Annotated in this window: 75 protein-coding genes and 1 tRNA gene (1 of these 76 running past the window's edge); 62 read left to right on the forward strand and 14 right to left on the reverse strand. The window is 58.5% G+C overall.

Going from position 1 to position 51,395, the window contains the following annotated elements; genetic code table 11:
* The first annotated feature begins 1 nt into the window (after nucleotide 1).
* From tuf to EO133_RS06210, 30 genes are all read left to right on the forward strand, one after another.
* Entirely contained in the window at nucleotides 2-1,192 is a 1,191-nt protein-coding gene (gene tuf, locus EO133_RS06065; RefSeq protein WP_127071691.1) for an elongation factor Tu, read from the forward strand.
* Between the two features lie 73 nt (nucleotides 1,193-1,265).
* Nucleotides 1,266-1,574, forward strand: coding sequence for a 30S ribosomal protein S10 (gene rpsJ / locus EO133_RS06070; protein ID WP_127071773.1), 309 nt, complete (start codon nucleotides 1,266-1,268; stop codon nucleotides 1,572-1,574).
* Nucleotides 1,575-1,664: 90 nt separating this feature from the next.
* A complete protein-coding gene (gene rplC / locus EO133_RS06075) occupies nucleotides 1,665-2,366 on the forward strand; it encodes a 50S ribosomal protein L3 (protein WP_127071774.1) in 702 nt (233 codons plus the stop codon).
* Nucleotides 2,366-2,986: a 50S ribosomal protein L4 gene (rplD, locus tag EO133_RS06080; protein ID WP_127071775.1), complete on the forward strand. Its 621-nt coding sequence runs from the start codon at nucleotides 2,366-2,368 to the stop codon at nucleotides 2,984-2,986. The genes rplC and rplD overlap by 1 nt, the downstream gene beginning before the upstream one ends.
* A complete protein-coding gene (locus EO133_RS06085; protein WP_127071776.1) occupies nucleotides 2,983-3,276 on the forward strand; it encodes a 50S ribosomal protein L23 in 294 nt (97 codons plus the stop codon). Before rplD ends, EO133_RS06085 begins: the two co-directional genes overlap by 4 nt.
* A gap of 21 nt (nucleotides 3,277-3,297) precedes the next feature.
* Nucleotides 3,298-4,137: a 50S ribosomal protein L2 gene (rplB, locus tag EO133_RS06090; RefSeq protein WP_127071777.1), complete on the forward strand. Its 840-nt coding sequence runs from the start codon at nucleotides 3,298-3,300 to the stop codon at nucleotides 4,135-4,137.
* Between the two features lie 5 nt (nucleotides 4,138-4,142).
* The gene (gene rpsS / locus EO133_RS06095) at nucleotides 4,143-4,421 is read left to right on the forward strand and encodes a 30S ribosomal protein S19 (protein ID WP_127071778.1); all 279 of its coding nucleotides are present in this window, start codon (nucleotides 4,143-4,145) and stop codon (nucleotides 4,419-4,421) included.
* A gap of 3 nt (nucleotides 4,422-4,424) precedes the next feature.
* The gene (gene rplV / locus EO133_RS06100) at nucleotides 4,425-4,805 is read left to right on the forward strand and encodes a 50S ribosomal protein L22 (RefSeq protein WP_127071779.1); all 381 of its coding nucleotides are present in this window, start codon (nucleotides 4,425-4,427) and stop codon (nucleotides 4,803-4,805) included.
* On the forward strand, nucleotides 4,805-5,515 hold the full coding sequence (gene rpsC, locus EO133_RS06105) for a 30S ribosomal protein S3 (protein ID WP_127071780.1): 711 nt from the start codon (nucleotides 4,805-4,807) through the stop codon (nucleotides 5,513-5,515). The genes rplV and rpsC overlap by 1 nt, the downstream gene beginning before the upstream one ends.
* Before the next feature lie 16 nt (nucleotides 5,516-5,531).
* The gene (rplP, locus tag EO133_RS06110; protein ID WP_127071781.1) at nucleotides 5,532-5,945 is read left to right on the forward strand and encodes a 50S ribosomal protein L16; all 414 of its coding nucleotides are present in this window, start codon (nucleotides 5,532-5,534) and stop codon (nucleotides 5,943-5,945) included.
* Between the two features lie 14 nt (nucleotides 5,946-5,959).
* Nucleotides 5,960-6,157: a 50S ribosomal protein L29 gene (rpmC, locus tag EO133_RS06115; protein WP_127071782.1), complete on the forward strand. Its 198-nt coding sequence runs from the start codon at nucleotides 5,960-5,962 to the stop codon at nucleotides 6,155-6,157.
* 10 nt (nucleotides 6,158-6,167) lie between these two features.
* A complete protein-coding gene (gene rpsQ / locus EO133_RS06120; protein ID WP_127071783.1) occupies nucleotides 6,168-6,401 on the forward strand; it encodes a 30S ribosomal protein S17 in 234 nt (77 codons plus the stop codon).
* A 75-nt stretch (nucleotides 6,402-6,476) separates the two neighbouring features.
* Nucleotides 6,477-6,845, forward strand: coding sequence for a 50S ribosomal protein L14 (gene rplN / locus EO133_RS06125; RefSeq protein WP_127071784.1), 369 nt, complete (start codon nucleotides 6,477-6,479; stop codon nucleotides 6,843-6,845).
* Nucleotides 6,845-7,159 (forward strand): 50S ribosomal protein L24, encoded by a 315-nt coding sequence (rplX, locus tag EO133_RS06130; RefSeq protein WP_127071785.1) that lies wholly within the window; start codon nucleotides 6,845-6,847, stop codon nucleotides 7,157-7,159. Before rplN ends, rplX begins: the two co-directional genes overlap by 1 nt.
* Nucleotides 7,152-7,706: a 50S ribosomal protein L5 gene (gene rplE / locus EO133_RS06135; RefSeq protein ID WP_127071786.1), complete on the forward strand. Its 555-nt coding sequence runs from the start codon at nucleotides 7,152-7,154 to the stop codon at nucleotides 7,704-7,706. The genes rplX and rplE overlap by 8 nt, the downstream gene beginning before the upstream one ends.
* Before the next feature lie 38 nt (nucleotides 7,707-7,744).
* Nucleotides 7,745-8,050 carry a 30S ribosomal protein S14 gene (gene rpsN / locus EO133_RS06140; RefSeq protein ID WP_127071787.1) on the forward strand — a complete coding sequence of 102 codons (306 nt, stop codon included), beginning with the start codon at nucleotides 7,745-7,747 and terminating at the stop codon, nucleotides 8,048-8,050.
* A gap of 12 nt (nucleotides 8,051-8,062) precedes the next feature.
* A complete protein-coding gene (gene rpsH / locus EO133_RS06145) occupies nucleotides 8,063-8,461 on the forward strand; it encodes a 30S ribosomal protein S8 (RefSeq protein ID WP_127071788.1) in 399 nt (132 codons plus the stop codon).
* A gap of 47 nt (nucleotides 8,462-8,508) precedes the next feature.
* On the forward strand, nucleotides 8,509-9,042 hold the full coding sequence (rplF, locus tag EO133_RS06150) for a 50S ribosomal protein L6 (RefSeq protein WP_127071789.1): 534 nt from the start codon (nucleotides 8,509-8,511) through the stop codon (nucleotides 9,040-9,042).
* 12 nt (nucleotides 9,043-9,054) lie between these two features.
* Nucleotides 9,055-9,408 carry a 50S ribosomal protein L18 gene (gene rplR, locus EO133_RS06155; protein ID WP_127071790.1) on the forward strand — a complete coding sequence of 118 codons (354 nt, stop codon included), beginning with the start codon at nucleotides 9,055-9,057 and terminating at the stop codon, nucleotides 9,406-9,408.
* A gap of 41 nt (nucleotides 9,409-9,449) precedes the next feature.
* Nucleotides 9,450-9,980: a 30S ribosomal protein S5 gene (gene rpsE / locus EO133_RS06160; RefSeq protein ID WP_127071791.1), complete on the forward strand. Its 531-nt coding sequence runs from the start codon at nucleotides 9,450-9,452 to the stop codon at nucleotides 9,978-9,980.
* Nucleotides 9,981-10,004: 24 nt separating this feature from the next.
* Nucleotides 10,005-10,193: a 50S ribosomal protein L30 gene (rpmD, locus tag EO133_RS06165; protein ID WP_127071792.1), complete on the forward strand. Its 189-nt coding sequence runs from the start codon at nucleotides 10,005-10,007 to the stop codon at nucleotides 10,191-10,193.
* Between the two features lie 14 nt (nucleotides 10,194-10,207).
* Complete coding sequence (gene rplO, locus EO133_RS06170) at nucleotides 10,208-10,684, forward strand: 50S ribosomal protein L15 (RefSeq protein WP_127071793.1); 477 nt, start codon at nucleotides 10,208-10,210, stop codon at nucleotides 10,682-10,684.
* A 206-nt stretch (nucleotides 10,685-10,890) separates the two neighbouring features.
* Nucleotides 10,891-12,225 carry a preprotein translocase subunit SecY gene (gene secY, locus EO133_RS06175; RefSeq protein ID WP_127071794.1) on the forward strand — a complete coding sequence of 445 codons (1,335 nt, stop codon included), beginning with the start codon at nucleotides 10,891-10,893 and terminating at the stop codon, nucleotides 12,223-12,225.
* Nucleotides 12,222-12,788 (forward strand): adenylate kinase, encoded by a 567-nt coding sequence (locus EO133_RS06180; protein ID WP_127071795.1) that lies wholly within the window; start codon nucleotides 12,222-12,224, stop codon nucleotides 12,786-12,788. The genes secY and EO133_RS06180 overlap by 4 nt, the downstream gene beginning before the upstream one ends.
* A 185-nt stretch (nucleotides 12,789-12,973) precedes the next feature.
* Nucleotides 12,974-13,342, forward strand: a complete 369-nt coding sequence (gene rpsM / locus EO133_RS06185; RefSeq protein WP_127071796.1) for a 30S ribosomal protein S13 — start codon at nucleotides 12,974-12,976, stop codon at nucleotides 13,340-13,342.
* Nucleotides 13,343-13,427: 85 nt separating this feature from the next.
* Nucleotides 13,428-13,820, forward strand: coding sequence for a 30S ribosomal protein S11 (rpsK, locus tag EO133_RS06190; protein WP_127071797.1), 393 nt, complete (start codon nucleotides 13,428-13,430; stop codon nucleotides 13,818-13,820).
* An 83-nt stretch (nucleotides 13,821-13,903) separates the two neighbouring features.
* On the forward strand, nucleotides 13,904-14,932 hold the full coding sequence (locus tag EO133_RS06195) for a DNA-directed RNA polymerase subunit alpha (RefSeq protein ID WP_188681927.1): 1,029 nt from the start codon (nucleotides 13,904-13,906) through the stop codon (nucleotides 14,930-14,932).
* A gap of 36 nt (nucleotides 14,933-14,968) precedes the next feature.
* The gene (gene rplQ / locus EO133_RS06200; protein WP_127071799.1) at nucleotides 14,969-15,400 is read left to right on the forward strand and encodes a 50S ribosomal protein L17; all 432 of its coding nucleotides are present in this window, start codon (nucleotides 14,969-14,971) and stop codon (nucleotides 15,398-15,400) included.
* 152 nt (nucleotides 15,401-15,552) lie between these two features.
* Nucleotides 15,553-15,876: an ArsR/SmtB family transcription factor gene (locus tag EO133_RS06205; RefSeq protein ID WP_127071800.1), complete on the forward strand. Its 324-nt coding sequence runs from the start codon at nucleotides 15,553-15,555 to the stop codon at nucleotides 15,874-15,876.
* A gap of 2 nt (nucleotides 15,877-15,878) precedes the next feature.
* Complete coding sequence (locus tag EO133_RS06210) at nucleotides 15,879-16,337, forward strand: SRPBCC domain-containing protein (RefSeq protein WP_127071801.1); 459 nt, start codon at nucleotides 15,879-15,881, stop codon at nucleotides 16,335-16,337.
* Between the two features lie 59 nt (nucleotides 16,338-16,396).
* Here the strand turns inward: EO133_RS06210 and EO133_RS06215 are convergent, their stop codons facing one another.
* On the reverse strand, nucleotides 16,397-17,548 hold the full coding sequence (locus EO133_RS06215) for a type III PLP-dependent enzyme domain-containing protein (RefSeq protein ID WP_127071802.1): 1,152 nt from the start codon (nucleotides 17,546-17,548) through the stop codon (nucleotides 16,397-16,399).
* Between the two features lie 229 nt (nucleotides 17,549-17,777).
* Between EO133_RS06215 and EO133_RS06220 the strand changes: the two genes are divergently transcribed.
* The 5 genes from EO133_RS06220 (at nucleotide 17,778) to EO133_RS06240 (ending at nucleotide 23,055) form a co-directional block, all read left to right on the forward strand.
* Nucleotides 17,778-19,175, forward strand: a complete 1,398-nt coding sequence (locus EO133_RS06220; RefSeq protein WP_127071803.1) for a DegQ family serine endoprotease — start codon at nucleotides 17,778-17,780, stop codon at nucleotides 19,173-19,175.
* A 21-nt stretch (nucleotides 19,176-19,196) separates the two neighbouring features.
* Entirely contained in the window at nucleotides 19,197-20,528 is a 1,332-nt protein-coding gene (locus tag EO133_RS06225; protein WP_127071804.1) for a replication-associated recombination protein A, read from the forward strand.
* An 87-nt stretch (nucleotides 20,529-20,615) separates the two neighbouring features.
* On the forward strand, nucleotides 20,616-21,614 hold the full coding sequence (locus EO133_RS06230; RefSeq protein ID WP_127071805.1) for an RluA family pseudouridine synthase: 999 nt from the start codon (nucleotides 20,616-20,618) through the stop codon (nucleotides 21,612-21,614).
* Entirely contained in the window at nucleotides 21,614-22,282 is a 669-nt protein-coding gene (locus EO133_RS06235; RefSeq protein ID WP_127071806.1) for an HAD-IA family hydrolase, read from the forward strand. Before EO133_RS06230 ends, EO133_RS06235 begins: the two co-directional genes overlap by 1 nt.
* Entirely contained in the window at nucleotides 22,282-23,055 is a 774-nt protein-coding gene (locus EO133_RS06240; protein WP_127071807.1) for an ATP12 family chaperone protein, read from the forward strand. Before EO133_RS06235 ends, EO133_RS06240 begins: the two co-directional genes overlap by 1 nt.
* 164 nt (nucleotides 23,056-23,219) lie before the next feature.
* On the opposite strand, the gene folK is transcribed toward EO133_RS06240, so the two are convergent.
* The 6 genes from folK to lipB form a co-directional block, all read right to left on the reverse strand.
* The gene (folK, locus tag EO133_RS06245; protein WP_127071808.1) at nucleotides 23,220-23,660 is read right to left on the reverse strand and encodes a 2-amino-4-hydroxy-6-hydroxymethyldihydropteridine diphosphokinase; all 441 of its coding nucleotides are present in this window, start codon (nucleotides 23,658-23,660) and stop codon (nucleotides 23,220-23,222) included.
* Nucleotides 23,660-24,052, reverse strand: a complete 393-nt coding sequence (gene folB, locus EO133_RS06250) for a dihydroneopterin aldolase (RefSeq protein ID WP_127071809.1) — start codon at nucleotides 24,050-24,052, stop codon at nucleotides 23,660-23,662. The genes folK and folB overlap by 1 nt, the downstream gene beginning before the upstream one ends.
* Before the next feature lie 8 nt (nucleotides 24,053-24,060).
* Entirely contained in the window at nucleotides 24,061-24,912 is an 852-nt protein-coding gene (gene folP / locus EO133_RS06255; RefSeq protein ID WP_244640901.1) for a dihydropteroate synthase, read from the reverse strand.
* Entirely contained in the window at nucleotides 24,909-26,255 is a 1,347-nt protein-coding gene (gene rimO / locus EO133_RS06260; RefSeq protein WP_127071810.1) for a 30S ribosomal protein S12 methylthiotransferase RimO, read from the reverse strand. Before rimO ends, folP begins: the two co-directional genes overlap by 4 nt.
* 160 nt (nucleotides 26,256-26,415) lie before the next feature.
* Nucleotides 26,416-27,066, reverse strand: coding sequence for a DUF4282 domain-containing protein (locus EO133_RS06265; RefSeq protein ID WP_127071811.1), 651 nt, complete (start codon nucleotides 27,064-27,066; stop codon nucleotides 26,416-26,418).
* A 34-nt stretch (nucleotides 27,067-27,100) separates the two neighbouring features.
* Complete coding sequence (gene lipB / locus EO133_RS06270; protein ID WP_127071812.1) at nucleotides 27,101-27,859, reverse strand: lipoyl(octanoyl) transferase LipB; 759 nt, start codon at nucleotides 27,857-27,859, stop codon at nucleotides 27,101-27,103.
* 76 nt (nucleotides 27,860-27,935) lie between these two features.
* Between lipB and EO133_RS06275 the strand changes: the two genes are divergently transcribed.
* The 3 genes from EO133_RS06275 to EO133_RS06285 all read left to right on the forward strand — a co-directional run bounded on the left by EO133_RS06275 (nucleotide 27,936) and on the right by EO133_RS06285 (nucleotide 29,993).
* Nucleotides 27,936-28,175 (forward strand): FliM/FliN family flagellar motor switch protein, encoded by a 240-nt coding sequence (locus EO133_RS06275; RefSeq protein ID WP_127071813.1) that lies wholly within the window; start codon nucleotides 27,936-27,938, stop codon nucleotides 28,173-28,175.
* A 223-nt stretch (nucleotides 28,176-28,398) separates the two neighbouring features.
* Nucleotides 28,399-28,485 (forward strand) — tRNA-Leu (locus EO133_RS06280).
* A 146-nt stretch (nucleotides 28,486-28,631) separates the two neighbouring features.
* Nucleotides 28,632-29,993: a DUF6538 domain-containing protein gene (locus EO133_RS06285; RefSeq protein ID WP_127071814.1), complete on the forward strand. Its 1,362-nt coding sequence runs from the start codon at nucleotides 28,632-28,634 to the stop codon at nucleotides 29,991-29,993.
* On the opposite strand, the gene EO133_RS06290 is transcribed toward EO133_RS06285, so the two are convergent.
* The 6 genes from EO133_RS06290 to EO133_RS06315 all read right to left on the reverse strand — a co-directional run bounded on the left by EO133_RS06290 (nucleotide 29,953) and on the right by EO133_RS06315 (nucleotide 33,537).
* The gene (locus EO133_RS06290; RefSeq protein ID WP_164734908.1) at nucleotides 29,953-30,183 is read right to left on the reverse strand and encodes a hypothetical protein; all 231 of its coding nucleotides are present in this window, start codon (nucleotides 30,181-30,183) and stop codon (nucleotides 29,953-29,955) included. The genes EO133_RS06285 and EO133_RS06290 overlap by 41 nt on opposite strands.
* A 5-nt stretch (nucleotides 30,184-30,188) precedes the next feature.
* Entirely contained in the window at nucleotides 30,189-31,253 is a 1,065-nt protein-coding gene (locus EO133_RS06295) for a DUF7666 domain-containing protein (protein WP_127071816.1), read from the reverse strand.
* A gap of 2 nt (nucleotides 31,254-31,255) precedes the next feature.
* Nucleotides 31,256-31,642 carry a DUF7831 domain-containing protein gene (locus EO133_RS06300; RefSeq protein ID WP_127071817.1) on the reverse strand — a complete coding sequence of 129 codons (387 nt, stop codon included), beginning with the start codon at nucleotides 31,640-31,642 and terminating at the stop codon, nucleotides 31,256-31,258.
* Nucleotides 31,642-32,199: a hypothetical protein gene (locus tag EO133_RS06305; protein WP_127071818.1), complete on the reverse strand. Its 558-nt coding sequence runs from the start codon at nucleotides 32,197-32,199 to the stop codon at nucleotides 31,642-31,644. The genes EO133_RS06300 and EO133_RS06305 overlap by 1 nt, the downstream gene beginning before the upstream one ends.
* Before the next feature lie 76 nt (nucleotides 32,200-32,275).
* Nucleotides 32,276-32,737, reverse strand: coding sequence for a hypothetical protein (locus EO133_RS06310; protein WP_127071819.1), 462 nt, complete (start codon nucleotides 32,735-32,737; stop codon nucleotides 32,276-32,278).
* Nucleotides 32,738-32,823: 86 nt separating this feature from the next.
* A complete protein-coding gene (locus EO133_RS06315; protein ID WP_164734909.1) occupies nucleotides 32,824-33,537 on the reverse strand; it encodes a LexA family transcriptional regulator in 714 nt (237 codons plus the stop codon).
* An 85-nt stretch (nucleotides 33,538-33,622) separates the two neighbouring features.
* On the opposite strand from EO133_RS06315, the gene EO133_RS06320 reads away from it, so the two are divergent.
* Complete coding sequence (locus EO133_RS06320; protein ID WP_127071821.1) at nucleotides 33,623-33,871, forward strand: hypothetical protein; 249 nt, start codon at nucleotides 33,623-33,625, stop codon at nucleotides 33,869-33,871.
* A gap of 8 nt (nucleotides 33,872-33,879) precedes the next feature.
* Here EO133_RS06320 and EO133_RS06325 read toward each other — a convergent pair whose 3' ends face one another.
* Nucleotides 33,880-34,125: a hypothetical protein gene (locus EO133_RS06325; protein ID WP_127071822.1), complete on the reverse strand. Its 246-nt coding sequence runs from the start codon at nucleotides 34,123-34,125 to the stop codon at nucleotides 33,880-33,882.
* On the opposite strand from EO133_RS06325, the gene EO133_RS06330 reads away from it, so the two are divergent.
* The 23 genes from EO133_RS06330 to EO133_RS06440 all read left to right on the forward strand — a co-directional run.
* A complete protein-coding gene (locus tag EO133_RS06330) occupies nucleotides 34,124-34,687 on the forward strand; it encodes a phage regulatory CII family protein (RefSeq protein WP_127071823.1) in 564 nt (187 codons plus the stop codon). The two genes, EO133_RS06325 and EO133_RS06330, sit on opposite strands and share 2 nt — an antisense overlap.
* Complete coding sequence (locus tag EO133_RS06335) at nucleotides 34,684-34,923, forward strand: hypothetical protein (protein ID WP_127071824.1); 240 nt, start codon at nucleotides 34,684-34,686, stop codon at nucleotides 34,921-34,923. The genes EO133_RS06330 and EO133_RS06335 overlap by 4 nt, the downstream gene beginning before the upstream one ends.
* 94 nt (nucleotides 34,924-35,017) lie before the next feature.
* Nucleotides 35,018-36,442, forward strand: coding sequence for an MT-A70 family methyltransferase (locus EO133_RS06340; RefSeq protein WP_244640902.1), 1,425 nt, complete (start codon nucleotides 35,018-35,020; stop codon nucleotides 36,440-36,442).
* Nucleotides 36,443-36,596: 154 nt separating this feature from the next.
* Nucleotides 36,597-37,082: a GcrA family cell cycle regulator gene (locus EO133_RS06345; RefSeq protein ID WP_127071825.1), complete on the forward strand. Its 486-nt coding sequence runs from the start codon at nucleotides 36,597-36,599 to the stop codon at nucleotides 37,080-37,082.
* Nucleotides 37,079-37,333, forward strand: coding sequence for a hypothetical protein (locus EO133_RS06350; RefSeq protein ID WP_127071826.1), 255 nt, complete (start codon nucleotides 37,079-37,081; stop codon nucleotides 37,331-37,333). The genes EO133_RS06345 and EO133_RS06350 overlap by 4 nt, the downstream gene beginning before the upstream one ends.
* Complete coding sequence (locus tag EO133_RS06355) at nucleotides 37,317-38,159, forward strand: HNH endonuclease signature motif containing protein (protein ID WP_206513467.1); 843 nt, start codon at nucleotides 37,317-37,319, stop codon at nucleotides 38,157-38,159. The genes EO133_RS06350 and EO133_RS06355 overlap by 17 nt, the downstream gene beginning before the upstream one ends.
* Nucleotides 38,156-38,890, forward strand: coding sequence for a hypothetical protein (locus tag EO133_RS06360; RefSeq protein ID WP_127071827.1), 735 nt, complete (start codon nucleotides 38,156-38,158; stop codon nucleotides 38,888-38,890). The genes EO133_RS06355 and EO133_RS06360 overlap by 4 nt, the downstream gene beginning before the upstream one ends.
* Complete coding sequence (locus EO133_RS06365) at nucleotides 38,887-40,116, forward strand: DUF7146 domain-containing protein (RefSeq protein WP_127071828.1); 1,230 nt, start codon at nucleotides 38,887-38,889, stop codon at nucleotides 40,114-40,116. The genes EO133_RS06360 and EO133_RS06365 overlap by 4 nt, the downstream gene beginning before the upstream one ends.
* A complete protein-coding gene (locus EO133_RS06370) occupies nucleotides 40,113-41,870 on the forward strand; it encodes a DNA primase family protein (RefSeq protein WP_127071829.1) in 1,758 nt (585 codons plus the stop codon). The genes EO133_RS06365 and EO133_RS06370 overlap by 4 nt, the downstream gene beginning before the upstream one ends.
* A gap of 389 nt (nucleotides 41,871-42,259) precedes the next feature.
* The gene (locus EO133_RS06375; RefSeq protein ID WP_127071830.1) at nucleotides 42,260-42,931 is read left to right on the forward strand and encodes a hypothetical protein; all 672 of its coding nucleotides are present in this window, start codon (nucleotides 42,260-42,262) and stop codon (nucleotides 42,929-42,931) included.
* 102 nt (nucleotides 42,932-43,033) lie between these two features.
* Entirely contained in the window at nucleotides 43,034-43,351 is a 318-nt protein-coding gene (locus EO133_RS06380) for an HNH endonuclease (protein WP_127071831.1), read from the forward strand.
* A gap of 88 nt (nucleotides 43,352-43,439) precedes the next feature.
* Nucleotides 43,440-43,916 carry a hypothetical protein gene (locus EO133_RS06385; protein ID WP_127071832.1) on the forward strand — a complete coding sequence of 159 codons (477 nt, stop codon included), beginning with the start codon at nucleotides 43,440-43,442 and terminating at the stop codon, nucleotides 43,914-43,916.
* 1 nt (nucleotide 43,917) lies between these two features.
* On the forward strand, nucleotides 43,918-45,636 hold the full coding sequence (locus tag EO133_RS06390) for a terminase large subunit (protein ID WP_127071833.1): 1,719 nt from the start codon (nucleotides 43,918-43,920) through the stop codon (nucleotides 45,634-45,636).
* Between the two features lie 5 nt (nucleotides 45,637-45,641).
* Nucleotides 45,642-46,898 (forward strand): phage portal protein, encoded by a 1,257-nt coding sequence (locus tag EO133_RS06395; RefSeq protein WP_127071834.1) that lies wholly within the window; start codon nucleotides 45,642-45,644, stop codon nucleotides 46,896-46,898.
* Nucleotides 46,898-47,743 carry a head maturation protease, ClpP-related gene (locus tag EO133_RS06400; protein WP_127071835.1) on the forward strand — a complete coding sequence of 282 codons (846 nt, stop codon included), beginning with the start codon at nucleotides 46,898-46,900 and terminating at the stop codon, nucleotides 47,741-47,743. Before EO133_RS06395 ends, EO133_RS06400 begins: the two co-directional genes overlap by 1 nt.
* 16 nt (nucleotides 47,744-47,759) lie before the next feature.
* The gene (locus EO133_RS06405) at nucleotides 47,760-49,139 is read left to right on the forward strand and encodes a phage major capsid protein (RefSeq protein WP_244640903.1); all 1,380 of its coding nucleotides are present in this window, start codon (nucleotides 47,760-47,762) and stop codon (nucleotides 49,137-49,139) included.
* Between the two features lie 86 nt (nucleotides 49,140-49,225).
* Nucleotides 49,226-49,411 carry a hypothetical protein gene (locus EO133_RS06410; RefSeq protein ID WP_127071836.1) on the forward strand — a complete coding sequence of 62 codons (186 nt, stop codon included), beginning with the start codon at nucleotides 49,226-49,228 and terminating at the stop codon, nucleotides 49,409-49,411.
* A 9-nt stretch (nucleotides 49,412-49,420) separates the two neighbouring features.
* Complete coding sequence (locus EO133_RS06415; RefSeq protein WP_127071837.1) at nucleotides 49,421-50,008, forward strand: head-tail connector protein; 588 nt, start codon at nucleotides 49,421-49,423, stop codon at nucleotides 50,006-50,008.
* Nucleotides 50,008-50,193, forward strand: coding sequence for a hypothetical protein (locus EO133_RS06420; protein WP_127071838.1), 186 nt, complete (start codon nucleotides 50,008-50,010; stop codon nucleotides 50,191-50,193). The genes EO133_RS06415 and EO133_RS06420 overlap by 1 nt, the downstream gene beginning before the upstream one ends.
* Nucleotides 50,174-50,524 (forward strand): head-tail adaptor protein, encoded by a 351-nt coding sequence (locus EO133_RS06425; RefSeq protein WP_127071839.1) that lies wholly within the window; start codon nucleotides 50,174-50,176, stop codon nucleotides 50,522-50,524. Before EO133_RS06420 ends, EO133_RS06425 begins: the two co-directional genes overlap by 20 nt.
* Nucleotides 50,521-50,919 (forward strand): DUF3168 domain-containing protein, encoded by a 399-nt coding sequence (locus EO133_RS06430; RefSeq protein ID WP_127071840.1) that lies wholly within the window; start codon nucleotides 50,521-50,523, stop codon nucleotides 50,917-50,919. The genes EO133_RS06425 and EO133_RS06430 overlap by 4 nt, the downstream gene beginning before the upstream one ends.
* Before the next feature lie 22 nt (nucleotides 50,920-50,941).
* Complete coding sequence (locus tag EO133_RS06435) at nucleotides 50,942-51,376, forward strand: phage tail tube protein (RefSeq protein ID WP_127071841.1); 435 nt, start codon at nucleotides 50,942-50,944, stop codon at nucleotides 51,374-51,376.
* Nucleotides 51,376-51,395 carry the 5' end (the start) of a gene transfer agent family protein gene (locus tag EO133_RS06440; protein WP_244640904.1) on the forward strand. The gene runs 475 nt beyond the window's last position, so the window shows 20 of its 495 coding nt (coding positions 1-20); it begins with the start codon at nucleotides 51,376-51,378; its stop codon lies beyond the right edge, outside the window. The genes EO133_RS06435 and EO133_RS06440 overlap by 1 nt, the downstream gene beginning before the upstream one ends.

The raw sequence follows: 51,395 nt of genomic DNA on the forward strand, positions 1-51,395 counted from the left end.
GATGGGCAAGGAAAAGTTTTCACGTAATAAGCCGCACTGCAACATTGGTACGATTGGTCACGTTGACCATGGCAAGACCTCTTTGACGGCTGCGATCACGAAGGTTCTGGCTGAGACTGGCGGGGCGACCTATTCTGCTTACGACCAGATTGACAAGGCGCCTGAGGAAAAGGCCCGCGGGATCACGATTTCGACGGCTCACGTTGAGTATGAGACCGAAGCGCGTCACTACGCACACGTCGATTGCCCAGGCCACGCTGACTATGTGAAGAACATGATCACGGGTGCTGCGCAGATGGACGGCGCGATCCTTGTTGTTTCGGCAGCCGATGGCCCGATGCCCCAGACCCGCGAGCACATTCTGCTTGCCCGTCAGGTTGGTGTTCCTGCGCTTGTGGTGTTTTTGAACAAGGTTGACCAGGTTGACGACGAAGAGCTTCTGGAGCTTGTTGAGCTTGAAGTTCGTGAGTTGCTCTCGAGCTACGAATTCCCCGGTGACGACATTCCGATCACCAAGGGTTCGGCTCTTATGGCTTTGGAAGACAAGCGTCCTGAAATCGGCCACGATGCGATTTTGGAGCTTATGAAGACTGTGGATGACTACATTCCGCAGCCTGAGCGTCCGAAGGATCAGCCGTTCCTGATGCCTGTTGAAGACGTGTTCTCGATCTCTGGCCGTGGTACTGTTGTGACCGGTCGTGTTGAGCGCGGTATCGTCAAGGTTGGCGAGGAAGTGGAAATCGTTGGCATCAAGCCGACCCAGAAGACCACTGTTACCGGCGTTGAAATGTTCCGCAAGCTGCTCGATTCGGGTGAAGCAGGCGACAATATCGGTGCGCTGGTTCGCGGTATCGATCGGAGCCAGGTTGAGCGCGGTCAGGTTCTGTGCAAGCCCGGTTCGGTCACTCCGCACACCAAGTTTGTTGCAGAAGCCTATATCCTGACCAAGGAAGAAGGCGGCCGTCATACTCCGTTCTTCACCAATTACCGTCCTCAGTTCTACTTCCGTACGACTGACGTGACCGGTGTTGTGACGCTCAATGACGGTGTTGAAATGGTCATGCCTGGCGACAATGTTGAAATGAACGTGGAACTGATCGTTCCGATCGCGATGGAAGAAAAGCTGCGCTTTGCCATCCGTGAAGGCGGCCGCACCGTCGGCGCCGGCGTTGTTTCCAAAATCGTCGAGTAAGTTCAAGCCATAGTGAATGCGGTGCGCCGCTATAATCGAGCGCACCGCACTCCTTTTACCGGGATAGAACAAAATGAACGGTCAGAACATTCGCATTCGGCTCAAGGCGTTCGACCATCGGGTACTGGATAACTCGACACGCGAAATCGTAAATACGGCGCGTCGTACGGGTGCCCAGGTCCGCGGTCCCATTCCGCTGCCCACGCGAATTGACAAATACACTGTCAACCGGTCGCCCCACGTTGACAAGAAGAGCCGCGAGCAGTTCGAAATCCGGACTCACAAGCGTCTTCTGGACATCGTGGATCCGACCCCTCAGACGGTGGATGCACTCATGAAGCTTGATCTTGCCGCCGGCGTAGACGTCGAAATCAAGCTCTAATTGAGACGAGTTTTGCGCGTTTTTCATCATAGGGTCCTCTTGGACAAGCCAATGACCCGGAAAACGCTTTCAAAGAGAAGGTAACAACCGATGCGTTCTGGATTGATCGCACAGAAGCTGGGAATGACCCGCATCTTCACAGATGACGGCGCTCACGTACCTGTCACCGTTTTGGCGCTTCAGGGCTGCCAGGTGGTAGGCCAGCGGACGCAGGAAAAAGACGGCTATGTCGCGCTGCAGCTTGGTGCTGGCTCGGTAAAGGTCAAGAATGTAAGCAAGGCCGAGCGCGGGCAGTATGCCGCCGCCAAGGTTGAGCCCAAGCGTAAGGTCGTCGAGTTCCGTGTGAGCGAAGACAACCTGATCGAAGTTGGCGCGCAATTGCTTGCTGACCACTTTGTCGAAGGCCAGCTCGTCGATGTGACGGGCACGTCTATCGGTAAAGGCTTTGCCGGTGCGATGAAGCGCCACAATTTTGGCGGTCTTCGTGCATCTCACGGTGTGTCGATTTCGCACCGTTCGCACGGCTCGACCGGTCAGAACCAGGACCCTGGCAAGGTGTTCAAGGGTAAGAAGATGGCCGGACACATGGGCGACGCACGCGTCACCACCCAGAATGTCAAGGTCGTCAAGACTGACGTAGAGCGTGGCCTGATCATGGTTCAGGGCGCAGTTCCCGGTGCCAAGGGCGGCTGGATTCAGATCCGCGATGCCGTCAAGAAGCCCGCGCCTGAAGGTGTCGCACGCCCCGGTTCGTTCAAGGCTGCCGAAGCAGCTAATGGGGAGAGCGCATAATGGAACTCCAGGTCACTACACTCGACGGCAAGTCGGCAGGCAAGGTTACGCTTGATGACGCCGTTTTCGGTCTCGAGCCGCGCGCCGATCTCATTCAGCGCATGGTTCGTTACCAGCAGCTCAAGAAGATGGCTGGTACGCATGCGGTGAAGAACCGCGCCGACATCTCGCTGACCGGCAAGAAGTTCGGTCGCCAGAAGGGCGGCGGCGGTGCACGTCACGGCTCGCGTCGGTCCAACATCTTCCGTGGTGGTGGTCGCGCATTCGGCCCGACCCCGCGTAGCCATGCGATCGAGCTGCCCAAGAAGGTCCGCGCGCTTGCCCTCAAGCATGCGCTGTCGGCAAAGGCCAAGGCTGGCGAAATTGTCATTCTCGACAAGGCAGAAGCCGCGGCTCCCAAAACCGCAGAGTTGCGCGCCGCATTCGGCAAGCTCGGCTTTGCAAACGCACTGATCATCGGCGGTGCCGAACTGGACAATAATTTCGCGCTCGCTGCGCGCAATATTCCCCAGATCGACGTACTTCCGGCTCAGGGCATCAACGTTTACGACATTCTGCGTCGCGAAAAGCTGGTCCTGACCAAGGACGCTCTCGCTGCGCTGGAGGGCCGGTTCCAATGAGCGCGCTGAAAGCATACGACATCATTCGCAATCCGGTTGTAACGGAAAAGTCGACGATGGCGTCTGAACATGGCCAGGTCGTATTCGACGTGGCAATCGACGCATCCAAGCCCGAAATCAAGGCTGCTGTAGAAGCCCTGTTTTCGGTCAAGGTCAAGGCGGTCAACACGATCGTGCGCAAGGGCAAGACCAAGAAATTCCGTGGTTTCGCCGGTAAGCGCAAGGACGTGAAGAAGGCAGTCGTGACCCTCGTTGACGGTCAGACCATCGATATTTCGACCGGTCTGTGAGAAGGCTAGGGAAGAAGAACAATGGCTCTTAAGCAATATAATCCAACCTCGCCGGGCCGCCGTCAACTTGTCGGCATCGACCGGTCCGAGCTCTGGAGCGGTTCGCCGGTCAAGAAGCTCACCGAGGGCCTGACCAAGTCAGGTGGCCGCAACAACAATGGCCGCATCACTGCGTATAACCGTGGTGGTGGGCACAAGCGCCGCTATCGTCTTGTCGATTTCAAGCGGACCAAGTTTGACGTTGTGGGCACCATCGAGCGCCTCGAATACGATCCGAACCGGACCGCATTCATCGCTCTGGTGAACTACGAAGACGGCGAGCAGGCATATATCCTGGCTCCGCAGCGCCTCGCTGCCGGTGACAAGGTTGTGTCCTCGATGAACGCAGTCGACGTCAAGCCCGGCAACACGATGCCGCTTGAGCGGATGCCCGTTGGCACTATCGTTCACAATATCGAGCTCAAGCCCAAAAAGGGCGGCCAGATGGCCCGTTCTGCCGGTGCCTACGCTCAGTATGTCGGCCGTGACTCCGGTTGGGCGATCCTGCGTTTGAACTCAGGTGAACAGCGCCTGGTGCATGGCACATGCCTTGCGACGGTCGGTGCGGTTTCCAACCCGGATCACTCCAACACGAGCCTGGGCAAGGCCGGTCGCAGCCGTTGGCTGGGCAAGCGCCCGAACGTTCGCGGTGTTGCGATGAACCCTGTCGATCACCCCCATGGTGGTGGTGAAGGCCGTACCTCCGGTGGTCGTAACCCTGTTACGCCCTGGGGCAAGCCGACCAAGGGCAAGCGCACCCGGTCCAACAAGGCGACGGACAAGTTTATCGTCCGCTCGCGCCACCTTAAGAAGGGCAGGTAAGAGCCATGACACGTTCCGTCTGGAAAGGCCCGTTTGTCGACGGGTACCTGTTGAAGAAAGCCGATAAGGTCCGTGAATCGGGCCGTAACGAGGTCATCAAGATCTGGAGCCGTCGCTCCACGATCCTGCCCCAGTTCGTGGGCCTGACCTTTGGCGTCTATAACGGGCAGAAGCATGTTCCGGTCAATGTCAGCGAAGACATGATCGGTCATAAGTTCGGTGAATTTTCGCCCACGCGCACCTATTACGGTCACGCGGCCGACAAGAAGGCGAAGAGGAAGTAAGTTATGGGCAAGCAAAAGCAAGAACGCGTGCTCAAGGACAATGAGGCGAAAGCCGTCCTTCGCATGGTTCGCACCAGCCCTCAGAAGCTTAATCTTGTTGCGGCCCAGATCCGTGGCAAGAAGGTCGACAAGGCTTTGGCAGAACTGCAGTTTTCGCGCAAGCGGATCTCCGAATCTGTCAAGAAGACCCTCGAAAGCGCTATCGCCAATGCCGAGAACAATCACGGTCTCGACACTGACGCTCTGGTTGTTTCCGAGGCCTATGTCGGCAAGGCGCTGGTGATGAAGCGGTTCCATGCCCGTGCGCGTGGTCGTGGTGCACGCATCGAGAAGCCGTTCTCGCACCTGACCATTGTCGTCCGTGAAGTTGAGGAAACAGTCTGATGGGCCAGAAAGTTAATCCGATCGGGCTTCGGCTCGGCATCAACCGGACCTGGGATTCCCGTTGGTACGCCAACAAGAGCGAATATGGTTCGCTCCTGCAGGAAGACCTCAAGATCCGCGAGATGTTGGAAAAGGAGCTCAAGCAGGCTGCCGTTTCCAAGATTGTCATTGAACGTCCGCACCGCAAGTGCCGCATTTCGATCCACTCGGCTCGTCCGGGTATCGTTATCGGCAAGAAGGGCGCGGATATCGAGAAGATCCGCAACAAGGTGAAGAAGTTCACCGACAGCGAAGTGCACATCAACATCGTTGAAGTGCGCAAGCCGGAAACCGATGCAACGCTTGTTGCCCAGGGCATTGCCCAGCAGCTTGAACGTCGTGTTGCATTCCGTCGCGCCATGAAGCGTGCTGTGCAGACAGCAATGCGGATGGGTGCGCAGGGTATCCGGGTCAATGTCGGTGGCCGCCTGGGCGGTGCTGATATTGCGCGTACCGAATGGTACCGCGAAGGCCGTGTTCCGCTGCACACTCTGCGTGCGGATGTGGATTATGGTGTCGCCGAAGCCGCCACGACCTACGGGATCATTGGGATCAAGGTCTGGATCTTCAAGGGCGAGATCATGGAGCACGATCCGATGGCTCACGAACGCCGTGCCACCGAAGGCGGTGACTCGGGCGGGCAGGGCCGTCGCGGTCCGGCTGCTAGCTGATAGGAAGACTTGAAAAATGCTGCAACCGAAACGTACCAAGTTCCGTAAGGCCCATAAGGGCCGGATCCACGGCGTTGCCAAGGGCGGCACGGATCTCAATTTTGGCGAATATGGCTTGAAGGCTCAGGAACCTGAGCGTATAACCGCCCGCCAGATCGAGGCTGCACGTCGCGCGATGACTCGTTATATGAAGCGCGCAGGTCGTGTTTGGATCCGGGTTTTCCCAGATTTGCCAGTGTCGTCCAAGCCGACAGAAGTTCGTATGGGTAAAGGTAAGGGCGCACCCGAATATTGGGCAGCCCGCGTAAAGCCCGGCCGGATCATGTTTGAGATCGACGGCGTAAGTGAAGAAGTTGCGCGTGAAGCGCTGCGTCTGGCGGCAATGAAGTTGCCGATCAAGACGCGGTTCGTCAGCCGCATTGCAGACTAAAGGACGTTTGAGCGATGAAGCCGAGCGACGTTAGGGCCAAGACGGTTGATGAACTCAACGACGAGTTGGTCAGCCTGAAGAAAGAGCAGTTCAATCTGCGTTTCCAGCGTGCCACTCAGCAGCTGGAAAACACCGCGCAGGTCCGCAAGGTCCGCCGGAACATTGCGCGGGTGCAGACCATTCTGCGCGAGAAGAGCGCGGAAGCGAAGTAAGGAGACACCTATGCCCAAGCGTATTTTGCAGGGGACTGTGGTCTCCGATACGAATGAGAAGACGGTTGTGGTAAGCGTCGAACGTCGCTTTACCCATCCGATCATGAAGAAGACGGTTCGCCGTTCCAAGAAGTACCACGCTCACGACGAAGCCAATGCGGCAAAGGTCGGTGATGTCGTGCAGATTCAGGAATGCGCTCCGATTTCAAAGAACAAGCGCTGGACGGTCGTTACTTCGGCCTAACGGACGCACAATCAAGACGTCAGGTGCCGAGCCGGCTGGTCGGAGCGGAACCAAGATAGAAGAAGGCAACCAGTCATGATTCAGATGCAAACAAATCTCGACGTGGCCGATAATTCGGGCGCCCGTCGTGTTATGTGCATCAAGGTGCTGGGCGGTTCGCATCGCAAGTACGCGTCGGTGGGCGACATTATTGTTGTGTCGGTCAAGGACGCTATTCCGCGCGGCCGCGTCAAGAAGGGCCAGGTTCTAAAGGCTGTAGTGGTTCGCACTGCATCCGATATCCGTCGCCCCGATGGCACCGTGATCCGCTTCGACCGCAATGCGGCAGTGATCATCAACAACAACAAGGAACCGATCGGCACACGTATCTTCGGCCCGGTTCCGCGTGAGTTGCGTGCGAAAAATCACATGAAGATCATTTCGCTCGCTCCGGAGGTGCTGTAATGGCTGCCAAGATTAAAAAGGGTGACAAGGTCGTCGTGCTGACGGGCAAGGACAAGGGTAAAACCGGTCAAGTCTTGCAGGTCATGCCGTCCGACACCAAGGCGCTCGTTCAGGGTATCAATCTGGTGCGCCGTCACCAGAAACAGACCCAGAGCCAGGATGCCGGCATCTTCACCAAGGAAGCTCCGATTCATCTGAGCAACATTGCGCTGCTTGATGCCAAGGAAAACAAGCCGACCCGCGTGGGCTTTGAAATCAAAGACGGCGTCAAGCGCCGTGTGGCCAAGCGTTCGGGAGAAGTGATCGATGGCTGAGACATACATTCCGCGCCTGCGCACACATTATGACGATGTTGTGCGCGCCGGCCTGACCGAAGAGTTTAAGTACGCCAACCCCATGTCCGTGCCCAAGCTGGACAAGGTTGTGCTGAACATGGGTGTCGGGGAAGCTGTTGCAGACTCCAAGAAGGTTAAGGCCGCACTTGCCGATCTGGAAAAGATCGCTGGCCAGAAGCCGGTCATTACCTACGCACGCAAGTCGATCGCGGGCTTCAAAGTCCGTGAAGGCATGCCTCTGGGTGTCAAGGTGACCCTGCGCCGCGCCCGCATGTACGAGTTCATCGACCGTCTGGTCAATGTGGCTCTGCCGCGCGTTCGTGACTTCCGTGGGCTGAACCCGAAGAGCTTTGACGGTCGTGGCAACTATGCCATGGGCATCAAGGAGCATATCGTGTTCCCCGAAATCAATTACGACCAGGTCGACCAGATCTGGGGCATGGACGTGATCATCACGACCACTGCCAAGACCGACGACGAAGCGCGTGCGCTTCTCAAGGCTTTCAATTTCCCGTTCCGCCAGTAAGCGCGGATAACGGGAAGAGAGACGAAAGAGAGACTTAAATGGCAAAAGTTAGCGCCATCGAGAAGAACAAGCGTCGCGCCAAGTTGGCCAAGCAGTACGCCGGAAAGCGCGCAGCGCTCAAGGCAAAGGCCAAGGACGAGTCGCTGTCTTTCGAAGAACGCTTTGCTGCACAGCTCAAGCTGGCCGAACTGCCGCGCAATGCGTCGCCTGTTCGCGTCCGCAACCGTTGTGAAGTATCGGGCCGTCCGCGGGGTTTCTATCGCAAGCTCAAGCTGAGCCGTATCGCTCTGCGTGAACTTGGTTCGATGGGCAAGATCCCGGGCCTGGTAAAGTCAAGCTGGTAAGGAAACACAAAGATGACTCTTACAGATCCGCTTGGCGATATGCTCACTCGCATCCGTAACGCGCAGATGCGCCGTCGCGATGTTGTGCGTACGCCGGCTTCCTCGCTGCGTGCCCACGTTCTCGACGTGCTGAAGTCGGAAGGCTTCATTCGCGGTTACAATTCCATTACGACGGACAACGGTCTGACCGAATACGACATCGAATTGAAGTATTCGGAAAATCAGCCGGTTATTCGTGAACTGCAGCGGGTTTCCAAGCCTGGCCGCCGCGTTTACGCATCCGTCAAGAACATTCCGGTTGTTGGCAACGGCCTTGGTGTTGCGATCCTGTCCACCCCCAAGGGTGTGATGGCCGATCACCAGGCACGAGCTGAAAATGTTGGCGGTGAGGTCCTCTGCCGCGTCTTCTAAGGCGCGACGAGGAGACCCCACCAACTTTAGACGAAAAGGCGAAGAAAATGTCGCGTATTGGCAAAAAGCCGGTTGCTCCGGTCAGCGGCGTGACGGTCACCGTGGACGGCCAGAAGGTAACCGCCAAAGGTTCCAAAGGCGAGCTCTCCATTGTGCTCGTTGATCTGGTCAAGGCCGAAATGACTGATGAAGGCGTTGTAATCACTCCGGTTGACGAAAGCCGTGAGGCACGCGCAGCTTGGGGTATGTCCCGCACGCTCGTGCAGAATATTGTGACCGGCGTTTCGACTGGCTTTGAGCGCAAGCTCGCCATTACCGGCGTTGGTTATCGCGCACAGATGCAGGGTTCGGATCTCAAGCTTTCGCTTGGGTTCAGCCACGAAGTTATCTACAAGGCACCGGACGGCATTTCGCTTGCGGCCCCGACTCAGACGGAAATCGTTGTGACGGGCATCGACAAGCAGCAGGTTGGTCAGGTTGCAGCGAACATTCGTGAGTTCCGGCCGCCGGAGCCCTACAAGGGCAAGGGTGTGCGCTATGCGGATGAGCATATCTACCGCAAAGAAGGCAAGAAGAAGTAAGGATTGGTCGATATGGCTAAGCTATCTGGTATTGACCGCCGCAAGGCGCGCGTTCGTCGGGCTCTCAAGGCTCGTGCCAACGGCCGTCCTCGCTTGTCGGTTTTCCGTTCGGAGAAGAACATCTACGCCCAGATCATTGATGATGCGAATGGCGTGACGCTTGCTGCGGCATCTTCGCTCGAAAAGGATCTGAAGATCAAAAACGGTGCTAACCAGGCTGCCGCTGCCGAAGTCGGCAAGGCGCTTGCTGCACGCGCAACCAAGGCCGGTGTTGGCGAGGTTATCTTTGATCGCGGTGCATATCTTTTTCATGGCCGGGTCAAGGCCCTGGCCGACGCCGCCCGTGAGGGCGGGTTGAGCTTCTAAGAAGCCCAACTTACTCGAAATTACGAAGAGCTGGTTGAACGATGAGAGACTTTCAAGAGCGCGACAGCGAGTTTGTAGATCGCCTGGTGCATATTAATCGCGTCGCCAAGGTGGTGAAGGGCGGTCGGCGGTTCGGTTTTGCCGCGCTTGTCGTCGTTGGCGATCAGAAGGGCCGCGTTGGTTTTGGTCACGGCAAGGCACGCGAAGTGCCGGAAGCTATCCGCAAGGCGACCGAGCAGGCCAAGCGCCAGATGATCCGTGTGCCACTGCGCGAAGCGCGTACGCTGCATCACGATGTTCAGGGCCGGCACGGCGCTGGCAAGGTGATCCTGCGAGCAGCACCCGCGGGTACCGGTATCATTGCCGGCGGTCCGATGCGTGCGGTTTTTGAAACGCTTGGCATCAATGATATCGTTGCCAAGTCGCAGGGTTCGGCAAATCCCTACAACATGGTTCGCGCCACGTTCGATGCGCTCAAGAATGTTGACAGCCCGCGCTCAGTGGCTGCCCGTCGTGGTCTGAAGGTTTCCGAACTGCAGGCTCGTCGCGGCGAAGCTGCAGTAGAAGCGTAAGCGGCTCGCTCGAGGAGAAGATAAATGGCTAAGAAAACGGTCATCGTCGAGCAGATCGGTTCTCCGATCCGCCGTAAGGAAGACCAGCGCGCAACGCTTGTTGGCCTTGGGCTTAACAAGCTGCATCGCCGCCGGGAACTGGAAGATACGCCTGCGATCCGCGGCATGATTTCCAAGGTATCCCACCTCGTCCGCGTTGTGGACGAGAAATAGGAAGGGATAGATTAATGCGTCTCAATCAGATCGCTGACAAGCCGGGTGCCAACAAGACAAAGGTTCGTGTTGGTCGTGGTATCGGTTCGGGCCTGGGCAAGACCGGTGGCCGTGGCGTCAAGGGTCAGAAGTCCCGTTCGGGCGTTTCGATCAACGGATTTGAAGGCGGGCAGATGCCGCTTCATATGCGTATGCCGAAGCGTGGCTTCAACAATGCCTTTGCCAAGAAGTTCAATGCTGTTCGTCTTGATCGCATTCAGGCCTATATCGATAGCGGCAAGCTCGATGTCAAAGGCGTCGTCGATGCCGAAGCACTGGTCAAGGCCGGCGTTATCCGCCGCGTCAAGGACGGTGTTCGCCTGATTAATGGCGGCGAATTCAAGGCCAAGAAGGTAACCTTCAAGGTTTCGCACGCATCAGCCGGTGCCGTTGCGGCTGTTGAAGCTGCCGGTGGCAAAGTGGAAGTCGCTGGCGCTGCTGCCAGCGAGTAAGCAAGATTTCGAGGGGCGCGCCTTCGCATTTTCCCGAGTTTCGGGGATTGCACGAAGGCGCGCTCTGAGTCATTTAGGGGGCGCGTTTACGGATTGCAAAAGTGGTCTCCACTTTTCCTGAAAACGCACTATATCAGAGCTTCGTCTTTTCATCCGGGCCGCTATGGCCCGTTTGTGCGCTCTAATCGGAACTAGAGGGAGCCGTCATGGCGTCTGCAGCCGAGCAACTGGCCCGCAATTTGAGCTTTTCGACCTTTTCAAAGGCGAAAGAACTTCAAAAGCGTATTCTTTTCACATTGGGTGCGCTGCTTGTTTATCGTATTGGCACCTATATTCCGATTCCCGGTATTGACCCCGATGCCTTTGCCTCGACCTTCCAGCAGGCTCAGGGCGGCATTTTCGGCCTGTTCAATATGTTTGCCGGTGGTGCCGTCGAGCGTCTGGCCATCTTTGCGCTGAATCTGATTCCCTACATCACGGCGTCGATCGTGATTCAGGTTATGTCTTCGGCTTCTCCCAAGCTTGAAGCCCTGAAAAAAGAAGGCGAAAGCGGGCGTCGCAAGCTCAACCAATATACCCGTTATCTGACCGTTGTTTTCTGCGCGGTACAGGCCTATGGCATTGCCATAGGACTTGAGGCCAGCGAGGGCGTTGTGGCCGATCCAGGCTGGTTCTTCCGCATCTCCACCATCATTACGCTGGTGGGCGGCACCATGTTCCTGATGTGGCTGGGTGAACAGATCACTGCGCGCGGCGTCGGTAACGGGATTTCGCTCATCATTTTCGCCGGCATCGTGGCCTCGCTGCCGGGCACGATTGCCCAGACACTTGAATTGAGCCGTACCGGTTCGCTGCCCACGGTCGCCGTTGTTGCGATCCTGATCGCGGCGATTGCGATCATCGGTGTCATCGTGTTCTTCGAGCGCGCTCAGCGTCGACTTCTGATCCAGTATCCGAAGCGCCAGGTGGGCAACAAGATGTATCAGGGCGATACGTCGCACCTGCCGCTCAAGCTCAACACCGCTGGTGTTATTCCCGTGATCTTTGCATCCTCGCTGTTGCTGCTACCCGCGACGATTGCAACATTCTCCGCCCAGGGGGATGCACCGCAATGGCTGCAGATCATCTCGGCTGTGCTCGGCCGTGGGCAACCGCTTTATCTGGCGTTCTTTGCCTTCATGATAATTTTCTTTGCGTTCTTTTATACGTCGATCGTTTTCAACCCGACTGAGACCGCTGACAACCTGAAGCGTTCGGGTGGATTTATTCCGGGCATTCGTCCCGGCGAGCGCACCGCTCAGCATATCGATTATGTGTTGACGCGCATTACGGTTGTTGGCGCGATCTATCTCACGATTGTGGCGCTGATCCCGGAAGTGTTTTTAAGTCAGCTCAACATCTCGGCATTCCTTGGGGGAACGTCGCTGCTCATTATCGTGACGGTGACGCTGGATACAGTCAGCCAGATACAGAGCCATTTGATTGCCCAGCAGTATGAGGGCATGGTCAAGAAGTCACGGTTAGGGGGACGTCGCAGATGAGACTGGTATTATTGGGGCCTCCGGGCGCAGGGAAGGGGACGCAGGCTCAGATTCTGGTCGAGACCTACAATATCCCGCAACTCTCGACCGGGGACATGCTCCGTGCGGCAATCGCGGCCAAGACGGAACTCGGCCTTGCTGCCAAAGCCATTGTGGACCGTGGTGATCTCGTTTCCGATGAGATTGTCAGCGGGATCATTTCGGACCGCATGGACGAACCCGATTGCGTAAACGGTTTCATTCTGGATGGGTTTCCTCGCACGATTGCTCAGGCGGAAACGCTTGGTGACATGCTCGATTCCAAGGGCCTGAAGCTCGATGCGGCCATCGAAATCAAGGCCGATCCGGAAATTCTTGTCGGCCGGATCATCAATCGGGCAAAGGAAACAGGCGGTGCGCGCGCCGACGACAATGAAGAGGTGCTGCGCAAGCGCCTTGACGTTTATCGTGAACAGACTGCGCCGCTGGTGGCCTTTTACGAAAATGAAGGATTGCTCAAGTCTGTCGATGGCATGCAGCCGATCGAAGATGTTACTGCAGCAATCCGGCAGGCTATAGAATAGTTTGCATTTGGGATTGCCGGGGCTGTTGACTTCTGCTTTGGGAATCCTTAGAACCGCGCCAGTCTCAGAAATTTCGAGGGCTGGATTCGGTTCCTTCCATTTAGAGAAGGGGGTCGGATGCCGGTCCCTTGTTGTTGAACGAAGCGGGGCTGATAGGCCCTCATAGGTAAATTAGGAGATCCGGCGTGGCTCGTATTGCTGGCGTCAACATCCCGACGAATAAGCGCGTTGTAATTGCGTTGCAGTATATTCACGGGATCGGGCCGAAAATGGCCGCTGAAATCTGCGAAAAGGTGTCCATTCCGGCCGAGCGTCGTGTGAATGAGCTTACCGACGCGGAAGTTATCCAGATCCGTGAAGCTATTGATCGTGATTACACGGTCGAGGGTGATTTGCGTCGTAATGTTGCAATGAACATCAAGCGTTTGATGGACCTTGGCAACTATCGCGGCCTGCGTCACCGTCGCGGTCTGCCTGTGCGTGGTCAGCGTACGCATACCAATGCCCGGACTCGCAAGGGTCCCGCAAAGGCAATTGCTGGCAAAAAGAAGTAAGCTCCCGGTTGTCCGGGGTTCGGTGGAGCTGCCCGTACCGCTTTGTTTCGGTTAGGGCAGCGATGAGATCGGCTAGAGGAATAGAATGGCAAAAAGCGAAACAACCCGCGTTCGTCGTCGCGAGCGCAAGAATATCAGTGCCGGCGTTGCACACGTAAACGCTTCTTTCAACAACACCATGGTTACCATTACCGACGTTCAGGGCAACACGATTTCGTGGTCCTCCGCCGGCACGATGGGTTTCAAGGGTTCGCGCAAGTCCACGCCCTATGCTGCCCAGATGGCGGCTGAGGATGCGGCCAAGAAGGCTCAGGAACATGGCATGAAGACTCTCGAAGTCGAAGTGCGTGGTCCGGGTTCAGGGCGTGAATCTGCGCTCCGCGCACTCCAGGCTGCAGGCTTTACTGTCACCAGCATCCGGGACGTTACATCCATTCCTCACAATGGGTGCCGCCCGCGCAAGCGGCGTCGCGTCTAATGTGACCGGGCCCAGGCAATTGTGCCGGGGTCCGTTCTCTGTTTGCGGCATGGCGGCCGGGGCAGGGCCGCTCTTTTGAAAGGATGTTGAACGTGATGATCCAGAAAAACTGGCAAGAATTGATCAAGCCGACCAAGCTGGACGTTATTCCGGGCAGCGATTCCGCGCGCGTGGCCTCTGTGGTCGCCGAACCGCTTGAGCGCGGTTATGGCTTGACCCTTGGCAACACGCTGCGCCGTGTATTGCTGTCGTCTCTGCAAGGTGCAGCCGTTACCGCGATTCAGATCGACGGTGTGCTGCATGAATTCTCGTCGATTCCCGGCGTGCGTGAGGACGTGACTGATCTCGTTCTCAACGTCAAGGAAATCGCGGTGAAGATGGGTGATGAGGGTCCCAAGCGCCTCACGCTCAGCAAGCAGGGCCCCGGTGCGGTAACGGCTGGCGATATTAATACGACCGGCGATATTGAAATCTTGAACCCGGAACTTGTGATCTGCCACCTTGACGATGGCGCCGAGATCAATGTCGAGTTCACTGTGAATACCGGCAAGGGCTATGTCCCGGCTGACCGCAACCGTCCCGAAGACGCGCCGATCGGCTATATCGCCGTTGATGCGCTGTTCTCGCCGGTCAAGCGTGTGAGCTACAAGGTTGAGAAGACCCGTGAAGGTCAGAACCTTGATTTCGACAAGCTGTCCATGCAGATTGAAACTAACGGTTCGATTTCCCCTGAAGATGCCTTGGCTTTCGCCGCTCGTATCGTCCAGGATCAGCTTTCCGTTTTCGTAAACTTCGAAGAGCCCACAAAGGAAAAAGCAGAGGAGTCCACACCGGAACTTGCTTTCAATCCTGCGCTGCTCAAGAAGGTCGACGAGTTGGAGCTGAGCGTGCGTTCGGCAAACTGTCTCAAGAACGACAATATCGTGTATATTGGCGATCTTATTCAGAAGACCGAAGCAGAAATGCTGCGCACTCCGAACTTTGGGCGCAAGTCGCTCAACGAAATCAAGGAAGTGTTGGCTCAGATGGGCCTCCATCTCGGGATGGATGTCAACAACTGGCCGCCTGAAAATATCGAAGATCTCGCCAAGCGTTACGAAGATCATTTTTGATCTTCCGCGAAGCAAAAGAGCATTTAGGAGAGTACCATGCGCCACGGTAAAGCCGGCCGCAAGCTGAACCGGACCTCTTCGCATCGCAAGGCGATGTTCAAGAACATGTCCGCCGCGCTCATCAAGCATGAGCAGATCGTAACGACCCTTCCCAAGGCGAAGGAGTTGCGTCCCATCGTCGAAAAGCTCATCACGCTCGGTAAGCGTGGTGATCTCCATGCCCGCCGTCAGGCCATTTCCAAGGTTGGCGATGAGGCAATGGTTCGCAAGCTGTTCGACGTCCTCGGGCCCCGCTACAAGGAACGCAATGGTGGTTACACCCGCGTTCTCAAGGCTGGCTTCCGTCACGGCGACAACGCACCGGTAGCGGTTATCGAATTCGTTGATCGCGACGTTGAGGCACGCGGCAAGGACTCCGGTCCGACTGCTGATTTCGTCCGTGACGAGGAAGAGAATGCAGCAGCGTAATCGCACGTCAAAGGCTTGAAAATTTAAATGGGGCGGCTCTCACGAGCCGCCCCTTGTCTTTTCAATAGCGTGAAAACGTATCATGCCGGCGAAAACTTAGTTTTTAGACTAAGTATGTTGACGTCGCTATTGTGCTGTGGTTAGTTAGCGTTATGACTAAGTATCAGCTTGCCCCGATGTTTTTTGCGCTTTCCGACCCCACGCGATTTGCTGTTGTGGAACGGTTGTGCCGTGGGGGTGCCAGTGTTTCGGAGTTACAACGACCGTTCAAGATGGCCACCCCGACCTTTCTGCGACATTTGCAAATTCTCGAAGAGGCTGGCCTCGTGCATTCCGAAAAGAATGGCAGGGTGCGAACGGTGGCACTGAGGGGCAAATCGCTGGTCGCAGTCGAAAAGTGGGCAGCCCATCTCCGGCGTGAAGCGGAGGCACGGCTCGACCGACTTGAGGATTATATAAAGACCAAGGAGGATTGAGGATGACTATGGAAGTCAAAGCGGACAGCTTTACAATTGAACGCCGGCTTAAAGCGTCGCGGACCACAGTTTTTCAGGCGTGGGCCGATCCAAAGCAGAAAGCCAAATGGTTTGCAGGGGCCGATGTTGCCAAGAGCGGATATACAGTCGATTTCCGCCCGGGCGGCCGGGAGTACGCTTCCTTTTCCAATGAGATGGGCCTGCATGAAAACGAAACGTGCTTTTTCAAGATCGTGCCGGACGCATTGATCGTCTATGCGTATTCAATGGCCATGAACGGGAATGTTCATTCGGTATCGCTGGTGACGGTACGGTTGGAAGACGACACGACCGGCACCAGACTCACCTATAGCGAGCAAATGAGCGTGATCGGCGATAGTGATGGCGCGGCCGGTCGCGAACATGGCTGGGGTTTGATGTTGGACCGCATGGTAGAACAGGTCGACGCGGTCCATGCCTGATACAAATCGCGAGACAGAGCCGTTGAGCGCGCCTCTGTCTCCGTCCGTTTTGGGCAAATTCACACCAGAATATCGTCGACCCAGTAGAGGTCGCGGCGGTCAAAGCCGTTGAACGGGGTCAGTGACGCTTGGGTATAGGCGCCCATCAGGCCGAATTCGATATAGTCATCTTCAGCGATTGCTGCCGGAAGAATGAAACTTTGCGGCATCACGTCCCAGCTATCGCAGGTGGGGCCGAAGACCTTGAAGTCCCAGCTTTCGCCGGTGAGTACCTTGTCGCCACGCCAGACGCGGATTGGTGGCATGAATTCGAGGATCATGGCTTCCATCAGAGAACCATAAACCCCATCGTTGAGATAGACCGATTGCTCGCCGCGGACGTGCTTGACGCGCAGCAGCAGAGAGGTACAGCCGGTCGAAAGGCCGCGGCCCGGTTCGGCAATAAGTTCGGGCTTGTTGGAGCCGAACGTGTCTGTCACCGCTGTCCGGATGGTTTCGAAATAGACATCGAGCGGCGGCGCCGAGCTTGTCATATAGGGGGCAGGGAAGCCGCCGCCGATATTGAGGCGTTTGAGTTCGATGCCGGCGGCCTGGGCAATGCGGCCCGCAGCGGCGATATGACGTTCATAGGCATAGGCTTCTTCACACTGGCTACCGACATGGAAGCAGAGCGAGGTTGAATAGCCCATGGCCTTGGCCAGCGTGCATATGGAGATGGCACCTTCTTCCATAACGCCGAACTTGGTGCCGAAGTCATAGGATTTGAGGGCCTTGCCGGCCTTGAAGCGGACTGTCACCTCGACATCGGGTGAAGGCGGTATTACCGCTGCAAGCTGGTCGAGCTGGGCAATGTGATCGATGGTGAACGAGCGGACCCCGAATTCGTCATAGGCGCGGGCGATCTCGCGCCGCGACTTGATCGGGTTGTTGTAGTGCAGGGCTGCGCCGGGGGCGTATTCGCCGATCAGCGCCATTTCCGTATTGGATGCCACATCGAACGCCTTGAGGCCTTCGCGATGCATGATCGAAAGAATATGGGGCGATGGGTTCGATTTGACTGCATAGGTCAAAAGCCCGTCAAAGCCGGTTTTGAATGTTCTGATCGCCTCGACCAGTATCCGTTCGGAGAACAGGAAGCTGGGGTAATCGGGTTCTTCAGTCGCGATCAGTTCTGCGGTATTAGCGTAGGTGCGCTGCGACGCAATGTCCATTCACGGGACCCTCATAATGCAGGTTGGGAGCGCGGGCTTATAGGGCGCATCGGCTCGTGCCGCAATGGCTTTGGCCCAGCAATATTTGATCTGTGTGACGATTTTGCGAGCCATGAGGATCATTGTGCACAGATGGGCGCGTTCGCGCAAATCTTACGGCTTGTTCACTTGCAACCTCCGGCCTGCCGCACCACCTTATGACCCGATCTCAACCTGTTGGAGATAATGGATGTTTCGTGCCTTTGTCCTGTCCGCTCTGGTTGCACTGATGCCGTTGTCGGCTCAAGCTCAGGTCGACCGCCGCCTGCCCGACAGCCAGGCAGAAATACAGTTGAGTTTCGCACCCATCGTGCGGGAAGTCGCGCCAGCGGTCGTCAATGTCTATGCCACGCGGATCAGCCAGCAGCGACAAAGCCTTTTCGGCGATCCGTTTTTCGATCAGTTCTTTGGCCGCTCGCCCATGTTCCAGCAGCGCCCGCGGCAGTCCCAGTCACTGGGGTCGGGCGTCATTATTGGCGAGAATGGTACTATTTTGACCAACAACCATGTGGTTGAAGGCGCCACCGACATACGCATCATGCTTTCCGACGGGCGCGAATATAATGTCGATCTGGTGCTGGCCGACAGCGCCACCGATCTTGCAGTGCTCGCGATTGCCAACAGTGAGGGGCAAACCTTCCCGACGGTCCAATTCGCCGATTCCGATCGCCTGGAGGTTGGCGATCTGGTGCTGGCCATAGGCAATCCGTTTGGGGTTGGTCAGTCGGTGTCGAGCGGCATCGTGTCCGCACTTGCCCGCACCGGAATGGGCATTACCGACTATCAGTTCTTCATCCAGACCGATGCGGCGATCAATCCCGGCAATTCAGGCGGTGCGCTGGTCGATATGAGTGGCCGGCTGGTTGGTATCAACACGGCCATCTTCACCCGCTCAGGCGGCTCCCAGGGCATCGGGTTTGCCATTCCCGCCAATATGGCGCGTGTAATCGCCGCTGCCGGTGAAGCAGGCGGCGAAATCGTGCGCCCATGGTTCGGAGCGCAATTGCAGATGCTTGATTCAGATCTGGCGCGCGGGCTTGGGCTGGAAATGCCACGCGGCGCGTTGATTACCGAGGTTGCTCCTGAAAGTCCCGCAGCACTTGCCGGGCTGGGTTCTGGCGATGTGGTGGTGGCAATCGATGGTATTCCGGTCGAAGACCCCGAAGCGCTCAATTATCGTATCGCCACCAAGGAGATCGGCACGGAAGCGGAATTTTCCATTCTGCGCAACGGGGAAAGTCTTGTGGCGCAGGTACAGATGGCACCGGCGCCGCCGATCTCAGACCGGCAGGCGACGATTTCGGGCAATACGCGCTTTGCCGGCGTGACGGCGGCGGAATTGACCCCTGCGCTGGCTCAGGAGTTGCGCCTTGGTTTTTCGGTTCAGGGCGTGGCTGTTGTCGATGTCGAACGCGGCAGCCCTGCACAAAACCTTGGAATACGGTCCGGCGATGTGATCCTAAGCCTCAATGGTATGGAAATTCGTGATATTGAGACATTTCAATCCATCGCCAGTCAGCGGCCGAACGGTTGGCAAATCGTTCTGCAACGAGGCGGCAGCGTCATCCGTTCTTTCGTGAGCGGATAGGTGACAGGCAGAACGAATTTCATGAGCGATCTTTTTCCCGACAACATTCCAAGCGTGCGCAGCGATCCACTCGATGGAGATCGTCCATTGGCGGATCGCCTGCGGCCGCAAACGCTCGACGAGGTGATCGGGCAGAGCCATGTCATGGGGGAGGATGGCACGCTGCGGCGCATGCTGGCTTCTGGGCGGTTGGGTTCGCTCATCCTGTGGGGGCCGCCGGGTACGGGGAAAACCACCGTTGCGCGGCTGCTGGCCGATGCCATCGGCTATCGGTTCGAGCAGATATCTGCGGTCTTTTCCGGTGTTGCCGATCTCAAGAAGGTTTTCGAGACCGCCCGAACCGCGCGCCGTGCCGGGCAGAAAACCCTGCTCTTTGTCGATGAAATCCATCGCTTCAACCGCGCGCAACAGGATTCGTTTCTACCCGTCATGGAAGATGGGACGGTGGTGCTTGTCGGTGCCACCACGGAAAACCCTAGCTTTGAACTCAATGCCGCCTTGATGAGCCGTGCGCAGGTCCTGCGCTTTCAAAGTCTTGATCGGGACGACCTGGAAGCGCTTGCGCGCCGTGCCGAAGCGGAGTTGGGCCGCGCGTTGCCGCTCGATGGCGATGCACGCGAAACCCTGATCTCGCTGGCCGATGGCGATGGCCGGGCGTTTTTGGGGCTGATCGAGGAAGTCGATGCCGCAACTGGTCCCGATGAAACTCTCGACCACGCGGGCCTGACAAAGCTGGTCCAGCGGCGCGCACCCATCTACGACAAGAGCCAGGATGGGCACTACAATCTCATTTCGGCTCTGCACAAGACCGTCCGCGGTTCGGACCCCGATGCGGCGCTTTATTATTTCGCGCGTATGCTCGATGCGGGCGAAGACCCCATGTTTCTCGCCCGTCGGCTGATCCGCATGGCGGTTGAGGACATCGGGATGGCCGATCCCCAGGCCCTGCCCATCGCGACGGCGGCCAAGGACGCCTATCACATGCTCGGTTCTCCCGAAGGTGAACTGGCGCTGGCGCAGGTGGTGGTTTATCTGGCGACTGCACCGAAATCCAACGCGGTCTATACCGCCTATAAAGGCGCGCTGGCATTGGCGAAGCAGACGGGTTCTCCCACCCCGCCAATGGCAATTCTCAATGCGCCCACCAAGCTAATGAAATCCGAGGGCTATGGGGAAGGCTATATCTACGATCACGATACGCCCGAAGGGTTTTCCGGCCAGGAATATTTCCCCGAGAAAATCGGGCGGCAGGAATTTTACAAACCCATCGAGCGTGGGTTCGAGCGCGAAATCCGCAAGCGTATGGAGTATTTCGGCAAGCTTCGGGAAGCTCGGCGCGATCAATCGGGGTGATTGCACATGACGCGAGACTGATTTGTCGCTAAAACGGCGGCAAACGAGGCTACCGGCCAACAGTTCCGGTTGCGAAAAGGAATAGGTATGAGCGGCGTACAATTGCGCGAAGTGGCGCGCGATGAAGACGGAATGCGGCTGGACCGCTGGTTTTCCATTCATTTTGAAGGGCTGAGCTTCGGCCGGCTGCAAAAGCTGCTGCGCTCGGGTCAGATACGGGTGGATAGCGGCAGGGTGCAGACCAATACTCGCCTCGCGGCTGGGCAATTGGTGCGCGTACCGCCGCTTGGCGATGCACCAGCGCCGACCGGAAAGCCGAGGACCAACGAAAAGGACGCTGCCTTTTTGCGTGACCTCATTCTCTATGAGGATGATGAAGTTTATGTCTTTAACAAGCCGCATGGCCTTGCTGTGCAGGGCGGCTCTGGCACCAAGCGGCATATCGATGGAATGCTGGCGAGCCTGCCCAACAAGAAGGGTGAAGCGCCACGCCTTGTTCACCGGCTTGACCGGGATACGTCCGGCTGCCTTCTCGTTGCCAAGACCCGCGCGGCTGCCAGCCATTTCGGTACGGTGTTTCGGTCCCGCTCGGCCCGCAAGATTTACTGGGCCGTTGTCGTCGGCGCGCCAAACCCGCGTCAGGGCCGCATTTCGTGCTTTCTGGCCAAGCAGGGCACGCGCGATGGCGAGCAGATGGTCGTTGTCGGCAATGGCGATGAAGGTGCCCAGCACTCGGTTTCCTATTATTCGGTCACCGATAGTGCGGCCAACAAGTTCGCCTGGGTCACGCTCAAGCCGGTAACGGGCCGTACGCACCAGTTGCGCGTGCATATGATGGAGCTTGGTACGCCCATTCTCGATGACCCGCGCTATTTCAATCTCGACAACTGGAACTGGGAGCGGCCTGAAGATCTGGGGCAGGGGCTTCATCTTCACGCCCGGCGTCTGGCGCTGCCTTTACGTAACGGCAAGCGACTCGACATCACGGCACCCTTGCCCGAACACATGCGCCAGACCTTTGATGTGCTTGGCTTTGATGCCAACCAGTATGACGCACAGGATTCCGACCCGGAGAACGAAGCATAATGGCCAAACCCCGCCTCCTCATGTTCGATATGGACGGCACCTTGATCGATTCAGGAGCGATCATTGCCGAGCATATGGCAACGACATTCGTTGCCCATGGCCTTGAGGCGCCGACGCGGGAAATGAGCAATGCGGTCATAGGGTTATCTCTGGAAATTGCCATGCAGAATCTGGCGAAATGCGATGAGGAGACTGCCATCGTGCTCGCCGATACCTATCGGGGGCATTATCGGTCCATGCTCGCGCAGGGCCTGCGGCACGAACCGCTTTATCTTGGGGCGCTCGATGCGCTCACCCGGCTCCACGCCGTTGAAACCTCGCTCATGGGCATTGCCACGGGCAAGGGGCTGCATGGGGTCAATCGCATTCTGGCGCTCCATGAAATGGCCCATTATTTCGTTACCCTCCAGACGCCGGATCATAATCCGTCCAAGCCCCATCCGGGCATGATCCTGCGGGCTTGCGGGGAGACGGGCATCGATCCGACTGAGACTGTGATGATCGGCGATACCACATTCGACATGGAACTTGGCGTTTCGGCAGGTGCAAAAACGATTGGCGTCACTTGGGGATACCATAGTCGCAAGGCGCTTGAAGATGCAGGCGCCGACATCATCATTGAAGATTATTCGGATCTGGATGCAGCAATCGAAAAGGTATTCGCTTGATGCGGGAATTTCTTGAAGACGCACTTGAGCATCGCGACGATGGCTATGGCCGTGCCCAAAAGCATCTTGAACGTCACTTGCCCAAGCGCTTTTACACCGATGTTGCGGTTGCCCACAGCGATGCGGGCTATTTCGTCACGCTCGACGGCAGGCAGACGCGCACGCCCTCCAAGGCGCTTGTCGCCGTTTCCAGTGAGGCTCTTGCGCATAAGATGCGCGAGGAATGGGACGCGCAGCGCGAGGAAATCGATCCCGACCTGATGCCGCATGTCAAACTCATCAATTCCGCCATTGAAGGTGGCGAGGCCGCGCGTATCGCATTGATCGATGAGGTCATCAAGTTTTGTGCGAACGACCTCCTGCTCTATCGCGCCGACAGTCCGCGCGAGCTTGTCGCGCGGCAGGAAGAGGTGTGGGACGTCGTGCTTGTGGCGCTGGCACGCCATTTCTCCATCAGCTTTCAGCCGACCGTGGGCATTATCCACAAGGAACAATCGCCCGAAACGCTGGCACGGCTCAAAGCCGCGCTTTCCGATATCGATTTCGTCAGCGCAACAGCGCTCGTCTCAATCACCGGCATCACCGGCTCGGGCCTGCTCGCTATCGCCTTGCGCGAGCAACTCCATGACGCCGACGCGGTCTGGACCGCGGCCTATGTGGATGAGGATTACCAGATCGCCAATTGGGGCGAGGACTTCGAGGCCTCCGAACGCCGCAAGCGCCGCCGCATCGAGTTCGATGCAGCGGTGAATGTTGTCAACGACCTGAGTTAGAGTCAGCTGCTACAAACCCCTCATCCGACCGCTTCGCGGCCACCTTCTCCCTCAAGGGGAGAAGGTAAGCCTGGTGCTGCCTAGCGAGCCCCCTCTCCCCTTGAGGGAGAGGGGATGGGGGTGAGGGGTGAAAGTAGCGCTTGCGAAAATGTAAACGCCGATGTTCAGTCCGACACATCCCGCCCCACCAGCCATTTCGCCACATCCGGCGCAATCTCGCGCACCGGCGTCAAAACGAAATCCCGTTCATGGGCGTAAGGATGCGGCAGGGTCAGCCGTTTGCTTGACATTTCCAGCCGATCATACGCGACAATATCGATATCGATAATGCGCGGTCCCCAACGGACTTCACGCACCCGGCCAAGCCGGGCCTCCGTCGCAAGGCAGAAATCAAGCAGGTCCGTAGGCGCGAGCTGCGTTTCGATCAGCACGGCACCATTGTGGAAGTCGTTCTGGTCGGTCACGCCCCAGGGCGGGGTTATGATGATGGTGGATTGTTCAAGCAACGTGATTTCGGGATGGCTGGCAATATCGGCGATGGCGTCACGAATCTGCCGCGCGGGATCGCCGATATTGGCGCCAAGCGCCAAAACTGCCCGCGCCATCAGCCGTTGACCTGTGCCCGCGTCCGCACCATTTCAATCGCTGCTTCTCCGACCACGATGGGCAAGGGCGCTTCCGGCTTACGCACCCGGATACGGATCCAGTCGAGCTGCTCGAACGTGCCGAACAGGCGCATGATGATATGATGCCCCAGCGCCTCGATCAGCTTGAAGCGTTTTTCCTCAAAGGCCAGTTTGACCAGATCGTAGATATCGGCATAGGAGATCGTCTGGGCCACGTCGTCGGTCAGCGCCGCGGCGTCCATGTCCAGCCCGAGTTCCAGATCAATTCTGAAGCGCTGGCCGAGGTTGTTTTCCTCCATCATAACGCCGTGATAGCCGTAAAAGGCCAACCCAGCCAATATGATGCGGTCCCTGTCACCAAAACTGTTCATCGTTGCCCTCAAGCCGTATCGCCCGGCGGACCATAGAGCGCGGCATGGGCAACGCGCAAGGCATCACGGTTGGCCCGCACGTCATGCACACGGAAAATATGCCCGCCCTTGAGATAGGCAAGGACGCTGGTGGCGATTGTGCCGGAAACGCGCGCCTTGGGTTCGACGTCGAGCAGCTTGCCAATCATCGATTTGCGGGAGGTGCCGATCAGCAATGGAAAGCCCAGCGCGTGCAATTCGTCGAGTCGATTCAACAGGATATAGTTTTCCGTGAAAGTCTTGGCGAAACCGAAGCCGGGATCGAGGATGATCTTTTCGCGCGCGACGCCCGCTTTGAGGGCAATATTGATGGACGTCTCCAGCCAGCGCTTCATTTCATCGATAATGTCTTTTTCAGCGTCGCGCTCGGTGTCCCAGTGCATCGCGATCACGGGCACATCGTGATGGGCCGCAACATCGGCAATTTCGGGGTCGCGCTGGAATCCCTGGACGTCGTTGATGATTTTCGCCCCGGCCTGAATGGCCTGATCGGCAACCAGTGCCTTATAGGTATCGATCGAGACGGTGCATCCCAGCCCGCTTTCGGCCAAGGCATCGAGAACGGGCATAACCCGGTCGAGTTCGTCCTGCACGCCAACGGCTTGTGAGCCGGGCCGGGTGCTTTCCCCGCCCACATCAATGATGTCGGCACCTTCGGTTGCCATGGCTTGCGCCTGTGCGACCGCTGCCGCAACGCCATTGTGGTCGCCGCCATCCGAGAAACTGTCCGGCGTCACATTCAATATGCCCATGACGAGCGGATCGCGGCCCAACTTCAGCGGACCGCCATCCATTGGCACGTCATAGATCAGGTGGCTCACTGAATCTTGTCCGCCGGCACCGCGTAGAGATCGTATTCGTCAGAATCGACAACGTTCACCGAAATCATGTCACCCGGCTTGATGCCGCTGGCTTCTTCCACGATCACATTGCCGTCGATTTCGGGCGCGTCCCATTGGCTGCGGGCAATGACGCGGTTTTCCTCGGGTTCGACGTCATCGACCAGCACGTCAATCTTGCGTCCGACCTTGCCTGCCAGACGCTCGGCCGAAACGACCTGCAACGCTTCCATCAGGCGGCCATAGCGTTCCTGCTTGACCTCGTCGGGGACTTCATCAAGCCCCAGATCATTGGCCTTCGCGCCCGTGACCGGCTCGTAAGGAAACGCGCCCGCGCGGTCGATCTTGGTCTCATGGACCCAATCGAGCAACATCTGGAAATCTTCCTCGGTCTCGCCGGGGAAACCGACAATGAAGGTCGAGCGGATCGCCAGATCGGGGCAGATTTCGCGCCATTTACGGATGCGGTCGGCGGTCTTTTCCTGATTGGCCGGGCGCCGCATGGTCTTGAGCACCTGCGGGCTGGCGTGCTGGAACGGAATATCGAGATAGGGCAGAATCACCCCATCGGCCATCAGTGGGATCACATTGTCCACATGCGGGTAGGGATAGACATAGTGCATCCGCACCCACGCCCCCAGACTTCCCAGCTCTTCCGCCAGCGTCTGGAAACGCGCTTCAACCTGCCGCCCGCGATAGGGCGAAGTGGCATATTTGATGTCCACGCCATAAGCGGAGGTGTCCTGCGAGATCACCATGATCTCCTTGACGCCCGCCTTGACCAGGCGTTCAGCTTCATAGAGCACCGATGCGATTGGGCGCGAGACGAGATCGCCGCGGATCGAGGGAATGATGCAGAAAGAGCAGCGGTTGTTGCAGCCTTCTGAAATCTTGAGATACGCATAGTGGCGCGGGGTCAGCCGCAAACCCTGTTCGGGCACCAGGTCCACATAGGCGTTGGGAACCGGTGGCAGATGCTCATGCACGGCGTTGACCACGGCCTCATACTGATGGGCGCCGGAAACCGCCAGCACGCCCGGATGGGCCTTGCGGATCATTTCCTCTTCACCACCGAGGCAGCCGGTTACGATCACCTTGCCGTTTTCATGAATGGCTTCGCCAATAGCGTCGAGGCTTTCGGCCTTGGCGCTGTCGAGAAAACCGCAGGTGTTCACGATTACGACATCGGCACCCTCATAAGAGGGTGAGAAGGCATAGCCCTGCGCACGCAGGGTTGTGAGAATACGTTCGGAATCAACCAGCGCCTTGGGGCATCCCAGGCTGACAAGACCGATTTTCGGGGCATTTTGCGTCGGCGCGCTCATGGGCGGCAATCCAACCTTTTCATAGGGCATATCGGAGCGAAAATAGCACTTTTCGGCCCCGATGGGCCACAAACCAATAACATTGGGCGTGTCATAGCGAAAAGCTGGCAAAGGTCAATCTTTGCCAGCCCTCATGGCAGCTATGCGATAATCTGCAGGTCTATTCGGTTGCGGACGTATCGGGGCCGATTTTGGGTGTAGTCTTCTTTGCAGGCGCGCGCTTTTTGGCAGCGGGCCTGGCAGAGCTGCGGCTCGCCGTTGTCTTTGCCGCTGCGGCCTTTGGTGCTGCGCGCTTGGGTGCAGCGACCGGTGGCGTTGGGGGCGGCGCGGGTGGCGGCGGAGTTGGTACTGTCGATTTTGCAGGTGGTGGTGGTGGCGAGGATACCGACGGGTCGGGCATCGATGCCGCCGGGAGCACCGTATCGACAGGGTCGTCATCGGCGAAATCGGGTTCCTGTTCTGCAAGATCCTCAATCGCATCACGTACATCGTCTATCAGCGAGGCGGAACCGCGTGGCTGGGTCACTTGTTCGGCTTCGGATGCGTGGGCCTTGAAATAGACGATCACCGCCTCGCAGGCCACGCGCAGGATCATCATGGCGAGCAGCCCGAAGATCAGGATTTCGAGAAGGCCCCAAAGCCCGCTTCCAAACCCGAAGCTGAACGTCAGAAAGAAATGATTGATCGCCCAGAGCGCTATCGCGGCAAGGCCGAGCAGATAGACGATGGTTACAATGCGCGGCGCGATGATCCTGTTGAGATCGAACAGGATCGTGCCTGTCGCGAGCTTGCGTATGTCTTCAAACTTCATATCGTTCGTCCTTGCACCGGGGTGGAACGGGGAATCATGATTGTTCAACTTGTGTCGGTATGTCGCCCGATACAAGTCCGGTGGGCCCGAAATGGGTCTCAAATCTGCTTTTGAGTGCCGAATCCACTTCTTCCATGCTGACAAGATGGCCCAGATCTTCAAAGCTGGTCACGCCGTGCTGGCTGATGCCGCACGGCACAATGCCGGAATAATGGTCGAGATCGGGCGCGACATTGAGCGAAATGCCGTGAAAGCTGACCCAACGCGAAACCCGCACGCCGATCGCAGCGATCTTGTCTTCGACAAAGGGGCCTTTTTCGGGTCGCTGCACCCAGACCCCAATGCGCCCTTCGCGCTTTTCGCCCTTGATATTGAAGGCTTCCAGCGTATCGATGGCCCAGTTTTCCAGCCCTGAAACCAAAGCGCGTATATCGCGACCGCGCTCGCGCAGGTCCAGCATGACATAAGCGACCCGCTGACCGGGGCCGTGATAGGTATATTGGCCGCCGCGTCCGGCATCGAACACAGGAAACCGGTCCGGGTTCAAGAGATCGTCCGCTCGGGCAGACGTGCCCGCCGTGTAAAGGGGAGGGTGCTCCACCAGCCAGATCGCTTCGTGTGCCTGCCCATTGGCAATCGCTGCGGCATGGTTGCGCATGGTTTCCAGCGCAAGCGGATAAGGCACAGGGGCCCTGGCAATTATCCAGTCGGCCGGCTTTGCGTCGGCGCGCAGCAGGATATTGTTGCGTGCGCTTGCGCCCAAAGTTTCCGGTTTTAACACTTCACTAACCATGATTGCTCAATTGTGTATGCACGCTGAGTGATGCGGGCTGAGTCTCGTTTTTAAGCCTCTGGTGCATGGGTTTGTAATGAATACGCTTGAAACAATTGAAGTCGATATCTCTGTAGAACTGGGTGCAGCGATCATGCCGGTTCACCATTTACTACGGCTTGGGCGCGGTGCGGTCATCGAACTCGACACGCTTGAGCATGACCCGATGCGTATTTATGCCAATAACACCCTGATTGCCAAAGGCGAAGTGCAGGTCGAAGAAGGCCAGCTTAATGTGGTGGTTACGCAGAAGGTCATCAAGCCGGCTGGCCACTAAGCTGCCAAGCAAAGAGCCGTTCTCGTTTTGACGACATCTGGCAGCAATCCTAAAACCCTGTTTTTGCATGACTCTCACCCACGGAGGCGTTTGTCCTTTGCTCTGGAAACGCTTTGGCTGTGAAAAGAATGTCATCAAGTGCGATTTAAGCACTTGAGGGATCAATTGGCTTTTGCTACATGCACACCCGCTGGCCCGAACGGGCGGCTCTTTCCATGACAGTGCGGTCGTGGCGGAATTGGTAGACGCGCAGCGTTGAGGTCGCTGTGGGGTAACTCCCGTGGAAGTTCGAGTCTTCTCGACCGCACCATCATTGGCCCGAGGCGAGAAGCCTAACCTCCTGCAATTGCTGGACTTTTCATTTTTGCGCCATCGGCGCGCTTGATCTCATGCGCCATTTTGTGCCACATACCGTGCCACTAGGCGGGCCATGCGACCCGTTTTCAGGGGGTGCGTATGGCGCGGAAGTCTGCACGAAAAGACCCGGATCGATACCTGTTTCAGCGGCAGGGCAATTATCACTACAAGCGTCGCGTTCCGATGTCCGTCGCCGAACTGGACGAACGCGCGCCCATGATTCGCCAGTCGCTCAAGACCGACGATCTCGCGTTGGCACGGGCAAAGCGCGATGCCCTGGAAGCTGCCGACGATGCACTCTGGGCTTCCATCCTGCTCGAGCAGCCACAGGACCCGGCCCGCGCGCGCTACCAAGCCGCCATGCGTCGGGTGGAAGCGCTCGGCTACACCTATCGAACCTCCCACCAACTCGCCCAGACCGGCTTGATCGATGAGATCATCGACCGTTTTCGCGCGATCGATGAAACGCGCACGCCAGTTGCAACGGCCGAGGCCATCGCCGGCATGGTCGAAGCGCCACCGGTAACGGTCACTGAAGCCTTCGAGATCTATGTCGACGAAATCGTTTCGCACGAGCATGTCGGCAAGTCCGCAAACCAGAAGGCTCAGTGGAAAAAGGTCAAACAGCGCGCGGTCAATAATTTCGTGGCGCTGTGCGGGGACAAGGCCATGCACGAGATCACGCGCGACGACGCGATGAAGATCTACCGGCACTGGCTCGAGCGAATCGTACCCAAAGAGGGCAGGCCGACACACTCCGCTTCATCGGGCAATCGCGACATCGGCAATATGCGGGTGCTCTATGAGAGTTATTTCAAGCATATCGGGGACGAAGAGCGCAAAAATCCCTTCAACGGGCTGTCCTTCTCGGTCAAAAAGAAGCGCACGCGGCCGCCATTCCCGACAGAATGGATCACCGGGACCATCATGAAGCCAGGCAATCTGGCCAGCCTGAACAAAGAAGCGCGGGGCATTGTCCTGGCAATCATCGAGACCGGAGCGCGTCCCAGTGAGATCGCCAACCTGTCGGAGAGCGCCATTCGCGTCGATCATCCGGTGCCGCACATAGCCATTGAGCCGCGTATCGATCCAGACGATCCGCGCGAGATCAAGACCGTATCGTCGGAGCGCCAGGTGCCGTTGATCGGGGTCGCTCTGGAGGTGTTCAGGCGCCACAAGAAAGGTTTTCCGCGCTATCGCAACCGTGAAGGTGAGTTGTCGGGAACGCTCAATAACTATTTCAAGGACAACAAGCTTTTCCCCACGAGCCAGCACAAGATCTATTCATTCCGGCATGCTTTTGAAGACCGAATGAAAGAGGGCGGACTGGATGAAGAACTGCGCAGGATACTGATGGGCCATGCCATCGATCGACCGCGCTATGGTTCTGGTGGTTCGCTTAAATGGCGTCAGACCGAGCTCAAGCGGATAGAGCTGCCGTTCGATCCTTCGATCGTTTGAGACGTGCCTGGGCGGCAGCAACGATCGCTTCTTCTTCCCTCAGGCGCTCAAGTTCAGATTCCAGACGCTTCCAGAGCGGGGCGCCAAGGCCCGGATTGCGCGAGCGCGACATGACCCACGCCAGCTTATCGAGCGCGCGCTCGACATCTGCTGCCGTCACAGGTTGTTTCTGGCGTGGGCGTCGCGACATCGGTTTCAGCCGTCGATTTCGGTCGGTTCGCCATTCTTGAGGGCGTACCAGGTCATCGGCTTGATGCCATTGCGGCCGACAATTCCGGCCCAGACGGCGATGATCGTTCCTTCGCTGTCACGTTCATCCAGGTGAAGTGCAGCGCCCTCGATGCCACGGGCCTTGCCATCTATGCCGGAGGTATGGGCCGTGCTGGCCACACCCGCTGCGGTGGCAGCGCCCCGGTACCCCGATGCGGTGGCAGCGCCCCAGTCACCCGATGCGGTGGCAGCGCCCCAGTCACCCGATGCGGTGGCAGCGCCCTGGTACCCCGATGCGGTGGCAGCGCCCCAGTCACCCGATGCGGTGGCAGCGCCCCAGTCACCCGATGCGGTGGCAGCGCCCCGGTCACCCGATGCGGTGGCAGCGCCCCGGTCACCCGATGCGGTGGCAGCGCCCCAGCGCCCTGATGCGGTGGCAGCGCCCCCAGGACCCGATGCGGTGGCAGCGCCCCCAGGACCCGATGCGGTGGCAGCGCCCCGGTCACCCGATGCGGTGGCAGCGCCCTGGTACCCTGATGCGGTGGCAGCGCCCCAGTACCCTGATGCGGTGGCAGCGCCCCAGTACCCTGATGCGGTGGCAGCGCCCCCATCCTTGTCTGACTTGACGCCGGAGCGTTCGAGTTCCGTGAAAGAGCCGTTCACCCATGTAACGCGATCAAGCACATATTTTACCGCGCGCTCGATGAGATCGGGCAGGCGGATTTCTGCCTTGATCGTGATTTCCGCGCACGCGATCTTGCTATCGTTCATATTGGTTTCGCGCACGATTTCCCCGCCGCACTCGACAAGGCAAAAGCGGTTATTGGCTGGCGCGTAGTAGGAAAAGACTTCGAGCGGATGGCCTTCGATCGCGTGAAAGCCGCTCTGGCAGGCGACCACATCACCTTCATGGGTATAGGTCTGGCCGACGGCATAGGAAAAGCCGCGACAGGCAAGGTTTTCGTCAAAGCCCTTGATGGCGAGAACGGTTTGCGGTGCCTCGGCTGCTGGTGCCTTGGTCGCGGCTCTGGTCTTGGTTTTCGCAGGCATGGTCAGTCCTTCCATGGACAGGTTTCGCCAGGCGCAGCACGGAAAAAGGCAACGATCAGGCGGTGAAGGTTCGGAGCATGTTCAGGAAGACGGGCAAGGCCGGTGCCGAGTCCGTCGATCGGGGCATAGACAGTGATGCCGGCCGCCAATTCTCGAGCCACTTTGGCAAGATCATTGCTGACGTGAGCGAGGGCGACAGGGTCGGCCGGGTCATAGAAAAGGCCGGGCGCATAAAGCGTGGCAACGCCAATCGCGTTGGGTTCGTCCCGGCATGCAGCGGCCTGTCCGCCTCGACCGACACGGCTGCAATTGTCGCCGAAGGCAAACCGCGCTTCGGGCTCGGCCTGCAGCAGCTCGCGCGAATACCATTTGAGATATTTGACGGGCATCACGCGGCCTCCGAGTGTGCCCAGAGATAGGCATCGAGCATCTGGTGGCCGCGCTCGAGGGTTAGCGCCCAGTTCTCGTATTTGATCGGGCGGTTGAATGGCGGAGCCGGGCAGACGATGCCGGTTGGATTGGCGACAACGTCCCGCAATTCAGTGGCGCGGGCGCGCATATCGGCCTCATGTACGCGGCGGGCGATCTCAGTCGAGGGCGCTGGCAAGCTCAGCTTGCGATAGATGAGGTTCATGAACAGACGCTCATGCGCGTTCACGTCTGCGCCGTCATGGTGCAGCAGCAGCTTGGTGGGCGAAATGATATCGGCGCCCAGCAAGGCTTCCGGCCAATCGTGGATCAGGCCATAGATGCGTTCTGACGGATCCTTGATGGCCTCGGCCACGATGAGCGAGTGCTGCAGCACATTGAAGGGGAAGCGGACATTGCCACCCCAGCGTGACAGCATGACCAGGTGGTGCAGGATCCCCGAAGGGTCGATCATATCGAGATTGGGATTGAGCGGATCGAAGATCGACCCGCCCGCGATGTTGACGCGGCAGTTCATGATCAAAACCCCTCGATTGCGACGATGGCGACCCAACCGATAAAGGCTGAGCCGATGAGCATTGCGAGAAGCGCTGTCATGCTGCACCGCCTTCATGCGCGAACTGGTCCGCTGCATGGGCGATGGCATCGCACAGAATGTCGTCGAGTTCGCGTTTGGGGAAGTTGCGGGCTTGAAGCTGCATGGTGATGGCCGGCAGGCCGGGCAACATGTGCGAGATCTCGCGAGCGGCTTCGCTGACGCGCGCGGCGCGGTCGTACGCTGGCCGATCGCATTTGCGGACAAAGCTCTTTGCCGCAAGCTGGCGGGCTTCCTGTCCGTACATTGACAGATCGAGCGAGGAAAAGCCGCGCTCGAGCAGGCGCCGCTCTGTGGCCCCGCCATCGGCATTAAGGTCGATCATCGCCTCGGCAAGTTCTTCGACGATACCGCGATCTGGCTTGGGATGAGGCCGGGCAGGACCGGCAAGCGGCGGAGGTGCCGGGGAAGCGCTCGCAGAGCGCGACGGCGGCGTGTGTGATGTGTTTGCGTGCAGCATGTCTGCCTCCATCGGTTCAGATGGAGCAAACGATAGTCTTGTAATTTTACACGGTCAATACACAATCATGTAAAAATACAAAAGCGCTAGATTCCGAAGAGCTCGTTGGTGGTGAGAACCTTATGAACCGACAGAACGTATTGCTGAGGGATAGAGATGGTCGCGAGTGGGTTGAACTGCTCCAGAACGAGATAGCCGCCAGCGCGCCTCCTATAGATCTTGATGTAGGCCTGGCCGGGTTTGTCTTCCCAAGTGCGTGTCTGAACCACCACAGTATCGCCGGGGGAAACGGTGGCGTGGGGATTTACGAAACGGAGTTCACCAGGTGGGTGCATCGGGTACATGGAATCGCCGTCGACAAATATCGAGTAGGCTTCAGATACATCGGTCAAGGCGGGTGGGCGTTTCACATATTGCACAATGCGGGTCTCGATCTCAAAGCCTTCAAATGCCTGTCCATCGGCTGTTTCTATAAATGATCCCGCAGCAGTGCCGAGGACGGGCAGATTGCCATTCAGCTTCTGGCTGCTCGGCGATTGAACTGCGGCGCGCGAAAATTCTGCCGGTGCATCGATGGATGGATCGTCAGTCAGTCCATTGAGATAGGCAGTGGTGGTTTCAAGCGCTTCCGCGATCCGCTGAAGGGTGTCGACCCGTGGGTGTTTGGATCGGCCGTATATGATGTTTGGAATAAGCGACGGCGAACCGGTTCGCTCGGATGCGGCGTTGACGCTAATCCCCAGCGCTTCGCAGCGTTGCTCGATACGGTCCACCAGGATTTTGCGGGCTTTGTCTTCCATGCGTGTATCTTTACACAAAAGAAATTGCAAAGGCGTCGTGTAAACACGCTTGACTCTCATGTAAAAATACATGAACCATGTGCGCATGACCTACACCGAACGCCTTCTCGCCATCGTACAAGTCTATTGCGCTGCAACGGGTATGACCCGTGAACAGGTGAGCTATCAGGTTTTTCGCGATCAGCGCCGCCTCGGTCGAATGGCCGAGGGCGAAGCATCGATCACTGTGCGTTCGTTTGATAGTGCGCTGATCTGGCTTTCCGCGAACTGGCCCGCCACTGAGCAGTGGCCCGATTATCTGCACCGGCCTGTCGATGTTGAGGTCGCCCAATGAGGAGCCGTTCACTTGTCTCCTCCCTGCGCGTCTGTTCCTCCTCCCTTGGGGCGCGCGGAAACTGGCTGGCTGGCGGGATTGCCTGCGCCCTCAACGGGCGTCCCGCTGGCCAGCAGTTTTTCTCTCGCTTCATGCCAGTCTTGAAGCGCGGAGACGAGGGCAGGGGTGCTGATTTTCTTGCGTTTTTCCATGGGTTGCAGACAGCACGGCAGGATTGCGGCTGTCATGGCGTAGGCAGGGAGCATTAACACCATGAGCCCGGCCCGCTTTTTGCCACAGCGCGATTACCTGAGCCTCAAGGCAACGTTTCGTCGCCTCGTGATTTTGGTCGGCGGCGGCAATGAAGCGGCTGCGCAGACGCGCGTGGGCCAGCAGGTGCTCGATCGATACGGATCTGTATCGCCCGAACATGAAGACCGCTTCGCGCCGATCGATGTGATCGCGGATCTCGAGGCGGCCTGCGGTGAGCCCATTGTGACGCGCAAGCTCGCTGAGCTTTCGGGCCATGTGCTTTCGCCCTTGCCCAGCCATGCCGGCGGGTCTGCGCCCCTGACGCGCGTGACGGCAGAAGCCATGCACAAGGTTTCCAAGGTGTTTGCCGATCTCGGCGCGGCGCTGGAGAACGACGGCTATATCAATCTTGAGGAAGACCAGCAACTGCATGACGACATCGTCAATGCCCATGAAGTGCTGCAGGCGCTTGACGATCAGATCACGTTTGAACGGATCAAGGCTGAACGGGAGCGGGGGATTGGCGGCGGGGGTGCCGGGGAAGCGTCCAGCGGACGCGACGGCGGCGGGAGAAAGCACTCATGACCCGTCCGCTGCCGATCCGCGCCAACATTCATCCCATGGCCGCGCGCGCCAAGTTTGACCCGTCCGGGGCTCACGAGCTTGAGATCGACCTAGGCATGAGCGGGATCATGGATCTGACAGCAGAACAGGCGCGCCGCGTGAAGGCTGCAATCGAAGCGTTCGAGCTCGAATCCATGCGGGTGGACGGCCATTCCAACCTGACCAACCGGGTTGTCCGGACATTGGGGGAATTCTGATGGTGCATTGGCTCAACCTTTTGACCGGAATCGGAATTGGCAGCGATCTTGTCGTTGCCATTGTGCTGATCCTTGCGATCGTCGGAGGACTGGCATGAACACGGCCCTTTCCCGATATGACGTTGCCAAGGCGGCGCTGGTCGATGCCAAGCGGGTCGACGATGTGATGGCGATCCGCAACGAAGCGGAGCGCATGCGGCTCTATGCCAGGCAGGTGCAGGACCGTTCGCTGATCGCCGATGCAAATGAAATCCACCTGCGCGCCGAACGGCGGCTGGGTGAACTGCTGGCCAAGGCCAAGCAGGCCGGGCAGTTGGCCGAGGGGCGTCCGCCTAAATCCGAGCAAGAGGAAAACGGTACTCTCTCGGAACCGTTTCCGCGTGTAACGCTGGCCGAAGTCGGCATCACCAAGAAACTCTCATCGCGGGCGCAGCAGATCGCGGCCTGGGCGGAAGAGCTGTTTGAAGAAGAGGTTGAGCGCGTCCGTGACAAGATCGTTTCGGGCGGTGCTGCCACGGTCAATCCGGTCAAGGATCTGAAAGCGGCGACAAAGAAGGATCGGCGCGCCGAGCGGGAAAAAGCGCTGGCTGAAAAGCAAGCTGCCTTGCCGGATAAGCGCTATGGCGTGATCTATGCGGATCCTGAATGGCGGTTCGAGGTCTATAGCCGGGAGACCGGGCTGGATCGCTCGCCCGACAATCACTATCCGACATCATCCCTTGAGGAAATCAAGGCCCGGCCCGTTGCCGATATCGCAGCGGACGATTGTGTGTTGTTCCTTTGGGTGACGGTGCCCCATCTCGATCAGGGCCTTGAGGTTCTGAAGGCCTGGGGCTTTGCCTACAAGTCCCATATCGCCTGGATCAAGGATAAGGCCGGCACTGGCTATTGGAGCCGGAACAAGCACGAAATCCTGCTAATCGGCACGCGGGGCAACATCCCGGCGCCTGCGCCTGGCACCCAGGACGTTTCTGCCATTGCCCAACCGGTCGGTCGGCACTCGGAAAAGCCGGAATATTTCGCGGCATGGATCGAGACGCTGTTTCCGAACCTGCCCAAGATCGAACTCAATGCCCGTGTCGCGCGTCCCGGCTGGGATGTGTGGGGGTTGGAGGCGCCCGAGGGAGGCGCCGGTGGCGCGTCCCTAGCCGACAACGGGGCGAGCCCAAGCGAGCGCCAGGTAGAAGCGCCTGAAACAGAATCGGAGGCCGTGCATGACGGCTCCTCCTCGGGGCCTGATGCGCGCCCTGCCGATGAGAGCGCATCATCTTATCAAGTGAACGCCGACTGCAGGATAACCGCAGTGACTGAGACAGGCGTGACTTCGCCGGGGGGAGAGAACCCGGCAACCGACATCAACGGCGTGATCCGGGCTGAATACGCCAAGGATACCCCACTTGTAGAAATCGCAGCAGCGACAGGGCTTTCCGCCAACGCTGTAAAGCAGCGCGCAAAGCGCATGGGCCTTGGCGATCGGGCGCGGCAGATCAAATCCGTCAGCAGGAAGGAGCCCGCATGAGTGCGTAAAATTCCTTTCCGCCGGCGACCGATGCTGAGGTCGATGAGATCGAACGCGGTGCCATCGAGACATTGGAGTCCAGGAACTACCGGCTGCGCGGTGCAGCCAGACGCATTCTCAAGCTGATTTCACGGATACGATCGGAGGATAGAGCATGAGCGCCATTCAAATGAGCCGTTTCGCGACCGAATGGCCGGAGGCCGATATCGCGCGGCTGCGCGCTTACTGGGATGAAGGGCTAACGGCTGCCGAAATCGCCAAGCGGCTCGGCTATGGCCGCAATGCGGTTCTCGGCAAAATATTCCGGCTAAAGCTGCCCAAACGCCGGGATGCGCGCACCGGAGAAACCAGTCGCCGCCCCATCAAGGCCGTTCATACGCGAAAGCGGACGCCCAAGGGCGACAAGATCGCTAACGTGGATGCGACCGGCATGAAGATCCTGCGTTCGGACGTCTGGACGGCCCTGCCGGGCACCAGTCCGGTGCCGCTCCTGGAGCGCACCGGTTGCCGCTGGCCAATCGACGGTGAGGGTGGCGTGGCGCTGTTCTGCAATGGCTGTGTGGATGGCGGTCAGTCCTATTGCGCGGCGCATGGGGCGCTGGCACCGCGGCATGATCCTGAGAGTGAGGATGGGGCATGAAAAACAGGCTCAGCGATCTCAACAATCACCTGTTCATGCAGCTCGAGCGTCTTGGCAATGAGGACTTGTCGCCCGAACAGATTGAAACCGAAGCCACGCGGAGCGAGGCCGTTGTCTCGGTTGCCGACCAGATCATCCGCAATGCGGATCTACAGCTCAAGGCTGCCAAGCTGATCGCCGATCATGGCGGGCATATGGTGCGACATTTGCCCATGATTGAGGGGAAGGCGCGCGATGATGAAAAGGCGTAAAATTCCCTATAGCGAAGCTGAAATGGCGTGGCTGGAAGCCAATCGTGCAATGGTGATCAGCGATTATCACCGCGCATTCTGCGCAGCGTTCGCGCGCGACGATGTTACGGCGGCGAACTTGCATGGGTTGCGCAAGCGCATGGGCTGGAAGGTCGGGCGTGGGCAAGGGCGACTGGCAGGTCGACACCGGCTTTTCAGTGCCGAGGAAATCGCCTGGCTGCGCGACAATATCGGTCTGCCGACCGACGCATGGCACCGGACCTTCGTTCATCTTTTTGGGCGACAGGATATCACGGTGGCCCAGCTGATCAGCCTGCGCAAGAACCAAAAATGGCGCACAGGTCGCGATGGGCAGTTTGTCAAAGGACAGGAACCCCCGAACAAGGGCAAGAAGTGCGCGCCTGGCACGGGCGGGTTGCATCCCAATGCGCGCCGGACACAGTTTAGAAAGGGTCAATTGCCGCACAACACGCAAGGTGCCGGCCATGAGCGGATCGACAGCAAAGATGGCTATGTCGTCCTGATCGTCGAGGAGACCAACCCCTGGTCAGGTGCAAGCACGCGCCCGGTGCATAAGCATCGCTGGTTGTGGGAACAAAAGCACGGTCCGATACCAGACGGCTATGCACTGAAATGCCTGGATGGCGACAAGACCAATTGCGACCCGTCGAACTGGGAGCTGATCCCGCGCGGCATGCTGCCGCGGCTGAATGGTGGTCCGCGCAAGAAGCGCGTTGCCTATGACCAGGCGCCGACAGAACTCAAACCCACGATCATGGCTGTGGCCAAGCTCGAGCATAAAGTGCGTGAGAGGATGGGGAAATGACTGACCTGCCGATCCTATTCTCCGCGCCGATGGTCCGTGCGCTCCTGCGCGAGATCGAGGCGCCCGGTACGGGTAAGACTCAGACTCGGCGGGTGATCACCAAGGCACGCGTATTTGCGACGCCAGAGCAACGGGCTTTCATCCTTAAAGGTGCCGATCTCGATCGGGCCATGCAGAACGCGGATTGCTTTCGACGGATCGATGGTAACGGATGGTTTTGGGAGGCCGATGCTTTTGAATGGCAGGCGCCCCATACCCGCACAGGCTGGATGGCGCGCATCGGATATGCCCCCGGCGATCGCCTTTATGTCCGCGAGGCAATAGAGCGGGCCAACGGCGAGGCGGTCGGTTTTCCGGCAGACGGTAGTTGGCTCCCTAATACGCCCTGGGAATGGCAGCGTCCGAAACTGCCAGCGATCCACATGCCGCGACGCCTCTCACGGATCACTCTCCTCGTGACCGAGGTCCGTGTCGAGCGGTTGCAGGAGATCAGCGAGGTCGACGCGATTGCAGAAGGCGGACAAGAGTTCCCTTGCGAGGGGCCATATCGCGGACCCGATGCCACATATTGGACGCACGGGGCACATGAAGGGCGGAGAGTAACGGCTCGCTCGTCGTTCCTTGCTCTGTGGGAGGAAATCAACGGCCCCGATGCCTGGGCGTCCAATCCGTGGGTCGCCGCGTACACCTTCCGCCCCATCCTTGGTAACATTGATCAGGTCGCGGCATGAGCTTGCCTGCCCACCTCGAAGCCCTGAAGAATGAAGCCCTGCACACGACATGCGAGGCCTGGGCGCTGCGCAGTCGATGGAGCCTGACACGCGGCATCGAGCGCGTTGGGCCGTGCCCGGTGTGCGGCGGCACCGATCGGTTCTCGATCAATACGCTCAAGAACCTGTTCAACTGCCGGCGCTGCGGAATCGCGGGCGAGGGTGTCATTCGCCTTGTGATGGCGACACAGAATGTCGAATTCACCCGCGCTTGCGAGATCATCACCGGCCGCACGGCCGATGCCTCGATCGATCCAGAGCGTGCCCGAAAGCTCGCCGACCAGGCCGACGCGGACAAGCGCGAGCGTGAACGCAAATCGGCGCAATATCGCGAGCAGGCGCGCCGCGCCGGCCGTGTGATCTGGGAAGAGGGAAAATCCCGCCCGTGGCGCACGGGTGAGCCGGTTTTCGACTACCTTGCTCTGCGCGGCATCGATCTGGCCAAGCTGCACGCCCATGCGCCCGATGCATTACATCGAGTTATCCGTCAGCATGCGGCCTTGCCCTGGCGCGAGCAGCAGGGGCGGGACACAGTGACCCTTCATACCGGCCCGGCCATGGTCGCTGCGATCCAATATCCCGATGGGCATTTTGCCGGTGCGCATATCACCTGGCTCGACCTCGCCCAGCCCAAAGGCAAGATGGTATTGCCCAAAAACGATAAGGGACAGGACCGCCCGGCCAAGAAGATGCGCGGCACCCATATGGGCTGCGCGATCCGGCTGCACACGCCTCAGAATGCACGCCGCATTGTGATGGGCGAAGGCATTGAATCCACGCTTTCCGTGCTTTGTCATGCCTTTGAGCCGGACACGGCATATTGGGCCGGTTGCAGCCTGGGCAACATGGCCGGCCGCGCGCTGCGCGATGGCAGCAATCGCCAGATTCACGATCAGCCCGACATGGACAGCGAGGCCTTCGTGGTGCCGGGCTGGTGTGAAGAACTGGTGTTTCTGGCCGATGGCGACAGCGTTGATAGCCGGATCACCGAAAAACTAACACGCGGTTTGCGCCGCGCCATGCGACAGCGGCCGGGATTGCGTGCGCGGCGCGTGCCGGCGCCCGGCGAAGGCGCGGACATGAATGACCTGGCCATGGCCATGACGATCGAGAATGAGGCGGGGGTTCCGGGGAAGCGCCCGACGGGCGCAACGGCGGACAAAGATATGAATGAGGCAGGTGCTTGAGCAAGAAAAACCCGATCAAGGATCAGCTCGCCCATGCCGAGGACGTGCAGGACGAACAGATCGCGCCAAGGGCGGAGAACGATAGCGATGAGCGGCCGGAGTGGAAGTTGGGTGAGGAAGACGAGTTCGGCGAAGATCCCGACCTACTTACCGCAGAACAAGTCGACAAGCTCAGCCAATGCGCCGACCTCGACCAGAACGACCGTGACAACGGCCGTAGGCTGATCATGTGGTATGGACTCGATCTGGCCTATGTGCCCGGCATGGGCTGGCTGATCTTTCAGGGGAGCCATTGGGAGCGCGATGAGGGCGAACTCAATGTTCGGCTCAGGGCGCAGGATCTTGTCGACTGGATCAAGAAAGAGGTCATGTTCATCCAGCCAACGCCGGGTGTCAAAAATCTGATTGCCCTGGCCGATCGTGTGGCGCTGAAAAAGCCCGAAGATCGCACCGGCGAGGATAAAGAGATCCTCAACAAGGCGCAGAAGGCGCGAGACCAGCTTGGCAAGAAACGCAGCGCGCGCCGAACCTTTGCCATCAGCTCGGGCAACTCGAGTAAGACCGACGCCATGATCAAGCAGGCGGCGAGCCGCAAGAAGGTTTCACCCGAACTGCTCGATGCCGACAAGAAGCTGTTCAACGTCCGGAATGGAACGCTTGTCTTCTCTCGTGGTGAGGATCCTGAATCGGACCCGGACGATCCCCGGCCCATGGGGTTTTGCGAGCTGATGCCGCATGAGCGTGGCCATATGATCACCAAGACGGCCGATGTCGCATTTGACCCGGACGCGCAGTGTCCCAATTGGCTTGCCTTTCTCGAGGAAATGCAACCGGACGAACAGACTAGGCTCTTCCTGCAGGTGAGCCATGGCTTTGCCCTTTTGATTGGCGGCAACGATGCCCAAAAGCTGTTCTATCACTATGGTGGCGGGGCGAACGGGAAATCGGTGTTTATCGAGACGATCGGGCGCCTAGCTGGCCCGTTCCGCGCCGTGGTGGATCCTGCCACCATTACTGGCGATGCACAGCGCGACGGATCGAAGGCCAATTCGGAAGTGGCGCGACTGGTTTCGACCAGGCTGGCGACAATCGAGGAGTTGCCGCGTGACGTGCCGCTCAAAGAAAATCTGATCAAGGCCCTTACTGGGGGCACGCGCATGGTGGCGCGCTTCCTGCAAAAGGAATTCTTCGAGTTCGATCCTGAATTTGTGGCTGTGATGAGCGGCAATGACATGCCGACGGTCTCGGGCACCGATTACGGGATCTGGCGACGGCTGTTGATCATTCATTGGTCCGTTACGATAGCGCCTGAGCGACAGCGGCCGTTCGGCGATATGCTCGCGCTGTTCGACCAGGAGCGTGCCGGGATCCTCAATTGGCTCATCGAGGGCGTTAAGCTCTACCTGGCCAGCGGCCTGACGCCCTACATTCCCGCGTCCGTCACCGCGTTCACCGACGATTACCGCGAAGAACGAGACCCGGTCGGCACGTTTGCAGCGTCCTGCCTGGTGCGGGCCGAAAACAGCAGGGTCAATGCCGGTGACATGTACGAGAATTTCAAGAAGTGGTGTGAAGCAGGTGGGATAAAACCCTATCAGCAAACCGCTTTTGGCCGGCGCATGAACGCTCTTGGCTTCAATAAGAAGCGCGGCAGCCATGTCGAGTATCTCGACGTTCAACTCGGCGACGTGCCCGACAAGTTCGATCCTCGCGGGCAGGATCCCCGACCAGAACCCCCTCCGCATCGGGGCTGATCGGCCGCAAAACCTTTGCGCTTTGCCGCCGCCCCGCACCCCCCTCAAGCAGTGAAAAAGGCGTCACAACTGTCACCCGCGCTGAAGCGCGGCGACATGACAGTTGTGACCGTTTCCGACAGTTTGAATGCAACTGTCAGGATCGCATTTCAATTGCAAAATCATCGCTTTACGCAAATTCAGTGACAGTTCTGACAGTTGTTCTCGCGTATTATATGTAAGAGGGGTCCGGGGTGGGCCTTGGCTGTCGCCAGAATAGTTTTTGATCTTATGTGCATGGCAAAACTGTCAGAACCGTCACAACTGTCATAACCCTCTGAACCCTCTTTCGTTTTCATCCCCGATAGTTGGAATCCAACTGTCACTAACCCTCATAATAGGAAACGAGAGTGAGTAAGGCTAAGAAGAGCATCGATGTGGAAAAGCTTGTGACCTGGGCGCTGCTCGATCAGGGGCTGGGCTGGGCGATCCATGGGCAGGGTAGCAGCGGCACCGGATTTGCAGAGTTGGGCACGCGGATCGATACAGGTGGCATCGGTGTGCCAACGCCAGCACGGCTCAGCGATAACGATGCGCTCGTGGTTCGCGATGTGATCCTGACCCTGGAGGATGATGCCGCCGAGATCGTCATCCGGCACGGGCGGATTGGCGATAGGCCGGACTGGTGCGAGGAAGGCGTGGGCGAGTGGCGGCAGAAGCGCGGCAAGAACGGGCATCCTGCCTGGCACTATGAGCGTCCCGGTGATCGACGGTCGCCCAAGACGGCAGTCATGGAGTTTGTTGGATGGCGAAAAGAGGAAGTTGACTATTGGCGCACAACCTATCGGCTATGGTGGCACAGTCTTGATGCGATGGTCGGTCCGCTCAATGAGCGGTTGGAGCGCCATGAAGCATTGCGCCCAGGCGCACCGCTTGAGCCTTGGGTCAAACCGATGCCTGTTATCCATACCCCAGATGGGCCGTTGCAGCGCCATAGCAGGGCGGGTGGTCGGGTGAGCGCGGAATATGTCGAAATCGGCTCGAAACGGATAAAGCGTTCACGGCTTTCGAATGAGGCTTGACTGTCACGCGGAATTTGACAATGTTGGGGACAACGAAATAGGTGATTTGCAACCCGCTCGGCGACAGCCCGGCGGGTTTTGTTGTTTGTGGGGTTGCGCGCCATGGGAAAGCTCAAGAGCATGGGCGGGCGCATTCCATCTCTGGCGCCGCGTTTGAAGCTTCCTCCTAAGATCGCTGATCCCTTCTATCATTCGCACGAATGGCGGCAGCTTATGGCAGAGCTGTATCGCGAGCGCGGGCGGTTCTGTGAAGACTGCGGACGTGGCCACGGTCGGCTGTTCGGTGACCACGTCAAGGAAATCAAGGACGGCGGCGACAAGCTGGACAAGCGCAATGTGCGGATCCTTTGCGGGATTTGCCATGCGCGCAAGACTGCGAAAGCGAGGGCAGCACGAGCGGCGGGCCAATCGCCGAGGTAGCGGCGCGGCAGGGAGGGGGCGGTCAAAAGTTCACAAACCGGTCGACCCTCCGCGCCTCCGCCCCCCTCATTTGGAGATTTTTTTTCTGATGGCACAGGATTTTGACCTGCTTGGGGACCCTATCCCCGAGGGGTTCGGCAAGCGCGGGCGTCCGCCGCATGTGCCGACTGAGGAAAAGCGTAAGATTGTCATGATGTTACTGGCGTTCGACTGGTCGCTGGAACGGATTGCCGCTGCGCTGTCCATCACGCCGCCGACTTTGCGCAAGAATTATTTTCGGGAACTCAAGGTTCGTGAGGAAGCGCGAGCGCGGGTCGAGGCCCTGGCGATGGGATCGTTGCTCGACCAGGTCGAGGATGGGAATGTCTCCGCGATCAAGGAACTCTCGCGCCGGTTCGACCAGCACGATCTCAGGCAATTGGCCGACCACATCAAGTCGCGTGGCCGGAACGAGGCCAAGAACGACCCGCAGCCCAAAATGGGAAAGAAGGAACAACAGAAGCAGGCGGCAGGGCAGGTTGCCGGAAAGTTCGCACCGCCGCCGCCACCGGACATGCTGAACTAGAATGAAGCACTGGACGACGTCCTGCCTCGACTGGGAAGAACGGATTGTTGCGCGGCGCTCGCTGATTCCGTTCGATCCGCTGTTTCCCGATGAAGCGGAAGCGGCTCTTTCGGTTTTCAAGTCACTCAAGATCGTGGATGCGGCTTGGGTCCTCGATGCCGAAACCAAGGAAATGCGGCCGCCAACTTTTGGTGAGTCCTGCGAAGACTTTGTATTTGACTTCGTCAAGGCGATCTTCGGCGCCTATGATGCCCGGCGCGCCAAACGGCTGATACGCGAATTCCTGCTGCTGATCAGCAAGAAGAATTCCAAGTCCACGATCGCTGCCGGGATCATGCTGACGGCGCTGATCCGGAACTGGCGGCACTCGGCTGAATTGCTGGTGCTGGCGCCGACGCTGGAAGTAGCAAACAACTGCTTCAACCCGGCCGCCGACATGGTGCGCCACGATGACGAGCTTTCGACGCTGCTGCATGTCCAGGAGCACAAGCGCACCATCAAGCATCGGACCACCAATGCCGAGCTCAAGGTTATCGCGGCTGACAGCGAGACGGTTTCAGGCAAGAAGGCGGCGTTTGTTCTGATCGAGGAATTATGGCTGTTCGGCAAGAAGGCCAATGCGATGTCGATGATCCGTGAGGCCACAGGCGGCCTGGTCTCGCGCCCGGAAGGGTTCGTGATCTACCTGACGACGCATAGCGACGAAGCGCCTGCCGGCGTGTTCAAGGAAAAGCTCGAGTATTTCCGGGATGTCAGAGATGGCGAGATCGAGGACAACGAGTGCCTGGGCGTTTTGTACGAATGGCCTTCCGCGATGCTGGAGGACGAATCCTACCTCGATCCGGACATGTTCTACGTCACAAATCCAAACCTCAATCGCTCGGTCAGCCAGTCATGGCTCGAGGCAGAGCTGCGCAAGGAACTTCGGGGAGAAGGCGAGGGCAAACAGATTTTTCTCGCCAAACATCTCAATGTCGAGATCGGGCAGAAGTTGCGGCGCGATCGGTGGCGCGGGGCCGATTACTGGGAGTTGGCCAGCGACAAATCGCTGACGTTGGAAGAGCTGCTGGCCCGTAGCGAAGTGGTCACGATCGGCATCGATGGTGGCGGTCTCGATGACCTTTTAGGCGTCTCGGTCATTGGCCGATGCAAGATCACCAAGGATTGGTTGTCCTGGGCGCGCGGATGGGCGCAGACCGACGTACTGGATCGGCGCAAGGACATCGTTTCGAACCTGCGCGATTTTGAAAAGCAGGGCGATCTCGTTGTCTGCGAGCAGCCAACGCAGGATCTTCAAGAGGTGGCGGATATCGTGGAGACCGTACTGAAGTCCGGTCTGCTGCCCGAAAAGGCTGCTGTCGGTCTCGATCCGCAGGGTGTTGCGGCGCTGGTCGATGAACTCGATGGAAGAGGGCTTACCGATGAGCAGGTCGTGGCCGTCTCTCAAGGGTTCCGGTTGTCGTCGGCGGTCTGGGGTATGGAGCGCAAACTCAAGGACGGCACGTTCTGGCATGCCGGTCAGCCACTCATGGCCTGGAGCGTTTCGAACGCCAAGGCCGTCCAGCGTGGCAATGCCGTGCTGATCGAAAAGCAGACTGCAGGCAAGGCGAAAATCGATCTTCTGATCGCCGTTTTTAATGCTTTCAAGCTCATGGAGCGCAACCCCGAAGCCGGTTCCGGACCCAGTGTCTATGAAGAACGCGGCTTGTTGATGGTGTAGATCATATGGGCCTTCTCGATTTTCTGCGATTTTCCGGTGGCCGTGAAGCGGAAGCACCGCGTGTCCGCGCGATGGCTGGCGAGTCAGCTGAGTTTTTCGGGTTCGACGATCCGCGCTTCTTGGAGTTTCTTCGCGGCGGCGGTAGCGCGATGACCGAGGCGGGGATATCCGTCAATGCCAAGGTCGCCTTGCGCAACACAACAGTCATCCGTTGCGTGTCACTGATTTCGTTCTCCATCGGCATGCTGCCGCTCCATTTGATCGAAAAGCAGAACAAGGCCAAAGCGGTCGACCATCACGTGTATCGGATCCTGCACCGCAAGCCCAATGCCTGGCAGACTGCCTTCGAGTTCAGAACGCTCATGCAGCAGCGCGCCTTGGGTGCAAGCGGCGACGGCACACGCGGCGATGCCTTCGCGTTGATCGTCCGCAGCGGCCATCGGATCGTGCAGCTCGTTCCGTTGGCCACAAGCCGTGTCAAGGTGCGCCAGCGCACAGATTGGGCTTTGGAATACGTTTATAACCGTCCAGACGGCGGGACTGTTGTGTTGCCGCAGCATGACGTCTTTCATCTGCGCTATGGCCTGTCCGAAGACGGGATATCCGGCATATCTCTGGTCAAGCAGGCCGCAGAAGCAATTGCGCTTTCCGCGCAGCTTGAAAAGGCATCGGCGCGCCTGTTCCGCAATGGCTTGCTGGCCGGCGGGTTAATGGCGGTCAAAAACCGACTGTCCGATGAAGCCTATGAGCGTTTGAAGGCTCAGATGGCCGCGCGCAGAGGGACCGACAGCGCAGGCGAGTGGATCATCGGCGAAGAGGGCATGGAGGCCAAGCCGTTCTCACAATCGGGCCGGGACAGCCAGCACACCGAGCAGCGCAAGCACCAGGTCGAAGACACGGCCCGTCCGTTTGGCGTTCCGCGTCCCTTGCTCAATGTCGACGACACGTCCTGGGGCTCGGGCATCGATGTACTGGGCCAGTTCTTCGTTCGCTACGCGTTGAACCCGTGGTTCGAGGCCTGGCAACAGGCCATCGAGCGGTCCCTGCTGACCGAGCAGGAAGCCGATCGGTACGAAGCGAAATTCAACGCCGGCGCCCTGCTGCGCGGTTCGATGAAGGATCAGGCCGAGTTCTTTGCCAAGGGTCTGGGCTCAGGCGGGCATCAGCCGTGGCTTGAAGTTGATGAGGTGCGTGCATGGATGGACCTTGGCCATAGCGACAATCTGCCGAATCCTCCGGGCCAATCACAAGGAGAATCTTAATGAGCTTGCGGAACCTGCCGGAGATCCGTGCCGAGCGTTTGCCAAGTGTTTGCGCGTTCGATCCCGATCCGGATGCCGTTGATCGTTGGAACGCCGGCATTCATGCGGCACAGTCGCAAGAAAACACGATATCGATCCTCGATGTCATCGGTGAGGATTGGTGGACCGGCGGCGGCGTAACCTCAAAGCGTGTTGCTGCAGCGCTGCGCGCGATCGGTGATCAGGAGGTCTTTGTCGACCTCAATTCGCCTGGAGGCGATTTCTTCGAAGGCGTCGCCATTTACAATACGCTGCGCGCGCATCCGCACAAGGTGACCGTTCGTATTCTCGGGCTGGCCGCGTCAGCGGCTTCGGTTATTGCCATGGCTGGCGATGAGATCGAAATCGGCAAGGCTGGGTTCATCATGGTCCACAATGCCTGGGTTGTTGCCGTTGGCAATCGCCATGATCTGGCGTCCGCTGCGGAAACCCTGACGCCATTCGATGATGCGATGGCCACCGTCTATGCAGACCGGTCGGGTGCCAAGAAGGCCAAGGCCGCAGAGTGGATGGATAACGAGACCTGGTTCAATGGCGAGCAGGCTGTGGAGGCCGGGCTTGCCGATGGGTTTCTTGCAGCCGATCAGGTTGCCCAGGATGAAAAACGCGCGCAGGCGGCAAATGATTTGAAGCCTGCACGTATTGCAGAACACGGCCTCGCAAGGGCCGGGCTTTCTCGCGACAAGCGCCGTAGCCTTATCGGCGAGATTGCCAGCCGCTCTGCCGTAGCGAGCGGTTCCCGTCCAGCCGTAGCGGACGATATCACAGCTTCTCTTCAGAAGCTTCGTTCAACGCTGACAAGCTAAACCAAAGGAAATAGCTATGAAGCTTACCAAGCTGATCGGCGCCGCACTGGCGCTGACGGTCCTTGGCGTCTGCGCGGTTTTTGCAGGAACGCCTGACCTCACCTTTATTTCAACCGAATATCTGACGGCCGAAGTGATCGGCGCCATGGGCGTCATGGTGCCCCCGATTTCCGCCAAGGCGCGCGGGATCGTCGCTGTTCGGGCCGAAGGGCCGACGGGCGATATCAAGTCCCTGATCGAAGGCCTAAACAAGGATTGGGAAACCTTCAAGGCGACCTACGACCAGCGGGAAAAGGAACGCGACAAACGGTTCGAAGATGTCGTGACAACGGAAAAGCTCGAACGGGTCAATTCCAGTGTCACGGAACTTCAGGCAGCGGTCGACGCCGCCAATTCCAAACTTGCCGCGATCTCGATCGGAGGCGGCGGGGTAGGAGAAGTTGTCGACCAGGAATACTCGGAAGCCTTCCGTTCCCATTTCCGCAAGGGCAGCGTTAGCGCCGCCCTGAATAAAGGCGAAGATAACGAAGGCGGTTATCTCGCTCCGGTCGAGTGGGATCGCACGATCACCGACAAGCTGATCGAGGTCTCGCCGATGCGTGCTATCGCCACCGTTCAGAACATTTCGACGGCCGGGTTCAAGAAGCTCTACAACCTTCGTGGAACGGCGTCGGGCTGGGTTGGGGAAACGTCGGCACGGACGGAAACCAATACACCCGAGTTCGGGCCGATGACCTTCACGCCGGGCGAAATCTATGCCAATCCGGCTGCGACCCAGCAGATGTTGGACGATGCGGAAGTCAATCTCGAAGCCTGGCTGGCAAACGAGGTAGAAACCGAGTTCGCCTACCAGGAGGGACTGGCCTTCATCGCTGGCGACGGAGCCAACAAACCATTCGGCTTTTTGACGTTTGCCGATGGCGGAACCAATGCGGCCGTCAATCCGCTGGGGGCCATCGAAACGATGCCTACAGCAAGTGCGACCGAGATCGATACCGATGAGCTTATCGACCTGGTCTATGAGTTGCCAATGGCCTTTACCGGCGATGCGCGTTGGGTGATGAACCGCAGCACTCTGGGGACAATTCGCAAGCTCAAGGATGGGCAGGGAAATTATATCTGGCAACCGTCCTTCGCCGTGGGCCAGCCTTCGACGCTGCTGGCTTACCCGGTGACGGAAATGGCGGGCATGCCCGACATCGCTGCCGACTCGCTGCCTATCGCATTCGGCGACTTCCGCCGCGGTTACCTGATCGTCGATCGTACCGGTGTGCGGGTATTACGCGATCCCTTCACCAACAAGCCCTACGTCATGTTCTACACGACCAAGCGCGTTGGTGGCGGGGTCAACAACCCCGAAGCGATCAAGATCCTGCAGATGGATGATGGTCAATAAGGCCAGCGCATAGCAGCCGGTCGTCAATCGTCCGGCTGCCGATCCTGTTTCAACCCAAGGGTATCAGCCCTTTTGGAGATATCATTATGACAGACCAGACCCAGAAACCTGCTGGCAGGAGCAACGCCGATGCGAAGGCCAAGCGCTCGGCCAAGATCGCGGCCAAGAAGGAAAGCCGCAAGGTTGCGCGCCGCCAGAAACTCGACGCTACCGAGATGAAGCGTCTCGGCCTCGATCCCAAACCTTATGGCCGGATCAAGGTCGCAAGCTAAGGCAACGCCATGCATAAGCCCGTCCAGGTCACGGCTCCGGCAAATATGCCGGTGAGCCTTCCAGAAGCGAAAAAGCAATGCCGCCTCGATGACGATGTCGATGACGAAGACGATCTCATCGAAATGTACATTGCGGCCGCGACGGGACTCCTGGACGGGTATAACGGGATCCTCGGCCGTTGCCTGATTGAACAGGAATGGCGTCAGGATTTCGATCGGTTCTGTCGCACGATGCGACTTCCGCTGTTGCCTTCGGGCATTGTCTCGATCACCTGGCGTGATCGCGCGGGGCAGATTTCAACAATCGGTTCGGCAAACTATAGGCTACTGACCGATGCCCTGGGCGGCTACGTCCAGTTCAGGAACGATTACGCGTTTCCGACCGACCTCAATCCCCATGCGGCGATCAGCATAACATTCAAGGCTGGCTATGGACCCGACCCGACGGATATTCCAGGTCCAATCCGCCAGGCAATCCGGATGACTGTCGCTCACTGGAACGCCAACCGCGAAGGCGTGAACGTCGGCAATATCACGACCGAGTTGCCGCTTGGCGTCGAGTTCAGTCTATCCCCCTACAAGACTGCGAGGATTTGATGCCCCAGGTTCATTTCACCGATGATTTCGATTTCAAGGCCAAGCCCGGCGTGACCATCGCCTATAAGGCCGGTTGGACCGGCATGGTCACAACCCCATGTGCGGATCAGGCTGTGGCGTCAAAGAAGGCAAAGCGCGTGGCCAAGAAAGCTGAGGCGGAGGCCGATGACGGCGGGCAGGCTTAGGACACGCATCCATTGCGAGAAGCGCACCGATGACGGCGCATGGGGAACGCCTGTACCAGGTGGTGGGACCTTTGAACGGCAGTTCACCACGCGGGCGGAATTGCGCCCGATGCGCGGTGGTGAAACGGTAATGGGGGAGCGCCTGCAGGGGCGGCAACCCTACGTGGTGCGGATGTACCGCAATTCCAAAACGCGCCAGATACAAAGCAATTGGCGCCTTGTCGACGCTCATGATCAGTCAAGGATTTTTGCCGTGGCATCCCCGCCGCACGATCCAGATGGCACGGGCGCATTCCTTGATTTCATCGCCGAAGAAGGGCGATTGCCATGAGCGCGCTTGAAGCGGTGCAGGCCGCGCTGATGCCATATCTGGCGGGCGGCCTCACGACGGTTGGTGGCCGGGTCTATGATTTCATCCCTGCCGAAAGCCAGTTTCCTTATGCACGGCTCTCGACGCCAAGCGAGATCCCGATCGATGAAACCTGTTGGGACCGCACCGCGCTTTCGATCCAGCTCGATTTCTGGTCGAACGAAAAAGAGTCCCGCGAAGTCAAAGAGATCTCCGGACAGGCCAAGGCCCTGCTGCACGAGCGCGAGCAGGATCTGATTGTGCCGGGATATGTCGTCGACAGCATGATGGTCGAGGGCATTTTCTACAGCCGCGAGCAGGAAACGGCCCTGCAGCGCGCGCGTCTCATGCTGGCGATCGACGTCCAGCCCACCTAATCCACATCGACAGGAGATCGTCATGGCGACGACAAGAAAGCTGCTCATTCAGTTTGGTGATGGGGCGGACCCGGAAGTGTTTGCCTATAACTGCACCATTAACACCCAGCGCGAGTTCACGATCGAAGCGACAACGACCGATGGAACCGAGCCCAACTGCGAGGAGCCTGACGCGCCCGACTGGGTGCTGCGCGCCGTCGAAACATTGTCGGCAGGCATTACTGGTGCCGGCACGATGGACCCTTTGAGCTTTGCCGTGCTGCGCGGCCACATGCTTTCCGGTGAAGCATTCAATGTGCGGGTGCTGCTTGACCTCCCAAGCGCCCAAGGCGGCGGCTACTTTTCAGGGCAGTATGTGATGACGACGCTGTCCATAGCGAAAGAAGGCAAGGGATTTGTAAACTCCAATCTTGCGATGTCCTCGAGCGGCAAGGTTGAATGGGTCGATGCGGCCTGATGACCAAGTTTATCGAAGA

Origin of the sequence: Pelagibacterium lentulum (assembly GCF_003992625.1) — a bacterium.
Lineage (GTDB): Bacteria > Pseudomonadota > Alphaproteobacteria > Rhizobiales > Devosiaceae > Pelagibacterium > Pelagibacterium lentulum.

Bases quoted from the DNA above. Each gene is read 5' to 3' on its own strand.
- secY (WP_127071794.1), top strand. From the start codon at position 10,891: ATGGCGTCTGCAGCCGAGCAACTGGCCCGCAATTTGAGCTTTTCGACC.
- rpsC (WP_127071780.1), top strand. From the start codon at position 4,805: ATGGGCCAGAAAGTTAATCCGATCGGGCTTCGGCTCGGCATCAACCGG.
- folB (WP_127071809.1), bottom strand. From the start codon at position 24,052: ATGAACAGTTTTGGTGACAGGGACCGCATCATATTGGCTGGGTTGGCC.
- EO133_RS06230 (WP_127071805.1), top strand. From the start codon at position 20,616: ATGAGCGGCGTACAATTGCGCGAAGTGGCGCGCGATGAAGACGGAATG.
- rimO (WP_127071810.1), bottom strand. From the start codon at position 26,255: ATGAGCGCGCCGACGCAAAATGCCCCGAAAATCGGTCTTGTCAGCCTG.
- EO133_RS06225 (WP_127071804.1), top strand. From the start codon at position 19,197: ATGAGCGATCTTTTTCCCGACAACATTCCAAGCGTGCGCAGCGATCCA.
- EO133_RS06395 (WP_127071834.1), top strand. From the start codon at position 45,642: ATGGGCCTTCTCGATTTTCTGCGATTTTCCGGTGGCCGTGAAGCGGAA.
- EO133_RS06430 (WP_127071840.1), top strand. From the start codon at position 50,521: ATGAGCGCGCTTGAAGCGGTGCAGGCCGCGCTGATGCCATATCTGGCG.
- EO133_RS06295 (WP_127071816.1), bottom strand. From the start codon at position 31,253: ATGCCTGCGAAAACCAAGACCAGAGCCGCGACCAAGGCACCAGCAGCC.
- EO133_RS06385 (WP_127071832.1), top strand. From the start codon at position 43,440: ATGGCACAGGATTTTGACCTGCTTGGGGACCCTATCCCCGAGGGGTTC.
- tuf (WP_127071691.1), top strand. From the start codon at position 2: ATGGGCAAGGAAAAGTTTTCACGTAATAAGCCGCACTGCAACATTGGT.
- rplE (WP_127071786.1), top strand. From the start codon at position 7,152: ATGGCTGAGACATACATTCCGCGCCTGCGCACACATTATGACGATGTT.
- EO133_RS06405 (WP_244640903.1), top strand. From the start codon at position 47,760: ATGAAGCTTACCAAGCTGATCGGCGCCGCACTGGCGCTGACGGTCCTT.
- EO133_RS06310 (WP_127071819.1), bottom strand. From the start codon at position 32,737: ATGCTGCACGCAAACACATCACACACGCCGCCGTCGCGCTCTGCGAGC.
- EO133_RS06360 (WP_127071827.1), top strand. From the start codon at position 38,156: ATGACTGACCTGCCGATCCTATTCTCCGCGCCGATGGTCCGTGCGCTC.
- rplC (WP_127071774.1), top strand. From the start codon at position 1,665: ATGCGTTCTGGATTGATCGCACAGAAGCTGGGAATGACCCGCATCTTC.
- EO133_RS06410 (WP_127071836.1), top strand. From the start codon at position 49,226: ATGACAGACCAGACCCAGAAACCTGCTGGCAGGAGCAACGCCGATGCG.
- EO133_RS06415 (WP_127071837.1), top strand. From the start codon at position 49,421: ATGCATAAGCCCGTCCAGGTCACGGCTCCGGCAAATATGCCGGTGAGC.
- EO133_RS06365 (WP_127071828.1), top strand. From the start codon at position 38,887: ATGAGCTTGCCTGCCCACCTCGAAGCCCTGAAGAATGAAGCCCTGCAC.
- EO133_RS06420 (WP_127071838.1), top strand. From the start codon at position 50,008: ATGCCCCAGGTTCATTTCACCGATGATTTCGATTTCAAGGCCAAGCCC.
- EO133_RS06290 (WP_164734908.1), bottom strand. From the start codon at position 30,183: ATGTCGCGACGCCCACGCCAGAAACAACCTGTGACGGCAGCAGATGTC.
- rpsH (WP_127071788.1), top strand. From the start codon at position 8,063: ATGACTCTTACAGATCCGCTTGGCGATATGCTCACTCGCATCCGTAAC.
- EO133_RS06240 (WP_127071807.1), top strand. From the start codon at position 22,282: ATGCGGGAATTTCTTGAAGACGCACTTGAGCATCGCGACGATGGCTAT.
- EO133_RS06320 (WP_127071821.1), top strand. From the start codon at position 33,623: ATGACCTACACCGAACGCCTTCTCGCCATCGTACAAGTCTATTGCGCT.
- rpsK (WP_127071797.1), top strand. From the start codon at position 13,428: ATGGCAAAAAGCGAAACAACCCGCGTTCGTCGTCGCGAGCGCAAGAAT.
- EO133_RS06380 (WP_127071831.1), top strand. From the start codon at position 43,034: ATGGGAAAGCTCAAGAGCATGGGCGGGCGCATTCCATCTCTGGCGCCG.
- EO133_RS06390 (WP_127071833.1), top strand. From the start codon at position 43,918: ATGAAGCACTGGACGACGTCCTGCCTCGACTGGGAAGAACGGATTGTT.
- EO133_RS06425 (WP_127071839.1), top strand. From the start codon at position 50,174: ATGACGGCGGGCAGGCTTAGGACACGCATCCATTGCGAGAAGCGCACC.
- EO133_RS06265 (WP_127071811.1), bottom strand. From the start codon at position 27,066: ATGAAGTTTGAAGACATACGCAAGCTCGCGACAGGCACGATCCTGTTC.
- EO133_RS06195 (WP_188681927.1), top strand. From the start codon at position 13,904: ATGTTGAACGTGATGATCCAGAAAAACTGGCAAGAATTGATCAAGCCG.
- rplO (WP_127071793.1), top strand. From the start codon at position 10,208: ATGCGTCTCAATCAGATCGCTGACAAGCCGGGTGCCAACAAGACAAAG.
- EO133_RS06220 (WP_127071803.1), top strand. From the start codon at position 17,778: ATGTTTCGTGCCTTTGTCCTGTCCGCTCTGGTTGCACTGATGCCGTTG.
- EO133_RS06275 (WP_127071813.1), top strand. From the start codon at position 27,936: ATGAATACGCTTGAAACAATTGAAGTCGATATCTCTGTAGAACTGGGT.
- EO133_RS06315 (WP_164734909.1), bottom strand. From the start codon at position 33,537: ATGGAAGACAAAGCCCGCAAAATCCTGGTGGACCGTATCGAGCAACGC.
- EO133_RS06325 (WP_127071822.1), bottom strand. From the start codon at position 34,125: ATGGTGTTAATGCTCCCTGCCTACGCCATGACAGCCGCAATCCTGCCG.
- rplD (WP_127071775.1), top strand. From the start codon at position 2,366: ATGGAACTCCAGGTCACTACACTCGACGGCAAGTCGGCAGGCAAGGTT.
- EO133_RS06350 (WP_127071826.1), top strand. From the start codon at position 37,079: ATGAAAAACAGGCTCAGCGATCTCAACAATCACCTGTTCATGCAGCTC.
- rpsN (WP_127071787.1), top strand. From the start codon at position 7,745: ATGGCAAAAGTTAGCGCCATCGAGAAGAACAAGCGTCGCGCCAAGTTG.
- EO133_RS06435 (WP_127071841.1), top strand. From the start codon at position 50,942: ATGGCGACGACAAGAAAGCTGCTCATTCAGTTTGGTGATGGGGCGGAC.
- EO133_RS06180 (WP_127071795.1), top strand. From the start codon at position 12,222: ATGAGACTGGTATTATTGGGGCCTCCGGGCGCAGGGAAGGGGACGCAG.
- lipB (WP_127071812.1), bottom strand. From the start codon at position 27,859: ATGGTTAGTGAAGTGTTAAAACCGGAAACTTTGGGCGCAAGCGCACGC.
- EO133_RS06285 (WP_127071814.1), top strand. From the start codon at position 28,632: ATGGCGCGGAAGTCTGCACGAAAAGACCCGGATCGATACCTGTTTCAG.
- EO133_RS06300 (WP_127071817.1), bottom strand. From the start codon at position 31,642: ATGCCCGTCAAATATCTCAAATGGTATTCGCGCGAGCTGCTGCAGGCC.
- rpmC (WP_127071782.1), top strand. From the start codon at position 5,960: ATGAAGCCGAGCGACGTTAGGGCCAAGACGGTTGATGAACTCAACGAC.
- EO133_RS06345 (WP_127071825.1), top strand. From the start codon at position 36,597: ATGAGCGCCATTCAAATGAGCCGTTTCGCGACCGAATGGCCGGAGGCC.
- EO133_RS06400 (WP_127071835.1), top strand. From the start codon at position 46,898: ATGAGCTTGCGGAACCTGCCGGAGATCCGTGCCGAGCGTTTGCCAAGT.
- EO133_RS06205 (WP_127071800.1), top strand. From the start codon at position 15,553: ATGACTAAGTATCAGCTTGCCCCGATGTTTTTTGCGCTTTCCGACCCC.
- rplN (WP_127071784.1), top strand. From the start codon at position 6,477: ATGATTCAGATGCAAACAAATCTCGACGTGGCCGATAATTCGGGCGCC.
- EO133_RS06215 (WP_127071802.1), bottom strand. From the start codon at position 17,548: ATGGACATTGCGTCGCAGCGCACCTACGCTAATACCGCAGAACTGATC.
- EO133_RS06305 (WP_127071818.1), bottom strand. From the start codon at position 32,199: ATGAACTGCCGCGTCAACATCGCGGGCGGGTCGATCTTCGATCCGCTC.
- EO133_RS06085 (WP_127071776.1), top strand. From the start codon at position 2,983: ATGAGCGCGCTGAAAGCATACGACATCATTCGCAATCCGGTTGTAACG.
- EO133_RS06235 (WP_127071806.1), top strand. From the start codon at position 21,614: ATGGCCAAACCCCGCCTCCTCATGTTCGATATGGACGGCACCTTGATC.
- rpsQ (WP_127071783.1), top strand. From the start codon at position 6,168: ATGCCCAAGCGTATTTTGCAGGGGACTGTGGTCTCCGATACGAATGAG.
- rpsE (WP_127071791.1), top strand. From the start codon at position 9,450: ATGAGAGACTTTCAAGAGCGCGACAGCGAGTTTGTAGATCGCCTGGTG.
- rplF (WP_127071789.1), top strand. From the start codon at position 8,509: ATGTCGCGTATTGGCAAAAAGCCGGTTGCTCCGGTCAGCGGCGTGACG.
- folK (WP_127071808.1), bottom strand. From the start codon at position 23,660: ATGGCGCGGGCAGTTTTGGCGCTTGGCGCCAATATCGGCGATCCCGCG.
- EO133_RS06355 (WP_206513467.1), top strand. From the start codon at position 37,317: ATGATGAAAAGGCGTAAAATTCCCTATAGCGAAGCTGAAATGGCGTGG.
- rplR (WP_127071790.1), top strand. From the start codon at position 9,055: ATGGCTAAGCTATCTGGTATTGACCGCCGCAAGGCGCGCGTTCGTCGG.
- EO133_RS06210 (WP_127071801.1), top strand. From the start codon at position 15,879: ATGACTATGGAAGTCAAAGCGGACAGCTTTACAATTGAACGCCGGCTT.
- rpsJ (WP_127071773.1), top strand. From the start codon at position 1,266: ATGAACGGTCAGAACATTCGCATTCGGCTCAAGGCGTTCGACCATCGG.
- rplB (WP_127071777.1), top strand. From the start codon at position 3,298: ATGGCTCTTAAGCAATATAATCCAACCTCGCCGGGCCGCCGTCAACTT.
- EO133_RS06330 (WP_127071823.1), top strand. From the start codon at position 34,124: ATGAGCCCGGCCCGCTTTTTGCCACAGCGCGATTACCTGAGCCTCAAG.
- rpsS (WP_127071778.1), top strand. From the start codon at position 4,143: ATGACACGTTCCGTCTGGAAAGGCCCGTTTGTCGACGGGTACCTGTTG.
- EO133_RS06335 (WP_127071824.1), top strand. From the start codon at position 34,684: ATGACCCGTCCGCTGCCGATCCGCGCCAACATTCATCCCATGGCCGCG.
- rpmD (WP_127071792.1), top strand. From the start codon at position 10,005: ATGGCTAAGAAAACGGTCATCGTCGAGCAGATCGGTTCTCCGATCCGC.
- rplV (WP_127071779.1), top strand. From the start codon at position 4,425: ATGGGCAAGCAAAAGCAAGAACGCGTGCTCAAGGACAATGAGGCGAAA.
- rplP (WP_127071781.1), top strand. From the start codon at position 5,532: ATGCTGCAACCGAAACGTACCAAGTTCCGTAAGGCCCATAAGGGCCGG.
- rplX (WP_127071785.1), top strand. From the start codon at position 6,845: ATGGCTGCCAAGATTAAAAAGGGTGACAAGGTCGTCGTGCTGACGGGC.
- rplQ (WP_127071799.1), top strand. From the start codon at position 14,969: ATGCGCCACGGTAAAGCCGGCCGCAAGCTGAACCGGACCTCTTCGCAT.
- EO133_RS06340 (WP_244640902.1), top strand. From the start codon at position 35,018: ATGAACACGGCCCTTTCCCGATATGACGTTGCCAAGGCGGCGCTGGTC.